Annotated in this window: 60 protein-coding genes, 3 pseudogenes and 2 riboswitches (2 of these 65 cut by a window edge); of the genes and pseudogenes, 8 read left to right on the top strand and 55 right to left on the bottom strand. The window is 48.6% G+C overall.

Going from position 1 to position 57,671, the window contains the following annotated elements:
• The 18 genes and pseudogenes from TCARDRAFT_RS06045 to TCARDRAFT_RS06130 form a co-directional block, all read right to left on the bottom strand.
• Positions 1-476, bottom strand: the 5' portion of a protein-coding gene (locus TCARDRAFT_RS06045; RefSeq protein ID WP_007289123.1) for a type IV pilus inner membrane component PilO. It extends 97 nt beyond the left edge of the window; the window shows 476 of its 573 coding nt (coding positions 1-476); it begins with the start codon at positions 474-476; the stop codon falls past the left edge of the window.
• Between the two features lie 2 nt (positions 477-478).
• On the bottom strand, positions 479-1,009 hold the full coding sequence (locus TCARDRAFT_RS06050) for a PilN domain-containing protein (RefSeq protein WP_007289124.1): 531 nt from the start codon (positions 1,007-1,009) through the stop codon (positions 479-481).
• Positions 1,006-2,076, bottom strand: coding sequence for a type IV pilus assembly protein PilM (gene pilM, locus TCARDRAFT_RS06055; protein ID WP_040683114.1), 1,071 nt, complete (start codon positions 2,074-2,076; stop codon positions 1,006-1,008). Before pilM ends, TCARDRAFT_RS06050 begins: the two co-directional genes overlap by 4 nt.
• A gap of 10 nt (positions 2,077-2,086) precedes the next feature.
• The gene (locus TCARDRAFT_RS06060) at positions 2,087-2,359 is read right to left on the bottom strand and encodes a late competence development ComFB family protein (RefSeq protein ID WP_408643043.1); all 273 of its coding nucleotides are present in this window, start codon (positions 2,357-2,359) and stop codon (positions 2,087-2,089) included.
• An 11-nt stretch (positions 2,360-2,370) separates the two neighbouring features.
• Positions 2,371-3,471: a pilus assembly PilX N-terminal domain-containing protein gene (locus TCARDRAFT_RS06065; protein ID WP_007289126.1), complete on the bottom strand. Its 1,101-nt coding sequence runs from the start codon at positions 3,469-3,471 to the stop codon at positions 2,371-2,373.
• A gap of 19 nt (positions 3,472-3,490) precedes the next feature.
• The gene (locus tag TCARDRAFT_RS06070) at positions 3,491-3,991 is read right to left on the bottom strand and encodes a PilW family protein (RefSeq protein ID WP_007289127.1); all 501 of its coding nucleotides are present in this window, start codon (positions 3,989-3,991) and stop codon (positions 3,491-3,493) included.
• Positions 3,992-4,005: 14 nt separating this feature from the next.
• Positions 4,006-4,485, bottom strand: a complete 480-nt coding sequence (locus TCARDRAFT_RS06075) for a type IV pilus modification PilV family protein (RefSeq protein ID WP_007289128.1) — start codon at positions 4,483-4,485, stop codon at positions 4,006-4,008.
• Positions 4,424-4,891 (bottom strand): prepilin-type N-terminal cleavage/methylation domain-containing protein, encoded by a 468-nt coding sequence (locus TCARDRAFT_RS14540; protein ID WP_007289129.1) that lies wholly within the window; start codon positions 4,889-4,891, stop codon positions 4,424-4,426. Before TCARDRAFT_RS14540 ends, TCARDRAFT_RS06075 begins: the two co-directional genes overlap by 62 nt.
• Positions 4,892-4,895: 4 nt before the next feature.
• Complete coding sequence (locus TCARDRAFT_RS06085) at positions 4,896-5,645, bottom strand: prepilin peptidase (protein ID WP_007289130.1); 750 nt, start codon at positions 5,643-5,645, stop codon at positions 4,896-4,898.
• A 200-nt stretch (positions 5,646-5,845) separates the two neighbouring features.
• A pseudogene (locus tag TCARDRAFT_RS16375) lies at positions 5,846-6,097 on the bottom strand (competence type IV pilus major pilin ComGC); the annotation flags it as partial.
• Positions 6,098-6,142: 45 nt separating this feature from the next.
• The gene (locus tag TCARDRAFT_RS06095; protein ID WP_007289132.1) at positions 6,143-7,366 is read right to left on the bottom strand and encodes a type II secretion system F family protein; all 1,224 of its coding nucleotides are present in this window, start codon (positions 7,364-7,366) and stop codon (positions 6,143-6,145) included.
• Positions 7,367-7,423: 57 nt separating this feature from the next.
• Positions 7,424-8,479, bottom strand: a complete 1,056-nt coding sequence (locus TCARDRAFT_RS06100) for a type IV pilus twitching motility protein PilT (protein WP_007289133.1) — start codon at positions 8,477-8,479, stop codon at positions 7,424-7,426.
• A 4-nt stretch (positions 8,480-8,483) separates the two neighbouring features.
• Entirely contained in the window at positions 8,484-10,169 is a 1,686-nt protein-coding gene (gene gspE, locus TCARDRAFT_RS06105; RefSeq protein ID WP_007289134.1) for a type II secretion system ATPase GspE, read from the bottom strand.
• 47 nt (positions 10,170-10,216) lie between these two features.
• Positions 10,217-10,300: riboswitch (cyclic di-GMP riboswitch) on the bottom strand.
• Positions 10,301-10,374: 74 nt separating this feature from the next.
• Positions 10,375-11,241 (bottom strand): shikimate dehydrogenase, encoded by an 867-nt coding sequence (locus TCARDRAFT_RS06110; protein ID WP_040683117.1) that lies wholly within the window; start codon positions 11,239-11,241, stop codon positions 10,375-10,377.
• Positions 11,238-12,014 (bottom strand): carbon-nitrogen family hydrolase, encoded by a 777-nt coding sequence (locus TCARDRAFT_RS15475; RefSeq protein ID WP_007289198.1) that lies wholly within the window; start codon positions 12,012-12,014, stop codon positions 11,238-11,240. The genes TCARDRAFT_RS06110 and TCARDRAFT_RS15475 overlap by 4 nt, the downstream gene beginning before the upstream one ends.
• Positions 12,015-12,029: 15 nt before the next feature.
• On the bottom strand, positions 12,030-12,536 hold the full coding sequence (locus tag TCARDRAFT_RS06120; protein WP_007289136.1) for a YqeG family HAD IIIA-type phosphatase: 507 nt from the start codon (positions 12,534-12,536) through the stop codon (positions 12,030-12,032).
• Positions 12,537-12,717: 181 nt separating this feature from the next.
• A complete protein-coding gene (locus TCARDRAFT_RS06125) occupies positions 12,718-14,283 on the bottom strand; it encodes a DUF4127 family protein (protein WP_007289137.1) in 1,566 nt (521 codons plus the stop codon).
• 176 nt (positions 14,284-14,459) lie between these two features.
• A complete protein-coding gene (locus TCARDRAFT_RS06130; protein WP_007289138.1) occupies positions 14,460-15,299 on the bottom strand; it encodes a flavodoxin family protein in 840 nt (279 codons plus the stop codon).
• 356 nt (positions 15,300-15,655) lie between these two features.
• On the opposite strand from TCARDRAFT_RS06130, the gene TCARDRAFT_RS06135 reads away from it, so the two are divergent.
• On the top strand, positions 15,656-15,937 hold the full coding sequence (locus TCARDRAFT_RS06135) for a YtxH domain-containing protein (RefSeq protein WP_007289139.1): 282 nt from the start codon (positions 15,656-15,658) through the stop codon (positions 15,935-15,937).
• A 21-nt stretch (positions 15,938-15,958) separates the two neighbouring features.
• A complete protein-coding gene (locus tag TCARDRAFT_RS06140) occupies positions 15,959-16,339 on the top strand; it encodes a hypothetical protein (protein WP_007289140.1) in 381 nt (126 codons plus the stop codon).
• An 816-nt stretch (positions 16,340-17,155) separates the two neighbouring features.
• Here the strand turns inward: TCARDRAFT_RS06140 and TCARDRAFT_RS06150 are convergent.
• The 5 genes from TCARDRAFT_RS06150 to TCARDRAFT_RS06170 form a co-directional block, all read right to left on the bottom strand.
• On the bottom strand, positions 17,156-20,221 hold the full coding sequence (locus TCARDRAFT_RS06150; protein ID WP_007289141.1) for a restriction endonuclease: 3,066 nt from the start codon (positions 20,219-20,221) through the stop codon (positions 17,156-17,158).
• Positions 20,222-20,233: 12 nt separating this feature from the next.
• Positions 20,234-22,198, bottom strand: a complete 1,965-nt coding sequence (locus TCARDRAFT_RS06155; protein WP_007289142.1) for a site-specific DNA-methyltransferase — start codon at positions 22,196-22,198, stop codon at positions 20,234-20,236.
• 12 nt (positions 22,199-22,210) lie between these two features.
• Entirely contained in the window at positions 22,211-22,939 is a 729-nt protein-coding gene (locus TCARDRAFT_RS06160; protein WP_007289143.1) for a DUF4391 domain-containing protein, read from the bottom strand.
• Between the two features lie 10 nt (positions 22,940-22,949).
• Positions 22,950-26,114 carry a DEAD/DEAH box helicase gene (locus TCARDRAFT_RS06165; RefSeq protein ID WP_007289144.1) on the bottom strand — a complete coding sequence of 1,055 codons (3,165 nt, stop codon included), beginning with the start codon at positions 26,112-26,114 and terminating at the stop codon, positions 22,950-22,952.
• 1,120 nt (positions 26,115-27,234) lie between these two features.
• A complete protein-coding gene (locus TCARDRAFT_RS06170) occupies positions 27,235-27,843 on the bottom strand; it encodes a vWA domain-containing protein (protein ID WP_040683120.1) in 609 nt (202 codons plus the stop codon).
• Positions 27,844-27,941: 98 nt separating this feature from the next.
• Between TCARDRAFT_RS06170 and TCARDRAFT_RS06175 the strand changes: the two genes are divergently transcribed.
• The gene (locus tag TCARDRAFT_RS06175) at positions 27,942-28,439 is read left to right on the top strand and encodes a hypothetical protein (RefSeq protein WP_007289146.1); all 498 of its coding nucleotides are present in this window, start codon (positions 27,942-27,944) and stop codon (positions 28,437-28,439) included.
• A 262-nt stretch (positions 28,440-28,701) separates the two neighbouring features.
• Here the strand turns inward: TCARDRAFT_RS06175 and TCARDRAFT_RS16380 are convergent.
• Both TCARDRAFT_RS16380 and TCARDRAFT_RS16385 read right to left on the bottom strand, forming a co-directional pair.
• Positions 28,702-28,866: pseudogene (locus tag TCARDRAFT_RS16380) on the bottom strand (ADP-ribosylglycohydrolase family protein); the annotation flags it as partial.
• Between the two features lie 48 nt (positions 28,867-28,914).
• Positions 28,915-29,070, bottom strand: coding sequence for an ADP-ribosylglycohydrolase family protein (locus TCARDRAFT_RS16385; protein ID WP_198003899.1), 156 nt, complete (start codon positions 29,068-29,070; stop codon positions 28,915-28,917).
• 86 nt (positions 29,071-29,156) lie between these two features.
• Between TCARDRAFT_RS16385 and TCARDRAFT_RS06180 the strand changes: the two genes are divergently transcribed.
• Positions 29,157-29,387: a hypothetical protein gene (locus TCARDRAFT_RS06180; RefSeq protein ID WP_007289148.1), complete on the top strand. Its 231-nt coding sequence runs from the start codon at positions 29,157-29,159 to the stop codon at positions 29,385-29,387.
• Between the two features lie 21 nt (positions 29,388-29,408).
• A complete protein-coding gene (gene dinB / locus TCARDRAFT_RS06185) occupies positions 29,409-30,650 on the top strand; it encodes a DNA polymerase IV (RefSeq protein ID WP_007289149.1) in 1,242 nt (413 codons plus the stop codon).
• Positions 30,651-30,652: 2 nt separating this feature from the next.
• Here dinB and TCARDRAFT_RS06190 read toward each other — a convergent pair whose 3' ends face one another.
• From TCARDRAFT_RS06190 to yyaC, 3 genes are all read right to left on the bottom strand, one after another.
• The gene (locus TCARDRAFT_RS06190; RefSeq protein WP_007289150.1) at positions 30,653-31,405 is read right to left on the bottom strand and encodes a DUF6904 family protein; all 753 of its coding nucleotides are present in this window, start codon (positions 31,403-31,405) and stop codon (positions 30,653-30,655) included.
• Positions 31,406-31,790: 385 nt separating this feature from the next.
• Positions 31,791-32,495, bottom strand: a complete 705-nt coding sequence (gene sigK, locus TCARDRAFT_RS06195) for an RNA polymerase sporulation sigma factor SigK (protein WP_007289151.1) — start codon at positions 32,493-32,495, stop codon at positions 31,791-31,793.
• Between the two features lie 254 nt (positions 32,496-32,749).
• A complete protein-coding gene (gene yyaC / locus TCARDRAFT_RS06200) occupies positions 32,750-33,328 on the bottom strand; it encodes a spore protease YyaC (protein WP_007289152.1) in 579 nt (192 codons plus the stop codon).
• A 224-nt stretch (positions 33,329-33,552) separates the two neighbouring features.
• On the opposite strand from yyaC, the gene TCARDRAFT_RS06205 reads away from it, so the two are divergent.
• The gene (locus tag TCARDRAFT_RS06205) at positions 33,553-34,458 is read left to right on the top strand and encodes a LysR family transcriptional regulator (protein WP_007289153.1); all 906 of its coding nucleotides are present in this window, start codon (positions 33,553-33,555) and stop codon (positions 34,456-34,458) included.
• Here TCARDRAFT_RS06205 and TCARDRAFT_RS06210 read toward each other — a convergent pair.
• Positions 34,455-34,679: a sulfurtransferase TusA family protein gene (locus TCARDRAFT_RS06210; protein WP_040683121.1), complete on the bottom strand. Its 225-nt coding sequence runs from the start codon at positions 34,677-34,679 to the stop codon at positions 34,455-34,457. The genes TCARDRAFT_RS06205 and TCARDRAFT_RS06210 overlap by 4 nt on opposite strands.
• Before the next feature lie 101 nt (positions 34,680-34,780).
• Positions 34,781-35,350: an HD domain-containing protein gene (locus TCARDRAFT_RS06215; RefSeq protein ID WP_007289154.1), complete on the bottom strand. Its 570-nt coding sequence runs from the start codon at positions 35,348-35,350 to the stop codon at positions 34,781-34,783.
• Positions 35,351-35,484: 134 nt separating this feature from the next.
• Between TCARDRAFT_RS06215 and TCARDRAFT_RS06220 the strand changes: the two genes are divergently transcribed.
• Positions 35,485-36,411, top strand: coding sequence for a Na/Pi cotransporter family protein (locus tag TCARDRAFT_RS06220; RefSeq protein WP_007289156.1), 927 nt, complete (start codon positions 35,485-35,487; stop codon positions 36,409-36,411).
• Here the strand turns inward: TCARDRAFT_RS06220 and TCARDRAFT_RS06225 are convergent.
• From TCARDRAFT_RS06225 to TCARDRAFT_RS06240, 4 genes are all read right to left on the bottom strand, one after another.
• Positions 36,379-37,221 (bottom strand): metal ABC transporter permease, encoded by an 843-nt coding sequence (locus TCARDRAFT_RS06225; RefSeq protein ID WP_007289155.1) that lies wholly within the window; start codon positions 37,219-37,221, stop codon positions 36,379-36,381. The genes TCARDRAFT_RS06220 and TCARDRAFT_RS06225 overlap by 33 nt on opposite strands.
• 4 nt (positions 37,222-37,225) lie before the next feature.
• Positions 37,226-37,951: a metal ABC transporter ATP-binding protein gene (locus tag TCARDRAFT_RS06230; protein WP_007289157.1), complete on the bottom strand. Its 726-nt coding sequence runs from the start codon at positions 37,949-37,951 to the stop codon at positions 37,226-37,228.
• Between the two features lie 11 nt (positions 37,952-37,962).
• Positions 37,963-38,388 carry a Fur family transcriptional regulator gene (locus TCARDRAFT_RS06235; RefSeq protein WP_007289200.1) on the bottom strand — a complete coding sequence of 142 codons (426 nt, stop codon included), beginning with the start codon at positions 38,386-38,388 and terminating at the stop codon, positions 37,963-37,965.
• Positions 38,389-38,587: 199 nt separating this feature from the next.
• Positions 38,588-39,247, bottom strand: coding sequence for a C40 family peptidase (locus TCARDRAFT_RS06240; RefSeq protein ID WP_007289158.1), 660 nt, complete (start codon positions 39,245-39,247; stop codon positions 38,588-38,590).
• A gap of 2 nt (positions 39,248-39,249) precedes the next feature.
• Positions 39,250-39,373: riboswitch (cyclic di-AMP (ydaO/yuaA leader) on the bottom strand.
• A 139-nt stretch (positions 39,374-39,512) separates the two neighbouring features.
• Here TCARDRAFT_RS06240 and mqnE point away from each other — a divergent pair.
• Positions 39,513-40,610, top strand: coding sequence for an aminofutalosine synthase MqnE (gene mqnE, locus TCARDRAFT_RS06245; protein WP_007289159.1), 1,098 nt, complete (start codon positions 39,513-39,515; stop codon positions 40,608-40,610).
• A gap of 26 nt (positions 40,611-40,636) precedes the next feature.
• Here mqnE and aroH read toward each other — a convergent pair whose 3' ends face one another.
• The 21 genes and pseudogenes from aroH to spoIIIAE all read right to left on the bottom strand — a co-directional run.
• Positions 40,637-40,999 (bottom strand): chorismate mutase, encoded by a 363-nt coding sequence (aroH, locus tag TCARDRAFT_RS06250; protein WP_007289160.1) that lies wholly within the window; start codon positions 40,997-40,999, stop codon positions 40,637-40,639.
• A 294-nt stretch (positions 41,000-41,293) separates the two neighbouring features.
• Complete coding sequence (spoIVB, locus tag TCARDRAFT_RS06255) at positions 41,294-42,667, bottom strand: SpoIVB peptidase (RefSeq protein ID WP_007289161.1); 1,374 nt, start codon at positions 42,665-42,667, stop codon at positions 41,294-41,296.
• A gap of 174 nt (positions 42,668-42,841) precedes the next feature.
• Complete coding sequence (gene recN / locus TCARDRAFT_RS06260) at positions 42,842-44,554, bottom strand: DNA repair protein RecN (protein WP_007289162.1); 1,713 nt, start codon at positions 44,552-44,554, stop codon at positions 42,842-42,844.
• A gap of 15 nt (positions 44,555-44,569) precedes the next feature.
• Positions 44,570-45,022 (bottom strand): arginine repressor, encoded by a 453-nt coding sequence (argR, locus tag TCARDRAFT_RS06265; protein WP_007289163.1) that lies wholly within the window; start codon positions 45,020-45,022, stop codon positions 44,570-44,572.
• Between the two features lie 5 nt (positions 45,023-45,027).
• Positions 45,028-45,594, bottom strand: coding sequence for a tRNA (mnm(5)s(2)U34)-methyltransferase (locus TCARDRAFT_RS06270; protein WP_007289164.1), 567 nt, complete (start codon positions 45,592-45,594; stop codon positions 45,028-45,030).
• Positions 45,595-46,446: an NAD(+)/NADH kinase gene (locus tag TCARDRAFT_RS06275; RefSeq protein ID WP_007289165.1), complete on the bottom strand. Its 852-nt coding sequence runs from the start codon at positions 46,444-46,446 to the stop codon at positions 45,595-45,597. It abuts the gene before it with no gap.
• Between the two features lie 12 nt (positions 46,447-46,458).
• Positions 46,459-47,265: a TlyA family RNA methyltransferase gene (locus TCARDRAFT_RS15760; RefSeq protein WP_007289166.1), complete on the bottom strand. Its 807-nt coding sequence runs from the start codon at positions 47,263-47,265 to the stop codon at positions 46,459-46,461.
• Positions 47,266-49,152, bottom strand: coding sequence for a 1-deoxy-D-xylulose-5-phosphate synthase (gene dxs / locus TCARDRAFT_RS06285; protein ID WP_007289167.1), 1,887 nt, complete (start codon positions 49,150-49,152; stop codon positions 47,266-47,268).
• A gap of 65 nt (positions 49,153-49,217) precedes the next feature.
• Positions 49,218-49,673: a divergent PAP2 family protein gene (locus TCARDRAFT_RS06290; RefSeq protein WP_040683122.1), complete on the bottom strand. Its 456-nt coding sequence runs from the start codon at positions 49,671-49,673 to the stop codon at positions 49,218-49,220.
• Positions 49,674-49,684: 11 nt separating this feature from the next.
• A pseudogene (locus TCARDRAFT_RS06295) lies at positions 49,685-50,564 on the bottom strand (polyprenyl synthetase family protein).
• Entirely contained in the window at positions 50,558-50,833 is a 276-nt protein-coding gene (xseB, locus tag TCARDRAFT_RS06300) for an exodeoxyribonuclease VII small subunit (RefSeq protein WP_007289171.1), read from the bottom strand. Before xseB ends, TCARDRAFT_RS06295 begins: the two are co-directional and overlap by 7 nt.
• A complete protein-coding gene (xseA, locus tag TCARDRAFT_RS06305; protein WP_007289172.1) occupies positions 50,817-52,040 on the bottom strand; it encodes an exodeoxyribonuclease VII large subunit in 1,224 nt (407 codons plus the stop codon). Before xseA ends, xseB begins: the two co-directional genes overlap by 17 nt.
• A gap of 253 nt (positions 52,041-52,293) precedes the next feature.
• On the bottom strand, positions 52,294-53,253 hold the full coding sequence (locus TCARDRAFT_RS06315) for a Kae1-like domain-containing protein (RefSeq protein WP_007289173.1): 960 nt from the start codon (positions 53,251-53,253) through the stop codon (positions 52,294-52,296).
• Positions 53,254-53,256: 3 nt separating this feature from the next.
• Positions 53,257-53,682: a transcription antitermination factor NusB gene (nusB, locus tag TCARDRAFT_RS06320; RefSeq protein ID WP_007289174.1), complete on the bottom strand. Its 426-nt coding sequence runs from the start codon at positions 53,680-53,682 to the stop codon at positions 53,257-53,259.
• Positions 53,683-53,694: 12 nt separating this feature from the next.
• Positions 53,695-53,922: a DUF2273 domain-containing protein gene (locus TCARDRAFT_RS06325; RefSeq protein WP_007289175.1), complete on the bottom strand. Its 228-nt coding sequence runs from the start codon at positions 53,920-53,922 to the stop codon at positions 53,695-53,697.
• A gap of 11 nt (positions 53,923-53,933) precedes the next feature.
• On the bottom strand, positions 53,934-54,470 hold the full coding sequence (amaP, locus tag TCARDRAFT_RS06330; RefSeq protein WP_007289176.1) for an alkaline shock response membrane anchor protein AmaP: 537 nt from the start codon (positions 54,468-54,470) through the stop codon (positions 53,934-53,936).
• A gap of 12 nt (positions 54,471-54,482) precedes the next feature.
• The gene (locus TCARDRAFT_RS06335; RefSeq protein ID WP_040683124.1) at positions 54,483-54,884 is read right to left on the bottom strand and encodes an Asp23/Gls24 family envelope stress response protein; all 402 of its coding nucleotides are present in this window, start codon (positions 54,882-54,884) and stop codon (positions 54,483-54,485) included.
• Between the two features lie 167 nt (positions 54,885-55,051).
• Positions 55,052-55,522, bottom strand: coding sequence for a SpoIIIAH-like family protein (locus TCARDRAFT_RS06340; protein ID WP_007289178.1), 471 nt, complete (start codon positions 55,520-55,522; stop codon positions 55,052-55,054).
• Positions 55,523-55,596: 74 nt separating this feature from the next.
• Positions 55,597-56,190 (bottom strand): hypothetical protein, encoded by a 594-nt coding sequence (locus tag TCARDRAFT_RS06345; RefSeq protein ID WP_007289179.1) that lies wholly within the window; start codon positions 56,188-56,190, stop codon positions 55,597-55,599.
• A 15-nt stretch (positions 56,191-56,205) separates the two neighbouring features.
• A complete protein-coding gene (gene spoIIIAF / locus TCARDRAFT_RS06350; protein ID WP_007289180.1) occupies positions 56,206-56,802 on the bottom strand; it encodes a stage III sporulation protein AF in 597 nt (198 codons plus the stop codon).
• Positions 56,803-56,823: 21 nt separating this feature from the next.
• Positions 56,824-57,671, bottom strand: the 3' portion of a protein-coding gene (gene spoIIIAE, locus TCARDRAFT_RS06355; RefSeq protein ID WP_007289181.1) for a stage III sporulation protein AE. Its footprint extends 310 nt past the window's final position; the window shows 848 of its 1,158 coding nt (coding positions 311-1,158); its start codon lies off the right edge, out of view; the stop codon is at positions 56,824-56,826.

A 57,671-nucleotide genomic window follows, 5' to 3' on the forward strand; every position in this document is an offset into this window, starting at 1 on the left:
ATAGTCATATTGACGACCGAATTAAACCGCGCAGCGCCTTCAAGCTTGCTCAGAAAAGTGAGCATTTGAAAGTAATTGCCTCTCACTAGTATCTCAACAGGAATCTGCCGGTATCCATTTTTATTGGCCGGTACGCCAGGTTGGACATGCAGCAGCTGCACGCCGCTCTCCCTGCTTACTCGCTCAACTTCTAGCAAAAAGCCGCCTACATCCGGCTCATTGGGTAGGATCTTTTCCGCTTCACTCAGTTTAGTACCAAGTTCGGCCAAGTACCGATCAGCATCGGGATGAGCCAGCGCAAAAGTTTCCAGCTGTTCCACTTTTGCCCGCACCAGACGGTACTCTGCCGCCAGCTCGGCCCGCCTGGCCTGCTGCGGCCAAAAAACAAAAACGCCAAATAGCCAAAGCATTGCAAAGACGGTTACGATAAAGAGGGCAATCTTATATTTGTTCGCCATCTTGTCCAACCTGTCCACACTCATAACCCCTTAACTTTTACCGTCAATTCGAACCGCGTAACGGTACGGGCGCCGTCCCGCTCGGCTTTGACCAGGACAGGCTCAGCAAAAATGTCGTCCTGCTCTAGTTTTTTTACATAAGCCGCTAAATCGGGGTAAGCCGCGGCCATTCCTTTGAGGCGCACGGCGCCGTTTTCCGCCGCCGCCACTTCGGTAAGCCATACCTGGGGCGGCGTCACTATCCCTAAACGAGCCACCAGCGCATACCAAGACTGACGCTCCCGGGTCAGCGCAACCAGAATATTATTCTTCGCATCAAGTCGTTGTTGTTTTGTTTGCGCGTCGATCATCTTCGCCTGGAGCGGTCTAAGGAGTTCGAGCTGATTGCGCGTTTGCGCGATAGCCACTTCCAGTTCCCGGATTTGATACCAGCTGTAGCCGTATAAGCATACGCAAACGAAAACAACTACCATGCCGGCGGCCGCAAACATCCGGCTCAGTGGCCATTTCGGGCGACGCTCGGCAGGCGGCAGCAGATTTATCTGGATCATAGCCCACCTCCCCGCATGGCCAAACCGACCGCTACCGCAAGCTGGGCAAAGTTTTCTTGCAAATAATTTTGGTCAATCGCTTCGGCTACTTGCAGCTGGGGCATAAACGTCTGCGGACTGACAGGCAAACCCAGTTGCGCCGCCAGATGGTAAGACAAATTATCCAGTTTTGCACCTCCGCCGCACAACAGGACTTTATCAAGCCGCGCTTCTTTGTTTTGCATCTGGTAGTATTCCGCGGTGCGTAGCACCTCTCTAATTAAGTCGTTAACGACCAATTCCAACTGCCGATGTAAGTGCGATTGTTCCCCTTCCTGATCTGGCCGCTGCAACAGAGCCTTCTGCCGCCTTTTAAACAGCTCCGCTTCGCCGATCTCCAGGTCGAGCGTGCTGGCCACTACCTCGGTAAACCGCCTGCCGCCGACAGCGATAGCCCGCGTTACAGCCAGGCTGCCCTGCTGAAACACCGATACTTGGGACAACTGGCAGCCGATATCGATGACCAGTGCATTTTCCGCCTCCGCCAAAGTGCGGTACAAAGCCAGCGGTTCAATATCTATCGCGACCGGCCTTAAACCCAATTCTTTAGCTACCGCGGTAATACTATCCACGATTGGCCGGGGCACCGCCACCAAGAGGACCTTTATTTCCCGCTCGTTCTTGCCCGGCCCGACAACGGCGAAATCATAGTAATAACTATCCGGCTCGTATGGCACATATTTCTCGATATCCCATTTAATTGCTTCGCGCAATTCTTCCTCAGTCATGGTCGGAAACAGCATTTCGCGGACATAAATGGACTTGCCGCCAACGGCAAACACCGCATCGCGCCCGCGGGCGCCGCTTACGGCGAGCAATTGGCGGAGCGTCTGGGTCAGCATGGCGCTGTCGTTAATGTATCCATTCTCCATAATGCCGTCCGGTAGGTCAACCATGCCTACAGCCATTACCAGCGGCTGCCCCCGCCGGCAGACAACTTCCGCCAGTTTGGCGGCGCCTGTGCCGATATCAATGCCTAACAAACGGTCCGTTTTACGGGCAAATAACCGCTCTAGTTTTTTCCACATAGCTTTTCCCTTAGTCGCGATGGGGGTGGGCTTTAACAATTGTAATCGCGTGCGAAATAGCAGTGACGATATCGACATAAAACTGCTGCTCCAGGGTCTTGATACGCGTGAAGGTCTCACCCTTATTGGTTACTACATAGCGGGGCGGCAAAAAGTTAAGCGCCAGAGCAGCAATATCATACCGGCATTTTTCACATTTGCACAGATCAGGCTGGGCAGCGAGTACGTTATCTAACTGCTGCCACACTAGTTTTTCCATATAATTTTTCAGTTCCAAAACCATCCCCCCCATTTCTATTCTTTCACTTGAAAAGGTTTGTAAGAAATTACCTGGAAAAACTGTGCATCACCTGTTACCGGAAAATTAAAATGCCCCATCAGCGTTTTGTTATAAGTAACGGTAGTGGCCTTGCTGCCGCCGCCATGGACAATAATTTCCTCTTTGGCGATGGCTGAACCGGTCAGCTCTACATCGGAATGAAGATTGATATTTCCACCTGCCGATATGAGAACCACATTCTTTAAAATAGAGCCATTATTTACATCGATATTGCCCAAAGCAATGATAAGAAAAGCGCTGCTATCGCCGCCAATTACTGTTCCATTCTTAATATCTATGTCGCCAGTTGCAAAAATCGTAGCATCGCCTTGAATGGATCCCCAACCGCTGTCAATGGTAAGTTGCGAACCCATATAATAATACTTACCACGGTAATTGCCTGCAGACAAGGTTCGACCCCATGGCAAAACTTGCGCGCCTTGTTTATAATCAGCAGCGTTAAAGGCGGGGAACGGTATTTCCGGCGCGTTAGTTATCGCAGGCGGAGTTCCCAAGGTAGCGCCATGGTCGGTAAATGCACCGTGCACTTCCACTTTGCCGCTGATGTATGAACCGTTCTTAAGCTCCATGCCGTTGTTGGAATGGATCGCTCCTATCACCCGGGCCTTATTGTGAACCACCATATTACTACCGGCAAAGACAGAATAATCGTATACCGAACCATTCCCCGAGTTAGAAGGCAAATTAACATCCAGCACCACCTGCCGCCTAGCCCGGTTTACCTGCCCGGTAGAAACAACTTTTTTTTGGCTGCTTGTTTCGCCAGGACGGACAATAACGGTAAAACTGCCATTACCCTGCTTTTCCGTCAGACCACCGGCGCCCGGATCCCAGGCGCTATTATTATATAATTCAATTAAGGCGCGCTTTACTCCTGCCTCGGCCAGATACTGAGCGGCGATACCGTCGCGAAAATTAGCCGCCGTAGACGTTTCCGTCATCCCAAGCCCAACATAGGCTGCTCCAAGTACGGCGAGAATCAGCATCACCACAATGGCAAGGATCGCCGCCGACCCTTTCTGACCTTTCAGGTAACGTCGCAATTGGGTACGCATTCAATTTCCTCCCCTGTGGCTACTCGGGGATGTTCAGACAAGTAACGGCAGTTGTAAATTGGGCTACTCCGCCCCACGGATCCGTTGCTTGTATTTTTATTGTGATAAACCGGGGGCGTTCGACCGTAAAATCCAACAATGAAATGTTATTTTCGGAAACGGGATTATCGACTGCTCCCCGCCTGCGATATAACGTATGTAAATTAGCGCCGGCGGTTGTGCCTAAACCAAAAGTAACCGTTTCGCCGTCAGCGTTAATAAACGTAATGTGGTCGACACTTCCCGTTGTTGCCGCATCGGGGTAAATAATCTGTCTGGCATACCGCAGTTCGCGCACCATGGTATCGACCGCAGTCCGGGTAGCCTGGTGAAGTTCAATATGTTCAGTACCGGCACGGGCCGATAACAACAAGCCTGACAGCAAGTTGGCGACAGCGCTCAGTACCACAACGGCAAGTGCCAGCCCTACGATCAGCTCTACATAAGTAAATCCGCCCTCATTAAACCGTCGTCCGCGCATCTTAATCAACCGCCCTATATTCCCGGGTACTGCGGAATTTCTTCCAGCAAATTGGTATGAAGCTCTAAACTGTTGGTCCGGCCGTTATTTTGCCACTCAACGGTAACGCTGGCCTTATACAGTTTTCCTTTGGCGTAAGCGTGATCCGTATCAGGCGTTTTCGACCATATTACTTTGTAATCCCGGTTATTGCGTTTCACCGTATACTCGGTAGACTCAAATTTGCGCCCGGCTTTGAGCTTCTCCAGCGTCTCTTGCGCCACATACGCGGCCGTGGCATATTCTTCCGCGCTGATGCCGGACCGGGTTGCCTGAACAAACATACTGGCAATTGCCAAAAGGGCCACGGTAATAATGACGATAGCGACAACTACTTCGAGCATCAAAAAACCCCGTTGATTGAACCAAGCGCGCAGCAGCGGCAGCCTCCGGCTATTCGGCGCCAGCTGTATCGTCGACGCGAACCCGCCCGGTGATTGGGGCAATTTTGACATATTTATAGCCCCCTTTCGTGCTTTGCAGCAAGATGGACGTTCCGTTAAGCGGCACGCCGAGAGAACCAAACTTCAGCTGCTGCGGCGGGCTGACAATCAAAACCGATGCCGGCAGCACGACTCGTTTGAACGTATCCTCGGGCATGGGATTTAATGGATCGGTAGCGTTATACCAGGTAATGCGGTATTCGTTAGGCTGGATAAACATTTTATAATCGGCTTTGTTATCAGGGTCATTGATTGAAAGCTGCTGGAGATAGCGAATGTCAGCCGCCAGATTGCGGGCGGCATAGTTAAGTTCATGGGCGGCCAAGAAATTGCCAATCGCCGGCATGGCAAGAGTAGCGGCAATCCCGAGGATGGCAACTGCGATAACGGTTTCAATGAACGTAAAACCTCGCTGCACTATTTCACCTCATAAAATGCTGAAAGTACCATCGCAGGATCTGCCAGCCGTAGAGACCGGCAAAAAAAGCGCCAAGGGCGAGAAAAGGGCCGAAAGGAATAAAATCCTTGCGGCCTTTGCGTTTCAATGTCAGCAGCACGATGCCGCCGACGCCGCCCAGCAAGAACGACAGGAATAAAGCCAGCAGCGTCAGTTTCCAGCCCAGCCACAAGCCCAGGCAAGCGGCAAATTTAATATCCCCGCCACCCATGCCACCGCGGCTTGCGATGGCAATCACAAGCAGCAGACCGCCGCCGAGCAGGCTGCCGGCAATCATGTCGGTAAGACCGGTAAAACCTAAACCAAGATTTATGAAAACACCAGCTCCCCCCAGCCAGATAAGCACTTTGTCGAGGATAAGCTGGTGGTCGTAGTCGATGAAGGCAACAACAATGAGAAATGAAATAAAAATAAGGGCTTTAATTAATTCCGGGCCTAACCCGGTTACTTGAAAACACCATGTAAATAAAAAAGCAGTCAAAAGTTCCACCAGAAGGTACCGCAACGAAAAAGCTGCGCCGCAATACCGACAGCGCCCGCGCAAGGCAATATAACTAATTACGGGAATTAAATCCCAGAATTTTAGGCGCGTGCCGCAAGCGAAACAATGTGAAGGCGGAGTAACGATGGATGCGCCTAGCGGCAGGCGGTAGATGCAGACATTGAGGAAACTGCCGATAATAAGACCAAGGATAAAAATAAACAAGGTAAACAAAGGCGTTTCTCCTTAACGCAAAATAGGGAGCCAAGGCGGCATAAGGCCGCCTTGGTGTAGAATTTTTCTTATGGCCAGTCTGTGCTGTCGGAATAGTAGTATCCAATTCCAGTAATAGTAACATATGCCCTCTTGTAATTCGGCGAACTAGCATCTTCATTTAAATCATATTCTTGTTTTACATCAAATCCTTTATATTTTTTAGGTGGCGCAGGTACCCCTGCCAAAAGTTTGGCCGACACCAAATTATTAATCGTAGCTGGATAACTTCCGTTTTGAGCATAGTACATAGCAACAGCGCTGTCGATAGTCCGTAAGTCAGCCTTCATTTTGGCTAAGTTAGCGCTATCAGCTGTAGTCGTAAAGCGTGGAATAGCTATTGCTGCCAATATTCCTATTATAGCAACTACTACCATTAGCTCGACCAGCGTGAAGCCCTTTTGCCCTTTCATGGCCTTTCTCATGTTTCTCAGCATGAATTTCACCTCCTTTCCATGTTATAAAGTGCGATTGAAATTGGTCATGACATCAAAGAGCGGCAATACGACGGCAATAACGATAAGACCGATTACCGCCCCCAATATCCCGATTAATAGCGGCTCGAGCATGCTGCTTAACCGGCTGACCATGTCGTCCACGTCACTCTCATAAAAATCGGCGATTTTCTCCAGCATTTTATCCAGTTCGCCCGTTTCTTCGCCGATCGCCACCATTTGCACGACCATCGGCGTAAAAATGCTGCTGGCGCCAAGGGGCGCCGCCAGCCCCAAGCCGTCGCGGATGCTGGCCTGAGCCGAGGTCAGGGCCTTAATCATCGTCCAATTGGCCGTCGTCTTCTTCACCACGTCCAAAGCGCTGATGATGGGAACCCCGCCGCGCACCAGCGTTCCTAGCATACGGCTAAACCGGGCAATAGCAATTTTTCGCAGCAACATCCCAAAAACCGGCAAACGAAGTGCTACCTGGTCAATAACCGGTCGGACGCGGGGCTGCCGCGCTAGAAGGGCTACGCCGTAAATACCGGCGGCGGCGACGCCAAAGACACCCGGCCAGTAATTGCGGAGGAAATGGCTGACACCCAGCAGTACCCGCGTCAGCAGCGGCAGCTCAACTTTCAAGTTGTTAAATAAAGTCATAAAAGTGGGAAAAACAAAAGTTAAAATAAAAGTTACCGATAAAGCGGCCATGGCAATGACTACTGCCGGATAGACAAGCGCCGACTTGACTTTCTCGTTGAGTTTGTGTTCTTTCTCGAAATGTACGGCCAGGCGGTTCAAGACCTCGTCCAGGACGCCGCCCAGTTCGCCCGCTTCCACCATGCTCACCATGATGACCGGAAAGACCTGAGGATGATTGCCCAGCGCCCGGGATAAAGTTTCCCCTTCCTGGACCTTGCGGTAGACGTCTTGGACGGCCGATTTAAGCTTTGGGTTGTACGTCTGATCGATCAAGATACTCAAACAATTGAGGAGCGGGAGCCCCGCATCTATCATTGTGGCGAACTGACGGCAAAACACGGCGAGGTCTTTAACGGTTACCCGCCTTACCATATTTATAAGGCTATGAAAAGAAAACGGTTCCTTTTTTTCTTTAATTTGAGTTACATAATATCCTTGGCCACGAATATACGCCGCGACGGCAGCCTCGTTTTCGGCCAAAATAGTACCTGTCACCACCTGGCCAGTACGGTCTTTGGCCTTATATTCAAACGGTTTGGCCACCTGTTCCACTCCTGTCAAGAGCGTCTACCGTATCATATTCTGTAAACGCTGAAATGATTATCCATTGATCAGCTTCAGAAACATTTCCTGGTCCATTGCCCGCGCCAGGGCATCTTCCCTGCTGATAAGGCCGCGCCGGTACAAGTCACGCAGCGCCATGTCCATGGTCTGCATCCCCACCTTGCCGCCGGTTTGGATAACCGAGAGAAGTTGATGGGTTTTGCCTTCGCGGATAAGGTTGCGCACTGCCGGCGTAGCCACCAGCACTTCCAAGGCGGCCACCCGGCCCCTTCCGTCCTGACGGGGCAGGAGCTGCTGGGCAATAATCCCCTGGAGGGTTAGGGAAAGCTGCACCCTGATTTGCTGTTGCTGATAAGGTGGAAAGACATCGATAATCCGGTCAATGGTTTGGGCGGCATCGCCAGTATGCAGGGTGGCAAACACCAGGTGCCCGGTCTCAGCGGCAGTAATGGCAATCCCGATAGTCTCGGCATCGCGCATCTCGCCCACCAGTATGACGTCCGGGTCCTCCCGCAGGGCCGCCCGCAGCGCATTGGCGAACGAACGGGTGTCGGTGTTTATTTCTCGCTGATTGACAATGCACTTTTTATGCTGGTGCAAATATTCGATCGGGTCTTCCAATGTGATGATGTGACACGACCGCTCGCTGTTAATGAGATCAATCATAGCCGCTAGCGTTGTTGACTTGCCGCTTCCTGTCGGACCGGTTACCAGCACCAGCCCGCGCGGCTTACGGGCCAGCGTCTTTATTACTTCCGGGTGGCCCAATTCATCAAGGGTAGGTACTTTCTCGGCAACAACCCGGACGGCTATGGCCGTAAAGCCGCGTTGCCGGAAAGCGTTCACGCGGAAACGGCTAAATCCCGGGATCGCATAGGAAAAATCAACTTCTCCCTGTTCGCGGAATTTGGCTTGCTGCTCCGCCGTAGCTATAGAATTAAAAAGTTTCTCAGTTGCATCAGCAGTAAGAGGTGAAGAATCTGTTAGAACCAGACTGCCGTGAATGCGCAGAACCGGCGGCGCCCCTACCGTAATATGTAGATCGGAAGCCTGACGCAGCACCGCTTCCCGTAATAACTCTTCCACTGTCATTTAGTTAGCCCCCATATTCACCAGTATAGGCAACACGCATAACCTCTTCTATCGTCGTTATTCCCGCTAAAGCCTTGTCAACGCCGTCCTGCCGCATGGTACGCATGCCTTCCTGCTTGGCGACTGCTGCCAGCTCGTCGCTGGACGTTCGCCGATTGATAAGTTCCCGCAACCTCGGGCTAACTTTCATCACTTCGTGAATAGCTACTCGGCCACGATACCCGGTATGACTGCAGCGTGGGCAGCCAACGCCACGGTATAGCGTAATGTCCTGAGCGGACAAATGCCCAAGAAACAATCGTTCCGGCGCTTCGGCCTCCGGAGTGTATGGCTTCTTGCAGTCCGGACAAATGACCCGCACCAGCCGCTGGGCCACGACGCCTAAAACAGATGAAGCCACTAAAAAGGGTTCGACGCCCATATCGATCAACCGGGTTATCGCCCCCGGCGCATCGTTGGTATGGAGGGTGGTAAAAACCAAATGACCGGTTAAGGCGGCCCTAATGGCAATATCCGCTGTCTCGGCGTCGCGGATTTCCCCCACCATGACAATGTTGGGGTCTTGGCGCAGTATTGACCGCAACCCGCTGGCAAAGGTTAAGCCTGCTTTATAATTGACCTGCACCTGATTGATCCCGTCAAGGCGGTATTCCACAGGGTCTTCGACCGTAATAATGTTTTTGCCGGGTGAATTTATTTCCGTCAAAGTAGAATATAGGGTAGTCGTCTTCCCTGAGCCGGTAGGCCCGGTAATAAGGATCATACCGTAGGACTGGGAGTATATTTGCCGGTACCGTTTAAGATTCTCCGGGGAAAATCCTAGCTTGTTAATATCAAGAACAACTGCCCGTTTATCCAATAGGCGCATTACCACTTTTTCGCCCAGAATAGTAGGGAGAGTAGATACACGAATATCAATATCGCGGCCTGCTTCCTGGACTTTAATTCGTCCGTCCTGGGGCACGCGTTTTTCGGCAATGTCCATTTCGCTCATGATTTTTATCCTTGAGACAATCGCCGCGTGAACATGACGGGGAAAGGTGACCACTTCCCGCAAAACGCCGTCCACCCGGAAGCGCACCCGCAAGTGCTTATCCTGCGGCTCTATATGGATATCACTGGCCCGCTCCTTAACGGCCTGGCTAATGAGAGAATTGACGATGCTGACTACCGGCGCGTCATCAGATGTAGTAACTTCGACAATATTGCTGGTATCTTCCGGCCGCAGCTTGTTAACCGCTTTTTCCACCAGTTCTTTTACACCGTAAGTTTCGTTGATCGCCCGGATGATTTCCTTCTCCGCGGCAATAACCGGCTCGACTTCACAGCCGGAAACCATACGGACATCGTCAATAGCGTAAAAGTTGGTAGGGTCTACCATGGCTAGCGTCAGTTTGCGGCCCTCTTTTTTAATTGGTATTACTTGGTAGCGCTCCGCCAGAGAAGCCGGAATAGTCGCCGCTGCCTCCGGATCGGGCGGCACGCTTCCCAAGTCGATATGAGGAACTCCCAGCTGGAATTCAAGGACCTCTATCATACTGTCCTCAGTTATATACCCGAGGTTGATCAGAACTTTCCCCAGCCGTTCCCCCGTCTTTTTTTGCACATTAAGGGCTTTTTCAAGCTGTTCAGGCGTTATGAGACCCGCCTCAAGCAGCAAATCGCCCAAGCGTTTCCGTGTTTTCACCATGCCCGCCCCCAAAAACGAAAAACAACCGCCAACAGCAAAAACGTTATTTTGCATCTGGTCGGTTGCACTACTTGCTCGGTCCGGACTAAGTGCCCACATTACTGTCCGGACTTCATCACACCCATTGCAGTATTGTTTTGACTACGTATATATTCGTAATAAATTGGTAAAAATCCTGCAATGAAGTAGACGGGTTTACAATATTTCAAAGAACTGTTAATTCATGTAACCGTTGTTTTAAGATCCCGGCCATAATCTCCCGCGGCGCCTCGTGGCCCGTCCACAAAGTAAATGCCAAAGCGCCCTGCTCGACCAGCATGCCAACTCCGCATACCGTTTGGTGCCCGCGCCTGGCGGCCTCAAGCAGCAGCCGCGTTTCTTGCGGATTATAAATCAAGTCGCAAACAACGGCCCCGGGATTGAGCTGCTCCCAGTCAATATCAGGCATCTCATGACTATTGGGCCACATTCCTACTGGGGTGCAATTAACCAAGAGATCACACTCCGCCAACTGGCGACTAAATTCCGCAGTTGCCCACGGCACCGCAGAAATAATTGGATCCTTAGCGGCAAAAGAGGCCGCCAGTGTTGCCGCTTTGTCGCCGCTACGCGCCACAACGGTAATTTGCGCCGCATCATGGTGGATAAGCCCGGCGGCTACGGCGCGTGCGGCGCCGCCCGCCCCTAACAGGACGACTCTTTTTCCGTTTGGCTTAACGCCAGCCGCCGCAAGAGCGGCAATAAAAGCGGCGGCATCAGTATTATGGCCAGTTGCCCGGCCGTCTTCAATAATAATAGTATTTACGGCGCCAACCATGCGAGCGGTATCGTCCAAGGCATCTAAATACGCCATAACTGCCACTTTATGGGGAATGGTAACATTGGCTCCGGCAAACCCCATGGCCTTCAATCCGGCGATAGCGGCGCCAAGATTGTCAGGTTTTACCGCTAAGGGTAAATACACATAATCCAGCCCCAGGTACCGGAAGGCAGCATTTTGCATCGCCGGTGACAACGAATGCTCTACCGGCCAGCCGAAGAGAGCAATGGGTCTGGTCTTGCCGGTAATCATAAGTACACCTCCGGCCGCCGGTCCTGCCAGACCGACATTTTCTCCCGCGCCTTCGCGACTAACGCAAAGTCGGCCTCGGCATATAGGATCGTTTCTTCCTCTCCGCCTTCCGCCAAAACCTCTCCTGACGGCCCGATAAGCATCGAATGGCCGTAGAAAGGATTCCCCTTGTGCTCGCCAACACAATTGACAACGCAGAGAAACACCTGGTTTTCGATAGCCCGGGTACGGCTTAACAAATGCCAGTGCTCGCCCCGGGCAGTCGGCCATTCCGCCGGCAGAAAAACAATTTGGGCTCCATCTAACGCCAGTACCCGAAACAGTTCAGGGAATCGCAAGTCATAGCAAATCGCAATGCCCGCAGTGACCCCCTTTAAATTAAAAGTACACCGGCGATCACCGGCGGCAAAAAAGCGTTCTTCTCCCATCATACTGAAGAGGTGGATCTTTCGGTACTCGGCGGCAACATTTCCGTCCGGACCTATTACTACCGCGCCGTTATAAACTTTTCCGTTTTTTCGTAATGGAATAGAGCCGGCGATGATATAAGCGCCATATTTCCTGGAAATATTTGACATTTCACTGATAGTCAGACCTTCAACATCCTCGGCCCACTTGTCCACTTCCCGCAGGGCATACCCTGTTGTCCAAATCTCCGGTAGGACGACAACATCCGCCCGGGCTGCTCCTTCCTGGGCTAACGCCAGCCCGCGGCGGCGATTTTCCGCGACGGCGCCGGCGATTACTTTCATCTGTACTAATGCAATGCGCATTTTATCACCCTGTTCTTATTTCATAAGTCCTTTTGCCCGTAAAAGCAGTACGGCAAGTTTTTCGAACTGTCTATGGATTCTTGTGCCGATAAACTCCTTCGTCGTCAGCGGCTTCACCCAAATGGTATAAAGGCCAAGGCGGTTGCCGCCCAAAATGTCGGTAAACAACTGGTCACCGACCACAGCCGCCTGGTGGGGCTGAACGCCTAAGACAGCTAGAGCCCGGCGAAAACCCGCTTTGGCGGGTTTATACGCGCGCGAAACAAAGGGAAGGTTAAACCGCTGAGCAATCTCTTTAACCCTTTTCTGCCAGTTATTGGACACGATAGCGACCTTAAATCCTCTAGCCTGTACTTCATTCAGCCAGTCGGTGATGCGCGGACACATTTCCAGACTGTTCCACGGAACAATGGTATTGTCCAAATCGAAAATAATGCCGCAAATACCAAGCCTTTCCAGATCATTCAGATCAATCTCGTGCAATGTGTTGACCGTCATATCTGGACACAACAGTCTGTACAATCCGCCACCCCCCATAGGATAACTCAGGCAAATTATATGAAAATTATAGCACGAGTAATCAAAAAACTAAAGACTGCTTCCCGGTAAGATAGTGTCAAGACATTGTAGGGTTTTTTAAAAGACATCCATCGCTCAATGCAGTTTCTATAAAATATAGGCAGCCGGCTATGAAACCAGCGTGTTAGTTTGCCGGCTGTTTTGGATCGATTTCCACACTTATTTCAAACATCCGATGCCAGGGAAACGATATATGGATCTTCTCCGGCGGCGCTAACAGATATTGCTGGGCAAACTGGCGGATTCTCCTTTCCGTTTCCTGAGCAATTTGCGGTTCCAACTCGCCGATGAACTCCGAGTAACTTTGGTGGGAATATAATAGTTCTCGGTAAATTTCTTTTCGCAGGTTGGCCTGATAAGCCCAATCGTCCAGATAGCGAATCGCTAGAAGCCGTTTGCGTTCGTCAAGCGGCATTTCCCTGGCCAGCATGCCTTGGCCGACGGCATAGCCCAGCGTATTGCTCGCCGTGTTCCAGCCCGAGTATGCGTGGAGCTTGTCGAGCAAACCACGGGCAAATAATTCGTGCAGCAAAGAATTGTCGGCGCCATTGGCAAAAGCGATATCGGCGACTGCTACAGGCGTTCCGGCTTGTATGCCGCGTTCGATGGCGTCGACGAATTGGCTGACAGTTTGCGAAGGCATGGCAATATTATCGAATATTTCGGCCTCAGGCGTATTTCCCGTCAGCGGGGTGTTCACCGCCAGAAGGAGGTCCGGTTTTACCCGACCATTGGCTACCTCTGCACCTGCCGCCTTGATAAGTTCGAGAATTGTGCGGTCAATCGGCTGATCTTCATAACTGGCAAGAGTCGCCGGTCCCTTCCCTAAGGCATATTCAATTTTTACAATCGGCTTCTGGTTGGTTAATTCATTATACGCGCGCGCAAGCAGCACCATCCCCAGCTGATCGGCACCAGGAAACGAGGCGTATTGGTCAGCCGATAAGCCTTCAGCCAGTTTGGCCAGCAGGCGGCTTTCCTTGTGCGACTGCGAAAATGGGGAAGTATCATCGCGGCCAACGAGCAAAAAGTCGATTTTGCCCGCTTTCGTCAGGTTAATAAGGCCGGCGTTTACTTTATAATTTTTCCCCCGCCGCTTAAACCAGTCAGCGAGAAATTCTGGCGGAACGGCTTTGGCCGCCGTTTCCAACATCGCTTGTTCTTCGCCCGTCAAGCCTTGTACCTCTGCTTTATCTTGCAGAGCGGTCAGCTGAAAAATTTGTCCGCCATAGGTTGCGTAATATAAAGGCTCAACTCCGCCATTACTGGCACGGGGTGTTCGCATGATCGTAGTAAATACATAAATGCGCGCGTCCGGCGCTATTGCCTTAAGCTTATTGAACCGCTGCAACCGCCATTCGAGTACAACGCTGCTAAAGTCATGCGTTCGCGAATCTACTAATCCGCCATATATCAACGAATCGGCCGACAAAACCATGGCGTCAGCGTTATTGGCATTTTTCTCTAACCATTGCCACAGTCTTTCCGGATCGCCGCTTTGCCCAGCACTTGCCAAATATTCGATTGGTGGCGACAGAATGTCAAAATTGGCCGCTTTGACAGTATCTGTCGGATAAGCTAAAGAAACCGGTCGGTTGTCTATTGGCACATAAAGAATGGCCTTGGCCCAAGCTGTTGATGTGGCCGTAATGAACAGCAAAACCGCTAAGATGAAGAGAAACTTTTTCATTGTTTTACCTACACCCGTTCTATGTTGCATTTTTACTATATCTATTTCTCGCACCCATATACCCTACCGAAAAAACTTTGACTATTAGATAACGCCGCCGGGCGCAAGCACTGTTTGGCTCAGGAACTGATTACCGGTGAATTAAGCAAACAGAAAACGCGAAAGAAATAACCTCTCTAACGCGGTATCCACCAGCCGTCATACTGCTTATATTGTTGGCGCAAGGCATATAATTGGTTACGGCTTGCTATATATCGTCCCTTGATTTCTTCCAACAGAGCGCCGTGCTCCTTCATACCAGCAAGGGAAAACCGGGAATGTTCCCGCCGGTAAAACCGTACGGCAAACCGGCCGTCCACAAAATGCAGCTGGCCAGACGCCCCACACAGCGGGCAGTATACGGCTCCGTCAGGTGACAGGCGCAACAGGGAACTTGCGCATTCCGGGCATGAGCACCCGGTCGCCTCTTCTGCCGCTTCCACCCCTGGCAAAAGACGCTGCGCCAGCTGTCTTGCCCTGGCCAACACTTCCGGTCTGACAACTTCGCCTGGATTGGCCGCCTGCACGGTCATGCTGCCGACAACGTCGAGATGGAGAAACCGGGCGAAATTAACAGCTGCTTCCCGGGCATAGCCATCCCACCCCGCGACACCATAAGTTACTGCCACCACGCATTTTTTACCCGTAAATTCATCCCCATTCTGAAGAACTGAAATCAACCGGTCGCCAATCATCTTTAAACTGGTGTGAGTACCAAGAAAATAACACGGCGTTCCGATGATGATCGCGTCTGCCGTTCGGATATTGTCTAGCAAAAACGACAAGTCATCGGCAATAACGCAGGATTTATCCGCCCCCAGACAGGCATAGCATGCTCGGCACTGATCAATGTTAAGGTCCGGCAACCTAATCATGGCCTTTTCCACAATATCAGGCAGTGCCGCCAGCATTTCCTTGACCAGTATCTCTGAATTGCCCAGTTTGCGAGCAGAAGCCACCAATCCTAATACCCTCATCACTATTTCCCCTCTCTTGTGGTTGGTCTTGGTAATATGGCAAATTCTATCCAGCCAGGCTAAATCCTCTAGCTATAATAGCAACTTCCCCCGACAACCTCACCCCAAGAAAATCCCGCTATACTAGAAGAGCCGCCTATACCAGAGCAACGACCACAAATAGCCTTATCAAAGTCAGCATTTCGCACACAATTTCTGCCAGCGGCTTTGGCCTCATACATCAGCGCATCCGCCCTTTGCATCAATGTATCAATCGTATCTCCTTATTTTTTCTTGCTATTTGCTCTTTTATACTCTATAATTTTCTTATAACTACATAATATGACAAAAGACCGAAAATTTGGAGGTGCACGGCCATGGCGATTTCTGATTTACTGGAAAAAATCAAAAACCAGCGGAAAAAATCAGAGAAAAAGGAAACCCTGAAAAAAGTAGCTGCCGGCGCGGCGATTGGTGCAGTAGTCGGGGTAGCGGCCGGCGTCCTTTTAGCGCCGAAAGCCGGTAAGGAGACGCGGGAAGACCTGGCCAAAGTCACCAAAGAAGCGGTAGAAAAAGCTAAGGAAAAAATTGACGAAGTCAAGGCCAAGCTCAAGGGACAAGCCCCGGAAGCGGTGGAACCGTCTTCGGAAAATAAATAAGTCCGGGAAGAAGGTCAGCTGATGTATATTTCACTATATGACCTCGGACTGATTATTTTGTTTTGTCTGGCGTTGGTAGCCGGTTATTATCTCATCGTCACTCTCCGAGCCATACTGGCCGTTACCCGAACTATTGCTGCCATTATCGACAGCCGGCGCAGCGCCCTGGAAAAATCCATCGAACTCTTGCCGGAAATCTTAAATAATACCAATGAAGCTATTGTTGCCGTAAAAACAACCGCCGAGCCGGTCAGCTCTCTGGCCCGTTACCTTGAGAGCAACCTGACCGAAACCGCGGACAATTTCGAGCGGCTGGCCGAAACGGTGCTGTTATATGCCCGCTGGGCCGCAGAAATAATAAAACAAGTTATGGCTCTATTGTCTAAAAAGGGCGATAAATAATTACCCAGTAAATGACTAAAAGCGGCTGGTGGTTTAAACCACCAGCCGCTTTTACCTGGCTTCACCATCATCCCCTGATATAGTCGCAAATCCCGACTTTGACAGTAAAACGCCATTTTTAGGGGGTTCAGGGCTCGAAAAGCCAATGATTTCAATAGTAATAATCAAATTGCTTTTTTTTGGAAAGCCTTCGGTAAAGAGTTTGAGCAGCCACCTCAAAGAGTCCTGACCGAAGGCTTTTCCATTCCTCTGTTTTCATAATTAACCGAATTTTCCACAATTGATTTCCATTATCCTATTTGGCCATTGATTTTGAGCAAGTCCAGGTCAAAAAATGTGAGCGGAAACATTTTACCTCATCCTTATACATTTCTTCATAACACCATGTACAAACAGATGCAGGTGGAAGCTCCCAATTTTTAACTTTAGTATCATCCCTAAAAAATCGGGCGGAGTTGCATAGCACCTAATCTTTTATTTCCCGAAAGCGTTGATACTATAACAAAATAGGGGAATAAAATCAATATCATTGCAACTTTTCCCTTCGTTTTCTTCCTCCAAGTCCGTATCTTTATTTTCTCCGACCATGTCCCCAGGAAAGGAATACCTGCCTGAACAATATATATTTTCCCTCGGTTCTTTACACAAATGACCGTTCCACCCATTATCATGCCAGGCAAGCCTGGCTGAAAGATGTTTCATGATTTTGACACCTCACAAATCTTTAATGAGCAGACCCCATAGCCCATTTATTGAAAACTACCTGGTCAAAGCAAAAAGCTTCAACCAGGTATTCACAGTACATAGCAAACTTCATTATTTGACACCGATCTTCTGTAAAAAGTCATCATAGTTTTTTGCCTGTTTAAATTGTACATCGTTTGCAACAGCTTTAAAATGAAGCTCCCCGCACCGTATTTTTGTCGTTTCAACTTTATTTAAATCATTTTTATCCTTATCTATCTTGGTTTCAACAATAAAGAAAAGCCTCGCCGTGTTATTGTCCCCTTTATAAATTACCGCCCAGTCAGGCGAATACTCTCCGTAAGGAGTATCGATTACAAAACCGCCTTTTTTGAGTTTAGTATAAAGGAGCACATTTTCATCCGCATCAAGCCTCTTGGCAAACTCCAGTTCACCTTTGCTGTCAAATTTATAATACTTATGAACTGCCCTCCGACTTTCTGGATTGGTTTTAAAGACAAGGCTTGCCGCATCATCGAGCATACTTCTATCGATCTGCTCGGTTTCAAAGATAGTGGATTCATCAAATATATATCCGTCAATTGCCTCGTATCTGATAACCCCTTGAGCCATGAAATCGGTCAGCTTTTCCTGGAGCCTCTGCGTTACGAAGTCAAGGATATCCTGGTTTTTCAGCATGTCCTTCTTCTCAAGTCTTGAAATAATCCTGTATATGGCAAGACGGGGAAGCATGGTATGGTACATAATATAATTGATAATCTCAAATTCGCTTTTCCCTGTTTCCATCCCCTCAAGCTCGTCAAAAAGTTGTTGTACAGATGGATCCGCCAGGCGGAATTTTTTTAACTCGTCAAATTCTGCTTTTCCTGTCTCAATATGGTATTCATACCTTATGCGTTTATACCGAAGAGCTTCATCTAACTCCGATACACATTCTTCTATAAACGCCTTATTATCGATCTTCACCTGGTACATGGTTCGCTGCGACATCCGCTTGCTTAACTCTTTCAGCAGTTTATCGAAATACTCCTCGGAAATATAGCTGTGCTTGCCATTTTCTACAGGTTCTTCATCTCCGTTCTTGATCGGAATCTTTCTGGTACCCTTGGCAAGCATCGCTTCAACAAACTTTTCCTTCAACATGATACTGTGTTCCTGGAGGGTTTCATTAGTGAAAGTAATGGTTTCAATTTTCCTGGCATCTCTGGTAAGGACACCATCATTATTGATAATCCCCTGCTCTAAAAGTTCCTGCTTAAAGAGTTCTGCTAGCTCCATAATCTTGTTTTCAGGAATACCAGCGTTTTTAAGCGTAGTATAGATTACATCATAGGTAACCTCATCCTTGTTAAATCCAGCCTGTTCGTTAAAATCCTGCTGGAGCGCCGCTGCGAAATGGTCGTAATAATCATTGGCAATGACGGTCAGTTCATTTACTTCACTATCTGTGCAGCGGTTACCATATATATCAACAGGAAGCCTTAAACCTCTACCGATCTCCTGCTTTTTGGCAATATCGGAACCGCTCTTCTTCAGAGTACAGAGAGTGAACACATTGGGATTGTCCCAACCTTCCCGCAGGGCGGAGTGGGAGAAAATAAAAGCCAAAGGCTCTTCAAAGGAAATCAGTTCGTCCTTTTTCTCCAGGATCAGCTCAATCCCCCTGTCAATATCCTCCTGGGATTTGGCTTTCAACTTTTCTTCATCCATAATGTTTTCCCAGTTTTCGATCTCAACCGCATTCTTATTTTTATCAACGGCGAAATAGCCTTCCCTGACTCTGTAAACATCCTTGTATTCCTTAAATAGCTCTGGATACTCCTTAAATACCTTATTCCACCTGTCATCAGTAATTATCTTGGCATATTCTTCATCAAAAATTCTCAGATATTCCCCTCGGCCATCGGGGGCGCTGCTGTCCCTGTATTTATTTACAGCATCAATGAAGAAAAGGGTGAGTACCTTTATTTTATGTCCTTTTCTCAGGATTTTGTACTGCTTATCCAGGTGGCTCTTAATGGCAAGCCTGATCTGGATCCTTATTATTTCTTCCTCACTCATATTTACATTGCTTTCCCCGACAGCAAGCTCCAACACATCATCCCACTTGCCAATCTTAAGCTTTTTCAGCTTATGGGGATCTTCCATGACAATCATGTTTCGATATTGGGCAAGGTTGCCCGAGCACTCATACAGGGAATCTCCGCCGCGGACTTTGAATTGTTTCGTACGGATAACCCCGCCCTGTTCAACACAAAATATCTCGATTTTGGCATACAAATCCTTGGTAAACTCCACATAGCGGATATAGGGGTAATCTTTGGGTATGGTGCCATGCACCGTCTTAACCTCAATCTTTTTAACCAGGTCATTCTGGTAAGCGTCATAGGAATCCAGTTTATATACCTGGTTGAAAAGCCGTTTATGGGTGGCAGAGTATCTCAGTATAAATAAAGGGTTAAGCATTTCAATGGCCGTAAGAGAAGCGCTCTTTTTCTTTGCAGTACCTTCAATCTTTTGCGGCTCATCGATAATAACAATAGGGCTTATGTACTTGATATCCTCCCAGAGAATTTGGCCGTATTCGTCTGCCTGGCGGATTTTATTGGTGTCCTTGTTAAAAGCCTGGATGTTCATCACCACTATGCTTAAATCCCTGCTTTCCACAAAGCTGCTGACTCTGCCCAAATTATTTGAATCATAGACAAAAGCGTGGTTCTTTATGTCAAGCCCGTCGTAGAGGGCCTTGAAATGTTCCCTTAACATTTCAATACTCTTCTCAACGCCTTTTCTGATAGCGATGCTGGGTACAACAATCATAAACTTAGTAAAACCATAAGTCTTGTAAAGCTCCAAGATAGTCCTCAAGTAAACATAGGTTTTGCCTGTACCCGTTTCCATTTCAATTGTAAAGTTGTTACCCTTCAGCTCATTATCCATAAACAGCATGTTTCTACGCTGAACTTCTTGGAGATTCTTTAAAAGCCTTGATGGTTTCACAATTTGAGGATTGCGGACGGGGTCACCTTCGCCAATCTTCTTTATTCTGTTAACATTGCGGTATATCGTTCCTTCGTCCTGGCGGCTGACACCTTTAAAAAGGTCAACCACTGAATAAATGGCATCAAGCTGGTATTTCAGTTTGTCATCAAATTGAAAGTTAATACGGCTGGCCACGGTTCCACCCCCTTAAATGAACTCAACCCTGTAGGCCTTTTTCTTTTCGCCGCTGTTCTTTTTCATCTGGGCTTCAAGCCTGAGCATGGTGTTGGTTTTAAGGGTTATGTCATCGCCGAAAGCGCTGTCGCGGAAGATTATCTTCATGGGCATCGGTTCTATGGTCGCAATTTTATCAATAATACTTTCGGTTACATTCTCCTCAAGGCAGACTACCACCGTATCGGCAAAAATATAGGTACGTTCGCCGATCTCAGACAGCTTTTCCACTTTTGCAGACAGCGGAATATCCCTGTGCCTTAACAATATCTCATAAACCACATCGATGTCGGTAAAGCCTGGGTTGAAGTCAAGCCTGTCTTTATCTGACATCATGCTTTCTTCCAAGGTCATGTTTTCAGACTTGATTGCCTCGCTAAACCAGCGGATGTTAGTATCCGCTACCCTGAAGACCTTAAAGCCTATGTCCAGATTTTCAATGCCTTCTTTATCCTTATTTTCTTCTTTTATCTTTTCCCCAGCCCTGCGGATACGTTCTTTGCCGATTTCACATATATTTTTAAATCCTGCCTTATATGCTTCACTTTTTTCGTCACATGGTTCGGGAAGCTGCACCATGATAAACTTACGGTTGCCTCCGTCTTCGGCATTAAGCTGCATAACTGCGTGGGCAGTAGTGGCAGAGCCAGAAAAGAAGTCCAAAACTGTAAATTCTTTATTAAAATAGCCAATTGTATTAATAAGGTACTTTAATAAAGAAACAGGTTTTGGATAATCCAATATATTTTCTACATTAAATATTGATAACAATTCTTGGTAAGCATCTTCATTTGTTCCAACACTCATTTTATTGTCTAATATATCTACAGGTCTCTTAATTTTCTCATCCTGATCCGCTCTAAATACATTAAACCCAAATTTTGACGATAAGGAAACTCTAGTACCCAATTCTAATTCTTCGTTTAGCTTCGATTGTGTCCAGACAAATGGGCCAGTTACAGTTATTTCATTTATAACCAAATTATTTTTTATAATAATATCTGTCTCAAAAAGCAATGAAGATGTACCTTCTCCATAAACACCCGCTTGATAAATCCCATCATTAAGCGTAGTTTCAACTTTTTTTGCAGGAAATACTAAAGTCTTCGGAGCATTAGTTCTTTTTACTAATGGTTGCCATTTATTACTATATGCTTCTTCTCCAAACAACTCAATTTTTAAAGCATTTTTTCCAAATAGCAAAATATATTCAACCATATTTCTAATTGTTTTCGATAAATGACTACCCTTTTTCTTTTTAACCCATGTAAAACAAGCAATAAAATTTTCTTCCCCAAAGATCTCATCACAAATCTTCTTTAAATTGTGTACTTCATTATCATCAATACTAATAAATATAACCCCATCTTCCGTCAACAAATCCTTTGCCACCTTCAGTCTCGGATATATCATCGACAGCCAGTTAGAGTGAAATCTGCCATTGCTTTTCTGATTAACAATAAGCCGCTCTCCATATTCATCCTTTTCTCCCTCTAACAAAGCATTTTCTTCTTCGCTGACCTTGAAATCGTCCCTGTAAATAAAATCATTACCCGTATTATAAGGCGGATCTATGTAAATCATTTTAATCTTGTTATAATAGCTGTTTCGGAGCAGCTTCAAAACCTCCAGATTATCCCCTTCAATGTACAAATTCTCAGTAGTGTCGGGGTTTTTACTATCCTCTGGAATGTATTTCAGCGTCCGTCCTACAATATCCGTGTTTGCCAGCCGCTTTGCATCCTCTTTTCCCGCCCAGCCAAGCTCATAGCGTTCGGACAGTTTTTCGCTGGCGGTTTCAAACTGGCCCAATTCAGCTTTCAAAGCCTCAAAATCAACCTGCCCGTCTTTCACTACTGACGGGAAAACTTGCGCCAGTTTTTTTACATTTTCACTGATCGGATTAAATATCTCTTTCTGCACTTTGGGAAACTCCACTTTCCTAACCCCCTATGCCTTCTCGATAATTTTGGCAAACTCGGCGTACAGCCTTTTTAACTCTGAATTAATCCTTGCGCTTTCCGCCACAGTCTTTGCGAATTTCTGCTCTTTTTTTAGCTGTTCTACCCGTTTAAGCCTGTCATAGAGCTTTAACATATCGTCCCTGTTATACCATACCTTTGAGACAAGCAATGCCCTCGTCCCAGACCATAAGGAAAGGTTGGATATGATATACGCCTTAATCATCATTTCAAGGTAAAAGTCCAGCTTGTTGCCCCTGTTTTGGATTCTGTCAAACTCAATGTACTGCCGCATCATAGTATTTGTTTCGTCTGCAAACTGCATGGAAGTAGGGGAGGAGTAAACCATATCCTCGATAACCACCTGCGTCCTGTCGTTTAAGTTCAACCTTTTGTGACAAAAACAAAAAACTTGACAATTGGTATGGTCATAAAATCTGATTACGCATAACGGTTTGACCAACCGCTGCATGATGTTTCCTACAAAGTTGGCATTTTTCAACTCGGTCAAACGGACACTGAAAAACAGAATCGCCTGGCAGTCGTATTCGTCATTGATCAGCGAGGGGATGTCCTCCCCTGCAATCTGATATAACAGCTTTATTTCAATTACTGCTTCCCTGAACCTTTTTTTCTCCTTTTGGGTCAGGTCAGCAGTCATAAATGTCTTTATGGTAAATGTCTTATTTATCTCATATACACTGGGTATCGCCAGCATAGCTTCACCCCTATTCCACCACCAGGAAAGATATAAGCTCAAAATCATCGGAGCTTGAGTTGGCAAATTCGTTGTTATATCCTCCGAAGTCAAAGATGGTCATTTCCGCTTTTTTATCCTCATCCCCCTGGATTGCTTCAATCGCCTTATTGAGCAACCTTGAATAAAAGGACATATCCTCGGCATTTTTGGTACGGCTGTTAAATTTTTTGAACAACTCGGGATCAGGCTTTGCTTTGCCATAAGCAATCTTCCTGAACTCCCTTAAGGCCTCACGGGCATTGGCACTGCCGTAGTAAATCTCACCATCATTGCTGATATACATTACATAGTACGGGTAAAGCGAGCTTTCGTTTGCTGGTTTTGCCACCTCGTTTTGATGCCTAAAGCAAAAGATGCAGCCCTTCTTTTCCCCTTCAGTTACAGAGTACACACCCCTGGGTACCCGCATAATCTCTGTGTTATTCTTGATATATCTCGAAAGCTCATAAATGTAATCATTCATATTCAGGTCGGTCAGGGAGATGTTATCATTCAGTTCATCAATTTCGATAACCTCTTTCTGCAACCGTTCCAGCTGTTTTTTTCTGAAGAGAAAATCATTCATTTCAGGGGAGAGAAAATCCTCATCCCCTGAGGCCGTTAAGTTTACCGCCATCATTTTCCCTTTTACCCTCTGTTCAAGCTGTAAATAATCATTGAGAGCCAGATTGGGAAAGAAGTTGATCATAGCAATCTTTTTGTTTTGGCTGCCAATGCGGTCTATCCTGCCGAAACGCTGGATAAGCACAACGGGATTCCACTGGATGTCATAGTTAATGACGGCATCGCAGTCCTGCAGGTTTTGTCCCTCGGAAATACAGTCAGTGGCAATAAGCACATCGATCTGCTCATGCTTCGGCAGGTCCTGACCCAGCTTAGACTTTGGCGAAAAGTGTCGCAGAATGGTGTTAAACTCACAGCGGATATTTTTCATCGTTGTCCGCGGATCTCCAGAACCAGTAATGCATGCTACATTAATTCCATGTTTTGAAAGCTCATCAGCAATGCTGTCATACAGATAATTAGCAGTATCAGCAAAAGCAGAAAAGATAAGCATTTTTCTGTTTCCTGGGTTATAAGGGGTCTTGATGATCTTGTTAACAATAATTTCTTCAAGCTTTTTCAGCTTTGCGTCCCTTTTTTCATTCAATACCTGTAAAACATTCCTGTACAAACCTTCCAACATTTCCTTGTCGTAGTATAAATCCTCCAGGAAATCCGCTGCAATCAAATGTTCCACCTTAATCTCATATTTATAGTCAAGGGTAACATCTTCTTCAACATATTCTTCTCCCGCAAGCTCCACTTCTCCCGAATTACAGCGTGATATGACCTCAATATAGCTGTCAATTCTGGCGATAAGCCTCCTGATGGTTTCACCAAAAGCAAAAACAGAGCTTTCGAGGCGTTTGAACAAGTTAAATCTATGCAAGCGGGCATTGATAAGCTCGCGATTTTCGTGGTAGAACAACACCCTCTCCCCATAGACGGTCTGGTATTTTTTACGGTAATATTCCTTGTATTCGGACTTTATGTAGGACATAGGAGAATAAACCGCCAGTTTCAATGACTCCAATATTTCATTCGTTTCCGCAAAATTAAGCAGTTCTCCTTTTGTATCTATTTCTGGATAATATGTCTCTGGCGGTAGTTTTTCTGGAAATTTGCCAATATTGTCATTTCCGTAGTATCCAGTAATATGTTTTCTGCTCCGAGAAATAGTAACCATCTCCAGCAGTTTATAGAAGTCCGCGGGAAGCCTGTCCAGGAGATCGTTTTTTGACCGTTCTTCAGTTTTAAGCCAGTCATTGATTTCCTTCTGCGTTTTGCGGAGTAGGTTGGATATACTTGGTATTCCCGCTTCTTCAAAGGCATGGTCTCTATCGGCAGTGATAATGCTTATTTGGTTTTTCAGGTCTATGAGCGAGTTGTTGACGGGAGTTGCCGACAGCATCAGTACCTTTGTCCCATGTCCCTTTTTAATAATATCATTCATGAGTTTCATATAGCGGCTCATATGTTCAATGTCTTCGTTTCGGTTGCGGAAGTTATGGGATTCGTCGATGACCACCAGGTCGAAATTGCTCCAGTTCACACGGGATAAATCTATACCGCTTCTGGAATAACCCTTTGTCCTTGTCAAATCTGTATGGCAAAGGATTTTATAGTTAAAGTTATCCTTTATAAAGGCGTTGTCTATGTATGGGTTTTTGAAGGAATCCCAGTTATCATAGAGCTTGGCAGGGCATAAAACCAGCACATTATCTTCCCGAAGCTCGAAGTATTTAATTACGGCCAAAGCCTCAAAGGTTTTTCCCAGACCAACACTGTCGGCAATGATGCACCCATTGTATTTATTTATCTTTTGAATGGCGGAAACAACAGCATCTTTCTGAAAATCATAGAGACTGTTCCAGATGACAGACTTTTTAAAACCTGTTTTATCCTTTTCAAAGCGCTCCACACCACTATCAAGCTGACTGCCGAAAAGCTCTTTCAGTGTAAAATAGTACAGGAATTCGGGAGAATAGTCTTTGTAAACATAATTAAGGCTTTCAAGCAACTGTGTTTTGTAATCCTCGGTATAATCATCGCTGTTCCAGATGATATTAAATAACCTCTGAAAATGCTCAAGCTGCGATTTTTCGGTGACAGCAGAATTAAAATGGATGGGCGCCAGCTCTCCACGCTTTGTTTTCCTCGATACTTCAAGGGATGATGTGCCATGTATAGCAATCTCATCATCAATCATGATAATGTTCCCTGTTATTTTCCCTGGGTCTTTTGCCTTACGCACATTTACATGTTTTTGGATAAAATCATACATGGATTTCGCTTTGGCAAAATGCTGGAGCTTGTTTTTCTGGATGATGTCATACGAATTAAAAAACAAGTCTGTATCGTTTTGCCTAATCTCAAACTCACGAGGCAGTTCGCGCCCAGCAGGCACATAAGCAGTATTGCGTATAATAAAATTGATTTTCTCAACATTTTTAAGATTTTTGGAAAGTTCGCTAAATACCGATAATGTAAGTTTGTCATTAATGATATTTATTTTCCTGCCCTTTCTTTCTTTTAGCACTTCATTTATTTTTGCTATCAATTGTTCATTAGAACTTATAACTTCATTCATTCCGTAAGCCCCCACCATATCTTCGCCTATTTTATGTCTCATGAATGCGTGTCAGTGAATTTTTCGGCATTACGCACATACAACCCTCTTGCAGTTTAACCTCTCTCTAATCTATTTTGTTGCATTTTGAAATATTTGTCCGGCTATTGCTCAAATTATGTGACCGTAACCTGATTTTACTGGGCCGCTTGGCTTGACATTATTTAGGCAATTTAATGGAACTGGAATTTATCCTGTGGGATTTTTCTTTGTTCAGCCATACTTCACAACATTGGTTGCTAATTTAATTAGCTTTTCTGGCACACCTCCCCGGGTAAGAGCAGTGTCTTTCTCTCCATCTACCTGCCGCAGTTACTCTGGGCAACCTTCGGTAGCAAGGACTTTGCTTTGTAACGCAAGCTCAACCAACTGCCCCTAGCCTCATTTGCGGTTCGTTTCCCTCAGAACGAAGATTTGCCGCCGACTTCCTTAGGATCCCATCTCGCAATGGGCACCATTGTCTTAGGCTACAGCTACTGTTACCTTCGCCGTTCGGGACTTTCACCCTAGAGACAACGCCCATGCCGAGCACACATTAAAATAACTTCCGATAACTATAAATTATCGGAAGTTATAACCGAAAATACAGTCATGAATTTTGAAACACGAGAAAAACAAAAAACAGTTCACAAATTTTATAATTTCAAATAATAGGACAACCCGCCATAGTAGAGTCCGTATAATTGTGTAAAAAGGAATTAACAAAAGAAGAGCCAATTCAAAATCCTCAGTTAGAATGAAGCGGCAACAACATTCAACGAGAGGTGATTTTGAAATGGCTCAATACCAGATTAACATTGATTCGAAAATTTTGCATCAACTTTTTTAAGCAATGCAAAAGATAACGGAATACTTTCGATTAAGGCCGCCATCCGTTACGGCGGCGGCTGCCCAATACCGCCTCCGTCAGTTGAAGTGTAGAGGACGTTGGGCCTTTTGAAGATACTATGAAGGAGTATATTCAGCGTTTTATAATTGGAGAAAAGTCGTAGATTTAACTGCTGCTTAAGAACATCTAGCATTCATGTTTTTTCAAAAAACGCCTCCCCTTGAGCAATCTCAAGGGGAGGCGTTCGTTAGACTACTTAGTTTTTCGGGGACTTAGGTATTGATTTCTTTTCTCGCATACCGCTTCGTTTACCTTTAGGTACATAGCCTCGATACCAGCAGTAGAAGCCTCAAAATTAAAGGCATTGTCAATATGAATGCCAATTTTGTCGGCTTCTTGTTCGACGTCGATATTGGCGCCGAGGAAGATAAACTCCCATCCATATTGTTCTTGCTGGCGGCGTATCAGTTCTTTAACTTTTCGGTAGGTGAATTCACGGCTGGCATTTTCCAAACCATCTGTCGTAATAACAAATATTACCTTACCGGGCCGTTCACTTTCATTGGTTTTTGACAGCCTGTAATTAACATCCACAATAGTCTTGCCAATCGCGTCGAGAAGAGCCGTACACCCGCGGACATAATATTCGTTTTCGGTTAGTTTAACACCTTTGACATCGATGCCGTTCCACAAAATTTCATATTCGTGATCAAACAAAATCACCGTAAGTAGTGTCCGCCCTTCCAATTGGGCCTGTTTTGCGATAAATTCATTGAAACCCCTTATGGTAGACCTTTCAAGTCCCCCCATCGAACCGCTCCGGTCGAGCAGAAAAATTATTTCGGTTAAGTTGGCGTTCAAACGTATCACCCCTTAACTTGTTTTGTTTGCTATAATAATAGCTAAAAACAAGTAAGAAGTGGTCGCCTGCGAGGCGACAATGCGGAGGTACGGCCATAATGCTAAGTAAAGAAATACGCCAGGCACTCGCAGAATATGTTAATCAACATAAAAATATATACACTACATACGCTCTCCAGGACAATACACGCGACTACGGTCTTGCTTATAGTATCGCTTACGAAGAAGTTAAAGATTTTATAGAAACCAAGCAAAAGCGAACATTTAAGCAGGTCTTATTCCATTTTATTGACAGCAAAAACATGAGCGACGCGGAAATATATCGCAAGGCAAATATCGACCGCAGGCACTTTCATAAAATCCGCTCAAAACCCGATTATCGTCCCGGCAAAAGCACGATTATCGCCATCGCCTTGGCCCTCGAACTTGATAAAAACGACACGATAACGCTGTTAAATTCCGCCGGTTATACTTTGTCGGACAGTGACGCGTTTGATTTGGTAATCCAATTTTGCCTGGAGAAAAAAATATATGACATCCATGACGTCAATTTGGCACTGGATTTTATGGGGTTAAAACCGTTGACTGGGTGTTAAAAAATAAGGCAGGGTAATGCTGTAAAGCTTTATTATCTATGATTGGTTTGGCCCTTTGGATTTCGCTCTCCACATGGTGCCGGTATAGCACCTCCAGCCCACTGCTCAAGTGGTTTTATTGGCCACGCTCCCTTCAAAAACCTGGTGGGCAATAGGAATACCTTCAGACGTCACTAATAATCCGATGTTAATTTTAATTCATAATTCATAACGTTACGCATAGTTTTCATTTGATGATAAATTTCAGTGGCAAAGTTTTCGATTAGCTCGCGTTCCCAGATGATATTTCGCCATTTCGCCGGTATTTGCCCACCCCGTAATAAGCTCCGGCCAGTTGACCGTATACCGCACCGGTAGTGTCGGCGTCATCCCCTAAGTTTACCGCCAGCAATGCTCCCTCTTCAAAAGTATTCGAGTGATAAAACGCCCATAGACCACATAACCACTTCCCTTTATTTGGGGTGGTTTTTTTATTTTATTTGCAGGCATCAATGCACTCCGCGGCCGCATGGGTCGTACGAGAGCTATCAGCACAATACTTCATTGCCAACGGCGAATTATTGGCGTAGTATAACGCTACCGGGGCCAGCCGCATGATCGACCCGTTTCCGGCAATATGTGGATCTGCCATTGACGTATCAAAAGATATCTTGCTTGCCTTTTGGCAAAGCTTGATTTATAATTTTATCGAACAAATGTTCTTAATTGGAGGTCGCTATGGGTAAGGTTTTTGTCCAAATTACGGCTGAGCATAATGTAAACGGAGAAATCCGCCCCCTGTCCCTGCGCTGGACCAACGGGCGCATCTACCCGATCGACCGAATCCTGGATGTCCGGCCGGCCGCTTCCCTTAAAGGCGGTGGACAAGGCATGCGGTATACCTGCCGGATTGCCGGCAAGGAAGTGTATTTGTTCTGCGACGAAGGCCGCTGGTTTATTGAAAGGTAAGCGCCGTTTGGGGGATGTAGCGTGGATCGCGTTATTCTTCACGTCGATCTGAATAATTTCTATGCCAGCGTCGAGTGTCTCTACCGGCCTGAACTACGGGATAAACCGGTCGCCGTATGCGGCGATGCCGAAGCCCGTCATGGCATTGTCCTTGCCAAAAACTACCCGGCCAAAGCCTATGGCATCAAGACCGGCGATGTCATTTGGGAAGCAAGGCAAAAGTGCCCTGGCCTGGTGATTGTACCGGCAGACTTTGGCAAGTATCTGCGCTTTTCCCGGCTGGCCAGGGCAATATATGACGATTACACCGATCAGGTTGAAAGTTTTGGCATTGACGAGGCCTGGCTGGACGTTACCGGCTCGGTTGGCTTGTTCGGAGATGGCGAAGCGATCGCCGCCGCCATTCGCCGCCGGGTGCGTGAAGAGCTTGGCATAACGGCGTCGGTCGGCGTTTCGTGGAACAAAGTTTTTGCCAAACTGGGCAGCGATCGCCAAAAGCCGGACGCTACCACCGTTATTACCAAAGAGAATTTTCGCGAGATAGTGTGGCCATTGCCGGTGGAGGAACTATTATATGTCGGCCGGTCAACCCGGCGCAAACTGGCCAACCGGGCGATATTCACCATCGGCGATCTAGCCCGGCGCAATGTTGAAAACTTAAGGCTCCTGCTGGGCATTTGGGGCGAAACCCTTTGGGGCTTTGCCAATGGCCTCGATACATCGCCGGTACGCCATAGCGGCGAGGAAAGCATTGTTAAATCCATCGGCAACAGTACGACGACCGTGCGGGACCTGGTTAACATCGAAGATGTCAAGCTGATTGTTTATGTTTTGGCCGAAAGTGTCGCCGCCCGGCTGCGCAGACACGGCCTAAAATGCACGATTGTGGCGATTAGCGTCCGGGATACGGAGCTTTACTCATTCGAAAGACAAGGCAAGCTCGGCAGTCCGACTTTCGTTTCCGGCGATATTGCCCACAAAGCCTTGGAACTCTTTACCGCCAACTATCGCTGGGAAAAGCCGGTCCGCAGCCTGGGCGTACGGGCCGCCGGCCTGGTGACGGCAAGTGGCAACGTCCAGCTTGATCTGTTTAATCCGGACAAAACAAAGGTCGAAAAGCTGGAACGCACCGTCGATGCCATCAGGCGGCGGTTTGGCCATTACAGTATCCAACGGGGAGCGATGCTCATCGATCGGCGGCTAACCGGCTTTAATCCGAAGGACGAGCATGTAATTCATCCGGTTTCTTTTTTCGGGCGATGAGCTCACCAATCAATATGGTCGGGATATTCCACGCCACTAATCCTTATGTCCTCGATTGGACAGTTATATTCTTGCGCCGCCTGTAAAATCTCATTCCGCAAATCGAGATATTCACTGCCCGGCTCCGTCAGAAGTTTTGCCATTTTCGATAGGTTTTTCAGGCGTTTTTCTTTACTCATCTTCAAAAACCGGCAATTGAGCAGATCCACATACTGCGTAGCATAGTTGTAACACACGATGTATTCTTTATTCAGGCTGCCCATCATCCGGCTGTATACACCGGCAGGAACCACGCTTTTAAGGCATTTGGCAACCGCCGCTTGCAACATACGCACCTGGGCGATCGAGTCGTCCCAAATGTTACGTCTGTTTAGCATTATGTCATAAGTTGTCTTGGCCTGCTTGCGGGCATAAAGTTTGACAAAATCGTTTAGCGCGACCATAACGAATAACATTTCCGGCCACAGCACATTAATCTTCAGATAAACGTTTTTACTGCTGGCAATGACCGCCATTTGCCGCATTTTGTCGGCATCCATACCATTGTCGACAAATTCGATGTCGCGATGCCCCATCAGCGCGTGTCGCAAGTCATAACAAACCGCTAGCACCCTAAGGCCGGCACCAGACAATGCTGGCTCCTCCTCTTCGTCGCCAACAACGGTATGCAATGCATCGTACAGCGCTTTAAAATCCAAGTAATCGCCGTAAATCGCCACTCCTGCATTATTGGGGGTATTGGTCACATATATCACGCCGGTGTTCGTCCTTTCTTTTCATATATTTTTCCATAATATTTAGAGCTGTAGCAAAGCCAATGGGGCAGGAAATAAAAAATCAGTCGATAATTATTGGCCATCCATGCATATTAATACCAGCCATCTTTATAACTTATATTTGACGATTGATTCAGTGCACTAGCCAATGGTTGCCACCAAAGAAGTAATTCGTGGCGCCGCCGTTATTGTAACTATAAAAGAGTTATGCTGTTAAAATGTGACCACTCTAAAAATTAGGAGCAAGTCCTAATTTTTACACACCAATTAGGGCTTGATTCTTTTTTGGACAATTCCTTTTTACACAATTATACTGACTTTACCGTCTTAGTCCCTGGAAAACGGAAATATGAAGATGTATTAATTATTTGTTTTCTTCAACGTAAAGATTCTTAGACAATTTGCTGATTGCTCTTTTTTCTATTCTTGAAACATAGGAACGGGAAATACCTAAAAGCTTGGCAATATCACGCTGCGTCTTACGGCTGCCGTCCGGCATGCCGAAACGCATCTCCAATACCCACTTTTCCCGTTTGCTCAGACGGTGAATTTCCTTGCTAAGGCGCTCTGTCTCGCACTGATTTTCCACCGCCTCGGCCACAACATCCGGCGCGGTACCAAGAACATCAATAAGAGTTATCTCGTTGCCTTCTTTGTCGACCCCGATCGGGTCGTATAAGCTAACTTCCGAACGTATTCGCCGTGTGCTTCTTAAGTGCATCAAAATTTCGTTCTCGATGCAGCGGGCTGCATATGTCGCCAGCCTGATTTTCTTGGCTTGGTCAAAAGTATTGATCGCCTTAATCAGTCCAATTGTACCGATGGAAATAAGGTCATCGACATCTTCGCCGGTATTGTCAAATTTTTTGACGATGTGTGCCACCAGTCTAAGATTTCGTTCAATCAAAACATTCTTGGCTTTTTCGTCTCCTGCCTTCAGTCTTTCCAGGTAAATCTGCTCTTCTTTTTCTGAGAGCGGCAACGGAAATGTATTGTTAGTAATATAGGAGACAAGGAGCGCGATTCCCTTTAAAACCGAAGCTGCCAAAACAGCAAAAAAAGATACCAAGCCATTCACCCCCGCTGACAATTCGTCGGTTCATTGTATGGGTGATCGGCCGGTTCTGTGCCTGTCAGCAGCACTTGTTTTCAATGGTTTTTCCTGGCAAAAGCTGAGATACTTGCGCCACTATGGATTAATGCTTTATAATCGCAGCAGGACGGTGATTTTATGGGACAGTTTATTGGCGACATAGGTGTACTTTTTGCCGCCATATTGGTCATCTTATACATGATGTGGGATAAAATTTTTCACGATTAATTCTAACCCGAAACTGATGCCGTTGGCATTGCCATCATTTTCAGGGCGTCTTCCAGTGCCGTGGCAATAATTTTACTTAACTTCATGACAATTGATAGAGGCGTGCTTTGTAAATCTAAATAGCCGATTTTGCCGCCGGCATTGACAACACCAATGATAGAAATATTACCCACACATGGGAGCCGATTGCCGACAGCAATACCTGCTTCTAAGCCGCCTTCCCAAACTTCGATATTGCCGATTTCACTGGCCTTGCCTAAGCAGGCGTCTACGGCAATAATTAGCGGATGGTGATACCGGTTATTGATAATGTTAATTGTTTCTACCAGATTGCCGGCATGCACGGGATGGTCAAGGCAGCCATATACGGTATAGTCGGTGTGCTCTTTTAGATACGATCCTACTAGCGGCCCGAGGGCATCCCCTGTATACCGGTCGGAACCAATACATAAGACGATTAGATGACGTGCATTAATACCTTCCTGCCGGCCAAGCAACGTCATCAGATGGGCCCCAATCACCTGGCGGGCATTCGTATCCTCAAAATGTGCCGTCAGCTTTGTCGCCTTGTTCTTTCCCATCGTCCCTCTCCTTTTAAAACTGTCTTTGTAAACTCTATGCGTGCTGGGAAAGATTTATGGCAAAAAAAACAGCAGGGTATCCATGCTTGTCCCTGTCATTACATATAACTTTTACTTATACCTAAACTTGTATTATTTATAATTATTTATCGCAATTTTATGTGAAATATTTATACAAACCCATGTTATAATTAGCACAGGACAAATCCTAGGAGGTCATAACAATGCAACTTGGGCAGTTTGATTTATTCTGCCAGGTGGCCCGGGTAAAAAGTTTTTCCAAGGCAGCCAAGCTCCTGCATATCTCTCAGCCCGCAATCAGCGCCCAAATCCACTCCATGGAGGAGTATTACGGCATAAAGCTTTTTGAGCGGACACCACACGGCGTTATTCTGACCGAGGCGGGAGCCACCCTTTTTGAATACGCCAAACAAATCCTCGAACTGCATGAAGACCTGGAACGTAAACTCTCGAGTCTCGCTGACGAAAAAAACCAACGGCTTATCATCGGTGCTACCGCTACCGTGGGCAGTCACGCATTGGCCTGCGGCATTTGGACTTTTAAGGACAAATATCCTGAACTGCAAATTAACCTTGAAATTGGCAGTCTGCAGGAGATGATTACCAAAATTTACGATAAAGCAATTGATTTAGCCATTATCGAGTGCCCGGTAGCAAACTACAAAGGACTTACCAAAAAATCCGTTTTTAAAGACGAGTTGGTGGCTATTGTTCCCAACAACGAACAATGGGCCGGGAAAACGAGCGTCACCATTGAGGAGCTTACCAAAAGCCGCCTTATACTACCGGAAGAGGGCTCGGAGCTGCACTATATCCTAGACCAGGCTCTCGAACCGATTAACTTAAAATTTATGAATTTGAAACCGCGTACCACAATTAGCAATTCCAATGCCATTAAGTCGGCAGTAGAAAAAGGCCATGGCGTTTCCATATGTCTCCGTCTGACGGTGCAGAAGGAACTGCGCCATGGAACCCTGCTGGCCTTACCGATAGAAAACATTGATCCAAGCGTCGAATATAACTTAGTATATCGCGACGCCGACTTGTCCGGCATTGCCAAACGTTTCATCAGATTTATAACATTGCCAGGGGAACTAGAAGTTTGCTAGCATTTGGTGATTTTAACCTGCCAAATCCCTTTGTCAACTTCCTCTACATCAAATTTGTAGCCTTGTTTATCCGCCCAGGCCAATAAGTTACGAACTGAGCGACTGAAATCCGATTCGACGACCAGTACATCGCCGCTTTTCAACTTCTCCATCTTGGCTTGGGCCATATGCAGCGGATGGGGGCAAATTTCCCCTAACATATCGAGATAATGTATCGCCATACCATCAACCTCCCATATGGAGTTATTCGCTGCCAAAGCCGCAAAACCTGCAAAAAACCTCTTCGCCATACGGCGAAGAGGTTTTTTGTTCCTGAAACCGCTTAGCTGACTAACGGAAGCTCCTGATATTCAGGCTGCCGAGTTGCTGCCGCCAGTGCTTTCGTAACAAAATCGATATGGTCTTTAAGATCCACGCCCATTGCCTCGGCACTGTTCACTATCGTCTCACGATTGACGGCACGGGCGAAGGCTTTATCCTTCATTTTCTTCATAACCGACTTTACTTCCAGATTATCTAAACTTTTATCCGGACGGACAAGGGCGCAGGCGATAATAAAGCCGGTCAGTTCATCCACCGCCAGCAATGTTTTTTGTAAAAGGGTGCGCTCCCCCTCCCAGTTCCGCGCATGGGACTCGACGTTAGTAATAAATTCATCGTCATAGCCGTAAGAAGCAAGAATTTCTCTGGCATGGTTGGGATGGTCATGGGGAAATTTTTCAAAATCAATATCGTGTAGTAATCCCACCGCTCCCCAATAATCGGGGTCTTCGCCAAATTTTTGCGCGTAAGCGCGCATGGCAATTTCCACGGCTACACAATGTTTTAACAGTGCTTCACCGGTAACGTGTTCTCGTAAAATCTGCCAAGTTTTCGCTCGGGAATACTGCATAACAGCCCTCCTGTTTTAACCTATTTTGGTAAGCATTACCGCTTATATGCAAAATTATACCATTATTTAAAAAGGTTTACTAGCATTGGATGCTGCCATACCTCATAGAGTTACTGCAAAGGAGGGTGCAACATATGTATATTCTTATCGTGATGTTTGCCGGTGTGGGAATGCTGGTCGGCGGCATCTTTCTAATGCGCTTTGGCTTAAAGCGCCTGCTGTGGCGACGTTTTCAGCGCCTTCTTCAATCCATGACGGTAACGGCCTGGCGGGGTCTATTGGTGGGAACGGCAGCAGCAGCGCTTATGCAGAGCAGCACCGCTGTTTCCCTTGTCACTATCGGCCTGGTTAGCGCCGAATACCTCACTTTTTATCAGGGCTTAGGCATTATCCTGGGTGCCAATATCGGGACTTGTTCAACCGTACAGCTCCTAACCATCTCCTTACCGGACCACTACTTTCTTCCCTTGCTAGTTTTGTCGCTTATCATGGCAGTTTTTTCCCAAAAACTGCGCTATGTCAGCCTGGCTGTTGCCGGATTGGCCAGCATGTTCATTGGTCTCAGCCTTATCTCCGATTTAATTGGCCAGCTTCCCCAAATAGAGACAATCATTGATTACCTTACCAAGGAGCGGTCCAACCCTTTGTACGGTATTATGGGCGGAATCATTCTCACCTTTCTCTTCCAGTCGAGCAGCGCCGCCACCGGGGCGCTAATGGTACTCGCCGCCGATGGCATCATTGATTTAACAACCGCCGCCTATGTCGTTTACGGCAATAATATTGGCTCCTGTCTTTCATCTGTAATCGTCGGCAGTGCCGCCCCGCTCGCGGCGAAGCGAGTAGCTGCCGCCCATATCATATTAAATGTTGCAGGCGCACTGATTTTTTTACCCCTAACGGAGCTGCTGACAAGCGTCGCCGCCTGGATTACGGCTGACTTCGGCGCACAGGTAGCCATGGTCCATACTCTTTTCAACATTATTTCGTCACTGGCAGTACTGCCGTTTATCCGTCAATTCTCCCGCTTAATCGCCGCTCTGGTACCTGGACGCGGCTAAACTACCAAAAACTAAAAAATCTCTTCGCCAAAACAAAATTAGCAGATAAAGCCCGATAGTCGTTATAACAATCGTGCCGCCCGGCGCAATATCAAGATAGAAAGCAAAAACAAGGCCGCCGATGACGGACAGAATGGAAAAAACGATCGCCCAGGCCAAGGTCGCTTTGAAACCGCGGCGAAGAAGGTGCGCCGCAGCAACGGGAACAACCATGAGAGCACTTACCAGTAAAATCCCCACGACCGTCATGCCGATGACGACGACCAGCGCGGTCAACACGCTGAACAGCATATTAATCGCGCCGGTATTGACGCCGGACACAATCGCTACCTCTTCGTCCAGCGCCAACAGCATCAACTTGTCAAAATACCGGTAAATTACCGCCACGACGACGGCGCCGCAAAAGGCTATAAGCATAAGATCTATGGTCGTAACAGTCATGATACTGCCAAAAAGAAAACTAAGCAGCCCGGCGCCGCTCATACGCGTCATGGTACTGAAAATGATGGCCAAAGCAATGCCGGCATAGAAAAAGATGGCCAAAACCATATCAGCGAACTGACTGTGCCACCGTCTGACAAACTCAATGCCCACGGCGCCAGCAACAGTAAGCAGTGCGGCGGCGACAACAGGGTTACACCCTATGAGATATCCGCCCGTCACGCCAGCAAAGGCGATGTGACCCAGCCCATCGCCAATAAGCGACTGCCGGCGGATAACAACAAACATACCAATCAGCGGGCAGACAATGGCGGTAATGAGACCCGCGGCAAGTGCTCGCTGCATAAAGTCGTATTGGAGAAATTCCATCTTTTCACCTCCCGGTTTCATACCAAAAGTGGCGTACTGGCATGTGGCTATCGCGAAACTCACGGCCACTGCCCAAAAAACATAATCCCCGATTGATGCAGGCCACCCGCGAAGCCCAGCAGGTGGCTTTTTCAATGTCGTGGGAAACCATGACAACCGTAATCCCCAAGTTGCGATTCAACGTTCCCAACAGTTCGTATATTTTGGCGCTGGCATCAGCATCAATGCCGCTAGTCGGCTCGTCTAACAAAAGGAGCCTGGGGTTGCCGGCCAAAGCTCGCGCCACCATCACTCGCTGCAGCTGCCCGCCGCTGAGTTCACCGATACGCCTTGAGCGCAGGTCAGCCATATCAACAAGTTCCAACATATGTTCTACAATATGGGTGGCTAACTGCTTGCTGGGCCTGGTAACGCCGCCTGTGACCAAACCCAATGCCACTACTTCCTCCACTGTTGCCGGAAAACCGGCCGAGTTCTTTCCGTAGGTCTGCGGTACATAACCAATTAGTCCCTGCCTTTGCGCTTCCCTTACCGACTGTCCGTCGATGCGAACTTCGCCGCCCTGTGGCCTAGCGATTCCCGCCATTATTTTTAGCAACGTACTTTTACCAGCCCCGTTGGGACCGACAACGACGAGAAAATCACCGCTGGCTACCACTAAAGATATATTGTTAAGCACGGGATGATCATCGTAGGCAAAGCATACGCCATCAAGCTGCACCATGCACATTTATTGCCCTCCTAACCCTGCCGGCACTGCGCGCAAAGACCGAACAACTCAATATTGTGCCGGACAAGTTCATACCCATGCTGGCGAAGCATAATTAAAAATTCAGGATCAATAGGACAAAATTCCAAGCAAGCCGCTTCACCGCACTTTATGCAAGTAATATGGTGATGATGCCGGGATGAGGAAGCTACCTCATACCGAGTTCCGTTCTTACCCAGCCCGACAATAGGAATTAACAGCCCCATTTCAACCAAAATATTCAGGTTACGGTAAATTGTATCGAGACCAACGTCTGGATACTGATGACGGACTTCACGCCATATTTCCGCCGCTGTCAAGTTCTTCGCCGTTTGGAGTATCCGCTCTAAAATTGCCCGCCGCTGCGGTGTAATGCGATACCCCTTTTCCTTAAGCTGCTGCACCAGGTCATTTAACATGATAATTCACTCCGCTTCTAATCAAAATATATACGATTCATCACAAATAGGAACTTTCTTACTAAAAGCATAAAAAAAAATTTGCCCAGTCTTTTCTTTATTCTTCTACCATTAAACACAGGCTATGCAAACATTCTGTCATACAGCAATTTTTGCTCAAATAGAGGAAAAATAAAAGGAGGCGCCTGGCCTCCAAATCTTATAACACCCGACGCGCTCCTACATAACGCGGCCCCCAGTAACTGCTATCCATGCGATCGATGACCACACCACGGCTGGACGTAGCGCTGATAAAATTGCCATCTCCCAAGTAAATACCGCTGTGCGAAGGACCAGGAGCATAAGTGGAAAAGAAAACCATGTCGCCAGGCTGTAATCTTGAATAAGATACAGGTTGACCCACTTCAAACTGCGCGTCAGCCGTTCTCGGCAAGTATACGCCCGCCCGGGCATACACAAACCGGGTAAAGCCGGAACAGTCGAACCCATCAGGAGTCGTACCGCCAAAAACATAGGGAACGCCGATATAACGCATGGCCGTCTGAATGACCCGCCGGGCAGCGCTACTATCACGGCTAACCGGCATGTCCCGTCCCATGAGAGCGCGGTAGGTCTGGGCCCCGACAACGCCATCCGCTTCCAAGCCCCGGTCTTTTTGGAAGGCGATTACGGCGCTTTTGGTCGCCTGGCCGAAGTCGCCGTCAACCTCCAGCCGATAGCCAAGCTCTCTAAGCCGGGCCTGAATAGCGGCTATTTCCGGGCCTTGATCCCCTTCTTCATAGACTCCTGAGGCGTGGGCGAAGGTTGCTGTCATAAACAGCAGCAAAAAAAGAACCATCGTCCGAAACACTTTACCCAAGACAATTCTCCTCTCTAAGCCGACGAGGTTAGCTGACGGGTTAGGGTTGAAGGCACCCCACTCCTAAAGAGTTTCACCCCAGTAATGGTTCCCCCGCTCCTGAGCTGGATTAGGCTTTATATAGCTCACCTGAATTATTCGCTATTTTTGTACATAATCCTTCTAAATGGTTTTTCTTGAAAAAATTTCCGGTTTCTCATTTTTTACTATATCTACAGGAAAACCACGATTCATCAGCGAATTGCTAAGTGAAAGGAGTGTCGCCATGCTTTCCGACGCATTTCGTTATCAGATCGAAACAAAAATCACAGAAGGTCTTCGTTTGTCCCGTGATGAAGGACTTGCACTCCTCCACTCACATGATTTGGCCTGGCTAGGCTATCTTGCCAACAAAGTTCGTCAACGGGTCAGCGGCGATTATGTATATTTTAATGTTAACCGGCATATTAACCTGACAAATGTCTGCACTGCCCGTTGTAAATTTTGCGCTTTCGGCTGTGACAACTCCAGTCCGCAAGCCTACAGCATGACCAAAGAACATGTCCTCCGTATCGCCCGCCAAGCGGCTGAGGACCCTGATTTGCGCGAACTACACATCGTTAGCGGTTTACACCCCGACTGGCCTTTTGAATATTATGTCGATATTATCGCCACCGTTAAAGAAGCCTTGCCCCATCTACATCTTAAAGCATTCACTGCTGTTGAAATTCACTATTTTGCCAAGATATCCGGCAAATCGGTGGAAGAAGTGCTGAAAACCCTGAAGAAGGCTGGCCTTGGATCTATGCCGGGCGGCGGAGCGGAAATCTTTAGCCCCCGGGTGCGGAGCCTTCTTTGTCCAAATAAGGCCAGCGGTGAAGACTGGCTCGCTATCATGCGCACGGCCCATCGTCTCGGTATCCGGACAAATGCCAGCATGCTCTACGGCCATATCGAAACACCAGAGGAACGCATTGACCACCTTTTGGCGCTTCGCGACCTGCAGGATGAGACCGGGGGCTTCCAAACGTTTATCGGTCTGGCCTTTCATCCGAAAAATACCGCATTAGAAAGCCAGGTCACGCGGGTTCCAGCCTGGGAAGACCTGAAAATGATAGCGCTTGCCCGTCTCATGCTCGATAACTTTAAACACATCAAAGCTTATTGGGTTATGCTTACCTTGCCGATTGCCCAGTTGGCGCTGGCCTTTGGCGCCAATGATTTGGATGGAACGGTAAACGAGGAAAAAATCACACATGCGGCCGGCGGTAAGTCTGAGCAGTCGCTAAGCATCGAACGGCTGGTCAATGTCATCCGTCAAGCCGGGCGCATTCCTGTTGAGCGGGATTCACTGTATAATATTGTTAAAATTTACAGACAATAAAAAACAGCCTTTTTCTAGGCTGAATTTTATTGCCTGTTGATATCTTGCCGCAGTACCGCCGCGCCGTGTAGATACACATGCCTGATCTTCCCCTGAGGAAGGTCGGTATTCCACAGTATGAGTACCCGGATGCACCTAGCCAAACCTGTAGGATTATCAATTTCCTGGGTGCCGAATAGCGGCACTTCCGTCCAACCCAAAATCCGGGCCCCTGCGGCAGGATACATGCTATTTAAATCGGGTGTAGAACTAAAAATTACCGCTCCGATATCGGCCGTATCGATTCCATTCTCCCGGACAAGAACTGTTAATAGTTCGCGAACTCGCTCCTGTATATTTTCCGGCGTATTCGCATCTACTGTTGTCGCTCCCCGGACTCCGCGCAGCAACGTAATCGCTCCTTTCCGCCTGATTTTTTTATATTTCATCTATTCGTTGTCTTGTTCGCTTTTCCTTTCGTCATTGAGTTTATTACACCGGCAAGAACCGCAATAGTGACATTTCCACCAACCGCATTCAGGACATACTTCATTTTTGTCCGTCAATTCAATGTAACGGCCTTCCTGACGGTCTTTCCAGCAGAAAGTGCTGCCGCAGCCTTTAAGCAAACAAATAAATTTTTAAAATTCATGTCCTTCCCCCCCATGATATAGTTATGAGGAGAAACAATCTTAAATGCAAAATTACCCCAAGGATAATAACGCCCAGCCAGGCGCACCAAATAAGCCTGAAAAACTGAATAGTTTTCTGACTGTTTGCCTCTCTTTTTTCGGCAACAGACCACTTTCCATCAGCATCCAGTCGACAAAGCAGCCATAGCCCCGCGTTGGGTCGTGGATAAAGACATGCGTTACCGCACCGACGATTTTGCCATTTTGTATAATAGGGCTGCCGCTCATGCCTTGGACAATGCCACCCGTCTTTTCAAGCAATCGACTGTCGGTCACTTTAATTACCAACCCTTTGCCTTCCGGTACCTCCTGAAGATTTACTTTTTGGATTTCAATGCTGAACCGCTCAATGGTCTGCCCGTCAATCACGGTGAGCATTTCGGCCGGGCCTGTCTGCACTTGGCTCATCGACGCCACGGCGATAGCTTCATGAAATAAGTTGTTTTCAATCAACGTTTCCAGTTTGCCGTAAATGCCAAAGGGCGTGTTTTTACGGATGTCACCCAGCATTTGCCCTTCTTCAATAAAAACGCCGATTTTTTCCCCGGGCTGGCCCCGTTTACCATGCTGGATACCCGACACTGTTGCCAGAACAATTTTGCCTTGTTCACAATCAATGGGTTGGTTCGTATCTGAATCGGTGATAATATGACCCAAGGCGCCATATGTTCGGGATACAGGTTCGTAAAAAGTTAATGTACCCACACCTGCTGCGCTATCGCGGACAAAAAGGCCGATACGATATCTTTTGGTGTCGCTGCATAAAACTGGTGTCACCGTGACTTGCGCGCGGGAATCGCCCCGTTTTATTAAAATATCTACCGGACTTTTCTCTTTGCCGGCCTCATTGATGATTTCCGCTACCTGCGCATCGTTATTAACCGGGGTACCGTTAATGCTTAAAATGACGTCCCCAACAGCGATACCGGCGTCTTTGGCGGGAGTGTAATATTGGCCGTCTTGGCTGAGAACCGGCGAATTGCCAACTACTATCACTCCCTGAGAGTGAAGGACGACCCCGATGGAATGACCTCCCGGCACTAGTTTAAGCGGCGGCGTCACGTCTACTTGCACTGTCCGCACGGGAATAAGGCCGAGCAACCTAAACTCGACAACTGCTTTACCCAGTTTTACCGGCTGCAGCGATACCGGCCGGGAAAGGGCATATAGCGGTGTATCGGAATGAAGGCGAATGCTTGGGTCAAAATCGGAATTGACTGTTACCGTCAGCGGAAAATTGACGGTAAACAACGCCGTTTCCCCTTCTATTATACGCATATGGGGAGGAAGACTATAAATATGGCGGAACTGCGGCGTTAAGCAAAAGGCAACAATGCTGATTGCAATTATAATTCCGGTCACAAAGCGCCAGTTGATGCCTCTCATACCCTTGCCATCACTCCTTGCTTTAAATTCCCAGGTGCGGACGATCGTTGTGCTGTTTTTTGTTTACCTGATTTTATAAATTCCCGAAAGAATTCGGGATTATTCCGGAATTTATAGCATAAATTGACTTTAAGCGAGGTTTACTCTGTTTTTTGAGAAAAATAAAGCGCAAGCTCAAGCTTGCGCTTTATTTTTCCATTTTTCTTTTTTTCGTTTTGCCAGGGCCACCATCTCCCTAGCATTTTCGATTGCCAAGTCGGTCAGATTGTCACCGGCTACCATACGGGTAAGCTCCAGAACCCGCTCTGTTTCATCCAGCGCTTGAACACGGGTCGTAGTCCGCTCCTGTTCCACTTCTTTGCGTATGAGAAGGTGATGGTCAGCCATACAGGCAATCTGCGGCAGATGCGTGATGCATAATACTTGCTTATCAGCGGCGACTAAGGCAATCTTTTCCGCAACCATTTGGGCAGTCTGACCGCCAATGCCGGCATCAACTTCGTCAAAGACCATTACACCGGTTTCGTCACGGCTGGCGCATACCGTCTTTACTGCCAGGGCAATGCGGGACAATTCACCGCCTGACGCTACCTTATGAAGCGGCTTAGGCTCCTCGCCAGGATTGGCGGAAAAGAGCAGCATCGCCTCATTGCACCCCCGGGCCGCAAGCTGCGCCGTTTTTGTTATTTGCACGATAAAGCGAGCTTTCGGCATACCAAGATCCTGCAGGTGGCGGCTTACTTCGGCGGCCAACTGTTTGGCCGCCCGCTGGCGCAAGGCATCCAGCTCGTCAGCCGCCTGCCGCGCTCTTTCCTCAAGACGCTGCTTACGCGCCGCAAGTTCGGCCATATGCTCGTCATAATGGGTGAGGACAGCCAGCTCGCTAAGCGCTTGCTCATAATATGCTAAGATTTCGTCAATGGTAGCGCCGTACTTTTTCTTTAACTTTTGAATTAAGTCCTGCCGCTCCTGAAGCTGATCGAGACGCCGGGGCTCAAAGTCAATAGTCTCACTGTGCCGACGGATATCGCTAGCGACTTCTTCAAGCTGATAAAACGCTTCGGTGATAATATCAGCCTGTTTTTGAATGCGCGGGTCAAAACGGGCCGCCGCTTCTAACTCCCGTTTAACGTCAGCAAGTAACGGCAGCACCCCGCCGCCTCCTTTAGGCCCTTGCTGCAATAAGTTATAGGCCCGACTCAGGGCGGTAGCAATTTTTTCGGCATTGGCCAAGACGCGGATTTCTTGATCCAACGTCTCATCTTCGCCCGGTTTCAAGCAGGCCGCGGCGATTTCTTCCGTCTGCCAATTGAGCATATCAAGACGTTGCATTCGCTCCCGCGCCAATTTTTCCGCTTTGAGCAGCTCATTCCTCACCCCGCTCCATTCCTGATAAATTCGGCTATACTCCGCAAGTTTGGCTTCAATCCGGGAATCGGAGCTATCCACCAATGGTAGGTAGGATTCAGGCCGGAGCATGGTCTGGTTTTCGTGCTGTCCGTGCATATCTACCAATTTGCCGCCCAGTTCCCGCAAGACAGACAACGGTACCTGGCATCCGTTAACGATGATGGTATTCTTACCGCTCCGGGTGTAGCGACGGCTAATAATTAACTGCCCCTCTTCAATCGGAATACCCTGTTCTTCCAGCAAAGCGGCCACACCGCCGGCAGCGCTAATTTCAAAAACCGCTTCCACCCGGAAATATTCGCAGCCGCTGCGGATTAAGTCAGCGGAAGTGCGGCTCCCCAGCAAAGTATTAAGAGCATCGATCAATATGGATTTGCCTGCTCCCGTCTCGCCGGTTAGAATGTTGAGCCCGGGCGCAAATTCAACTTGAGCTTGGTCGATGAGGGCAAAATTGGTAACTGTCAATGATTTTAACATGCCAATCCTCTCCCGTCACTGTAGCAGTGCCTGGAATTTGGCCAACACCTCATTTACAGCTTCCGGCGGCTTGACCAGAACAAAAATTGTATCATCGCCCGCTACACTACCGATGACTTCCGGCCATTTAGCGTGGTCAATGGTAGAAGCTACCGCCTGAGCGGTTCCAGGCAGTGTTTTGATGACAATGATATTTGTGCTAAAGTCTAAACCGATGACAGAGTCCTGGAAAACGCGCGCCATCCGCGACTGGGAATAGATGACGCTTTGCTCCGGCGGAAAAGCATACCGGTACCGCCCGTCGCCGATAGGTACCTTAATCAGCATAAGCTCTTTGATGTCGCGTGAAACGGTGGCCTGGGTAACCTCGATGTTCTCTTTGCGCAGTGCTTCCGCCAGTTCTTCCTGGGTCTCTATGATCTGGCGTTCAATGATTTCTTTGATTTTCGCGTGACGTAGCGCCTTCACGCACTTCACCCCGTTCTCTCGACAATATATAAAACCGGTGGATTATTAACCTGGTTTATCATTTGCCAGCAAGCCACGGTATACAGTTTTTGCGGCAGCGTAGCCAAGAAACTGCGCAAAGCCAGCTCTTCCCTCCGCCCCATATCATGGCCGGGATAGGCTACAATGGAAATTATACCCATTGGATTTAGCAGAACCAGGAGCTGGTTTAGCGCCGCCACCGTTGTATCCGGCATAGTAGTCACGGTATGATCCCCGCCCGGGAGATAGCCCAGATTAAACATTGCTGCATCCACCGGACTATTTACATAATTAGCAATCTGGTCATGACTGGCAAGAATAAACTTTACTTTTCGCTCCTGGCCGTGGTCTGCAAGTAACGCCTTCGTTTTGTTTAAAGCTGTTTGTTGGATATCAAAAGCCCATATAACAGCCTCTGATGGCGTATTAATGGCCAAAAAAAGGGTATCCTTGCCGTTGCCGGCCGTCGCATCGACTACATTATAGGCGTTTTTAAGTTTGGGCAGCAGTAGGGCGTGCGCCATTTTCACCGCATTAACGATTTGTCCCATTTATCTCCCCGCCGTCAACTTAGTATAAACCGTCTCGTAGTAGCCAGCGCGGTTAAAGCGGATAAATTTGGCGCGATACGGAGACCGACGCACGATAATAGTATCATCAGGCTGGAGGGCATGAACTGTCTGGCCATCCACGGTCAGGACGATGTCCTGATGCGTAGCATACACCGTTACCTTTACTTCTTCTGTCTCCGCGACGATCAGCGAACGGGAATGGAGCGTATGCGGGCAAATCGGGGTAAGAACAATAACCTTAAGGCCCGGGCTGACAATGGGACCGCCGGCAGACAAAGAATATCCCGTCGAACCCGTCGGGGTGGCGATAATGAGACCATCAGCCGGATAGTTAGCTGTAAGCTGGCCGTCGATGTATAAATTAAGCCTGATCATGCGAGCAAAGCCGCCTTTAGTCACAACCACGTCATTCACCGCCGAAGAGACGAAAATGCTCTTGCCCTGCCGGAGAATATTAGCGTCCAGCATAAGCCTCTCTTCAATGCTATATTGGCCAGCCACCAGCCGGTCCAAAGCCTGATTGACTTCTGACGGTTCGACCTCGGTAAGAAACCCTAGCTGCCCCATGTTAATACCGCAGACAGGGATGCCAAACGGCGCCGCCGCTCGCGCCGTGCTTAGCAGCGTTCCATCGCCGCCCAAGGTAACGGCCATAGCGATTTCTTTCAGCAGCCGCTCCCGGGATGCGCCTAACTCCGGGTAGCCCATTTCCTCCGCTGCCTCTTCCGGCAAAGCCACTTCCGCCCCCCGTTCCAGCAGGCGCTGTATTACCAAGCCTAAAACGGCACTAATTCCCTGTTTTTGTACATGGGGAAATATGCCTATCTTCACTGTCGCGCCTCCCTAATCCGCCAGGCTGCCGTGCGCCTCTCGCACAACCTCAGCGATGGTATCGTCGTTTACCAGACTTGGTTGGCCGTTCTTGACCAGGTGCAGCAAATACTCGATGTTTCCCTCCGGCCCCTTGATCGGTGAAAACGTAAGACCGACGGGGTTTAGTCCCTGCGTTTCGGCAAAGCGAACCACGGCGCTAATCACTTCCATATGAGTCTGGGGATCGCGCACCACGCCTTTTTTGCCTACCTTTTCGCGGCCTGCTTCAAACTGCGGCTTAATGAGCGCCACAATTTGCCCGTCCGGAAGTAATAATTCTTTGGCGACAGGCAACACTTTGCTCAGGGAAATAAACGATACGTCGATAGCAACAAAATCCACCGGACTGCCCAGGTCGGCCGCCGTTACCTGGCGGATATTGGTCCGTTCCATATTGATTACGCGGTCATCATTACGTAGCGACCAAGCCAGTTGACCATAGCCTACGTCAATGGCATATACGCACACGGCGCCATGCTTAAGGGCGCAGTCAGTGAACCCTCCCGTAGAAGCGCCGATATCCGCCACCGTTTTGCCTGTCAAGTCAATGCCAAATGTTCGCAGGGCCTTTTCCAATTTCAAGCCGCCGCGACTTACATACCCAATATTGTCACCGGTCACTACGATATCGGCCATTAGCGGGACCATGGCGCCAGCCTTGTCTACTCTCTGTCCATCAACCCGCACAAGCCCGGCCATGATCCAGGCTTTAGCCCGCTCCCGGCTGCTAGCCAGACCGCGCTTGACCAGTAAAACATCCAAACGTTCTTTTGGCATCTACCGCACTCCGTATTCATTGATAAAATTTTGCACCGCCGCCGCAATACCCGCACCATCCAATCCATGCTTGGCGAGCAGTTCCTGGCGAGAACCATGCTCAACGAAGGTGTCCGGCAAGCCTAAACGGAGTAATTTTACCCACTGCAGGTTTTGGCTGTTAATGTATTCCAGCACAGCTGAGCCAAAACCGCCGGTCAAAACATTGTCTTCCACCGTTACCAGCATCCCGGGGTCGCGCGCCAACGCGCGAATTAGCGCGGCATCAAAGGGCTTGGCAAAACGGGCGTTTACAACCCCTGCCTTAATACCGCGTTTTTCCAAGATAGCGGCGGCTTCCAAGCACGGCCCGACCATCGCGCCCAAAGCCAAAAAGGTTAGCTTTCCCCCCTGCTGAACGATTTCCGCCTTGCCCACTTCTAGCAGGCTGAATACTTTGTCCAGTGAGACCCCCACCCCGTTGCCGCGGGGATAACGAATGGCAACAGGACAATTCAACTTCAGCGCCGTGTGCAGCATATGGCGAAGCTCGTTTTCATCCTTTGGCGCCATTATGACCATGTTTGGTATATGCCGCAGGAACGAAAGGTCGAAAACGCCATGATGAGTAGGTCCGTCCTCGCCAACAATGCCAGCGCGGTCGAGAGCGAAGACTACGGGAAGGTTCTGCAGGCACACATCATGGACAATCTGGTCGTAAGCGCGCTGCAGAAAAGTAGAATAAATGGCAACAACCGGGCGCAAGCCTTGCGTCGCCATCCCCGCCGCCATGGTAACGGCATGCGGTTCGGCAATGCCCACATCAAAAAAGCGTGCAGGAAAACGGGCTGCAAACTTTTTCAGTCCGGTGCCTTCCGGCATGGCCGCGGTTATCGCGATAATACGGTCATCTTTCTCCGCCAATTCAACCAGCGCATCGCCAAAAACGGCCGTATAAGTAGGATTGACGCCATTTTTGATAATTTCGCCCGTTTCCACACAAAAAGGGCCCACGCCATGAAACTTGTCAGCATTGCATTCAGCCGGACGGTAGCCCTTTCCCTTCTGGGTCAGAACATGAATCAGCACCGGCCCCCGTACATTTTTGGCCTGCTGCAGTACATCGACAAGGGAAGCAATATTATGGCCATCAATTGGCCCTATGTAAGTAAATCCCAATTCTTCAAAAATAACACCGGGAACCAGCAAGTATTTGAGACTGTCTTTCACCCGTTCCGCTGTTTTGGCCACACTATCGCCAATGGCAGGGATGCGGCGCAGCAGGTATTCGATATCATGCTTGACCCGCGAGTAGGTGGGCGCCGTCCGCATGCGCGCCAGATATTGGGACATGGCGCCTACGTTTTTGGCAATAGACATTTCGTTGTCATTCAGGATAACCGTCAAGTTGCTCCCCATGTGACCGGCATGGTTGAGGGCTTCATAGGCCTGGCCGCCGGTCAGCGATCCATCGCCGATGACGGCAACGACGTGATATTTCGCGCCTAAAAGATCTCTGGCCAAGGCCATGCCTAGGGCTGAAGATATAGAAGTGCTGGAATGGCCAGTGCCAAATACGTCATGTTCGCTTTCGCTCCGTTTGGGAAAACCGCTCAGTCCGCCCAGTTGCCGCAGCGTCTCAAACTGGGCGCGCCGACCGGTCAGTAATTTGTGCACATAGGCCTGATGACCCACGTCCCAGATAATCTTATCCCTGGGGCTGTCAAAAACTTTATGGATGGCAATGGTTAGCTCGACAACGCCAAGATTAGGCGCAAGATGACCACCGGTTTTGGCAACGGTATGTATCAGAAGCTCGCGCACTTCACTGGCGAGGTTTTCCAGTTCATTAAGGGAAAGTTTCTTTAAATCACCAGGCTGCTCCATGGTGTCTAACAGTTTTGTCACAAGATTGCCCCTCTTTCGCCAGCAGGCAATTTTTTATGACATTATTATAGCATATTTGACAGGAATTAGAAAAAGCGGCTAAAGCCGTAGGCAATCACGAAGCCAAGAACGGCGCCGGCCAAAACCTCAAGCGGAGTATGCCCCAAAAGCTCTTTCAGCCGGGTATCACGGATGGTATGCTGGACGCGCAGTTCCATGACGAGTTTATTCAGCACCTTGGCCTGTTTTCCCGCTGCCCGCCGAACGCCGGCGGCGTCATACATTACAATAGCGGCCAATACTGCGGCTACGGCAAACAGGGGCGAGTGGAGGCCGTCATGAAATGCTACCGCCGAGGCCAAAGCCACGACCAGCGAGGTATGCGAACTGGGCATTCCGCCCGCGCCGACTAACCGCTCTAAATTAAAGGCTTTCTGCTTCCAAAAGGAAGTAATGGTCTTCAGCACCTGGGCCGTAAACCAGGCCGTCAGCGCCGACATTAAAATCACATTTTGCCCAATAGCACCCAACAATTCAGCCAAACCGAAACACCTCAACTATCTCGCGTTAAAAGATAACTTACCAGGTCCCGCAAGATATCCGCTTCGGCGCCAAAGCCGTCCAAGGCCGCCTTAGCCTGCTTTACCGCTTCCCAGGCCATTTGCCTTGCGCCTTCCAATGAGTAAAGACTGACATAAGTGGCTTTGGCATTACGGATATCGCTGCCTACAGGCTTGCCGATTTTTTCTTCACTGCCTGTTACGTCCAAAATATCATCTGTAATTTGGAAGGCAAGGCCAAACTGTTCTGCATAGTGCAGTCAGCGCCTCAATCTGACTGTTGGAGCCCCCGGCAAGGAGAGCGCCTGCGCGCAATGCCGCCCGGAACAACGCCCCCGTTTTAGCCTGATGCATAAACTTAAGGGCGTCAGCATCAAGCACCTTACCCTCGGCAGCCAGATCCACGGCTTGTCCGCCTACCATCCCCGCCGGGCCAGCGGCCTGCGCAATCTCACGGACCACTTTAAGGAGCACTCCTGGCTCAACGCCAGGCTGGGACAGCATCACCTCGAAAGCGGCTGTGAGCAGTCCATCACCGGCAAGGATGGCCATACCCTCGCCAAATACGCGGTGGCTTGTCGGCTTGCCGCGGCGGAAATCATCATTGTCCATAGCCGGTAAGTCGTCGTGAATGAGTGAATAGGTATGGATCATTTCGAGACCGCACGCCACATGCAGGTATTGGCTGCCGCGGCCGCCCACGGCATCGGCGGCCGCCATCAGCAAGATGGGACGCAGGCGCTTCCCACCGGCAAAGAGACTATAGCGCATCGCCTCATAAACCGTTTCCAAATAGCCCGCCTGCCGAGGTACCAATCGGGCCAGCGCTTCATCAACCAGCGCCGCCTTTTGCTGGCAGTAAGCTTTTAGTATTTGCATTTTTCTTCCTCCCCTAAAAGCAGCGGGTTTTCCTTTATTGTACCCTGCTCTTCCTGCAAAATTGTATAAATCCTCTCTTCCGCGGCGCTTAGTTTCTGCAAACATACCTGCGATAGAGCAACCCCCTCGGCAAATTGCTCAAGCATCTCCTCCAGCGGTAAGTCGCCTTTTTCTAACCGTTTTACAATTAGTTCTAATTTGCCTAAGGCTTCCTCAAAGCATACATTCTCCTGGTCTATAGACCCTTTAACCTTTCCTGCCATTATCGTGCTCCTCTCCTATTTTCTCAACTCTGGCCTCAATGCGACCGCGATGCAGCACTATCTCCAACAATTGGTCTTTGCCCACCTGGTCGACTGCCCGGATTATTCGCCCATCGGGCGTGCGAACAATGCTGTATCCCCGCGCTAATACCATAAGCGGGTTGAGTACGGCCAGTTTCTCGGCAATCACTTTAAACCGGTGCTGCTTGGTGGTAAACTGTTCTTTTACAATATGGTGCAAACGCTGTAAGCTGATATCCAGTAATTGCTGCTTGGCCGCTACTATCTCTACGGGCCGGCGGCGCAGGGCGCGGCTGTCGCGGTATTGCTCGACAAGCAGCCGATAGCGTTTGATATAGCTTTGGACATGGCTTTCCATTGCCTGCCGCAGCATCCGGATATAACGCCCTAGCTCCTGGACGTCCGGAAATACAATCTCGGCCGCTTGGGAAGGAGTCGCTGCCCGACGGTCAGCGGCAAAATCGGCCAGCGTGTAATCCGTCTCGTGGCCAACGGCGGACACGACGGGAATTGATGACGCAGCAATGGCCCGTACCGCTTCTTCTTCGTTAAACGCCCACAACTCCTCCAAAGAACCGCCACCTCGCCCGACAATCAAGACGTCTACATTGGCCAAACGGTTAAACACCCGGATGGCATGGGCAATTTGCGGCGCAGCTTCCGGTCCCTGCACCTGCACGGGATAGAGCACGATCGGGATGCCAGGGTGTCTTCGCCGGGCCACGGTAATGATATCGCGCAAAGCCGCCCCGACCGGTGAGGTAATCACCCCAACAGCCTTTGGCAAGAGCGGCAGCGGCTTTTTGCGTTCTTCGGCAAAAAGCCCTTCGGCGGCCAGCTTTTCTTTCAGCTGCTCTAGCGCCAGACTAAGTTCGCCAAGGCCGGCCGGCACCAGTTGGTCTACATAAAGCTGGTATTGCCCGTCCCGTTCAAAGACGGAGATATGACCGCCAGCAATAACTTTGAGACCATCACGGGGCTCAAACTTTAAAAATTGGACCCGGCTGCGAAACATGACGCACCTGAGCGTTGCCCCGGCGTCTTTAAGGGTAAAGTAGCAATGCCCTGAATAGTGGCGTTTAAAATTCGAAATTTCGCCACGGACGAAAACATCGGCAAGAGTGTCGTCGCCATCGAGCAAACCTTTAATATAGCAGGTAATCTCGCTTACACTAAAAATACCCAAATAAGAACCACCTTTTCTTAACAATATATTTTATCATATAACAAATAAGCAAAAAAAAAACAGACGTTGCCGTCTTTAAAGGCATGTTCCAAAGTATTTTGGGGCGACAAAACACTTATAGCGCCAATCACAAACCAGAAAAAATAGCCTGGCGGGATAAGATGGCCGACAACTGTGCCGATCACCGCACCCACCAGCGTATAAATCAGCTTAGACGCCACCCCTGCACCAACTTTTATGTATCATATGCGGCTCAAATGGCAGGGGTGTCATGGGATAAGGCAAAAAAGGCGGCGCCAACGGCATTATCCGGGCTAAACCGCGGACTAGGATAATACAGGTTGAGCCGCTGCGGTTCCCGCAGCCTCTCGTCCAGGTAGTGACGAATGAAGCTATTAGCGGTGACTCCACCTACCAATAATACGTCCCGTAAGCCGGTCTCTTCAGACGCCTGCCCAATCAGTCTGGCAAGACTGTCGGCTACGCACTGCTCAACGCCTGCGGCGATGGCAGCCGGTTCTTCACCTTTGGCGATTAAACGCTGTGCCTGTGACTCAGGACCGGCAAAACTGACCCGAAGCTCCCGTACCGCTACCGGAATGCGACTTGCCCGATCCCGTCCCGCCTGCGCCAGCTTTTCCAGGTGGGGACCTGCGGGAAAGGGAAGGCCCAGAGCGACACCTACCCGGTCAATAAATTGGCCGGCGTGCAAGTCGGCCGATCCGCCCATTAATTCGATTTCACAACCTTGAGCGCTGCGCTTTACCCGCACAAGCTCAGTCGTACCGCCTGAGACGTGAATAGCAAGAAATTCACGCTGTTTGGGTCCGCCTGCTGACCACAAGCCAGCAAAAACGTGATTTTCCTGGTGGCTTAGGCGGCGGAGCGCAATACGGTTTAGCGCCGCCAAAGCACGGGCAAACCCCAGCCCAACGAGAAAGGCCGGCATATAGGACTCAGGCAAAGGGCGAGGCGAAGCCGAAACACCTATGGCGGCAAGCTGCACCGCACTACCCGCCTTGCCAAGCACTTCCTCCAGAAGGTCGGGCAGGTTGCGAGTATGCTGAAAAACCATTTCCGATTGGGCAAGTCCCCGCTTCCCTGCTTTAACCGTCAGCAGTCGGCGCTCATCGGCCACCAAGCCGCCGCATTCATCCAGCAAGGCAACGGAAGTCGTATAGCAGCTTGTATCAATTCCCAGATAATACCGCATAATTTACCTCAAGCCATCTTGCAGGGCCTTTTTCTTGACCAGCGCACCCAATATTCCATTAACAAAACGCCCCGATTCTTCCGTGCTGAAGATTTTAGCCAGTTCAACCGCTTCATTAATGACAACATTTGGCGGTAACTTCTCTTGTCCGTATCGCATCTCATAAATGGCCATACGCACAATGTTACGGTCCACACCGGCCATTCGCTCAAGCTTCCACTCTTTTGCCTGACCGGCAATAATGGCATCAATTTCGGCCAGATGGTCTTTGGTGCCTGTTACCAATTGGCGGGCATACTCCTGAGCGTTTTTACTTACATCATCCCTGTCCTGAACCAAAGCGGCCAGCGCCGCCACTGGATCGGTGTCATTAAAATCAAGTTGAAACAGCGTTTGTAACGCAATCTCCCGTGCTTTTCGTCGACTCATAGTCTTTTTCTCCTAACGGTGATATCCTGGCGGTAATAGCTTATCCAAAATATCCATAATATCTTCTTTTTCGTCAATGCGTTTGCCTACCACATATCCGCCTACGACGCACAACAATACAAACAGGGTACGAATAAAGCCGAAGGTAATAATAAAAACGCCTAACAGAAAGCCAATGGCGACGCCTAAAATCTTACCGCTGTGTTGCTGCCAAATTTCTTGCAGCAATTTTTGGTTCATGGCCTACCCTCCTATTCGACCCGCTGTTTCTTAAAGTCGTTCGCAATATTTTCAACCAAAATTTTCACATCGGCCAGTTCCACACCAACGGTGTTTTTGGCATAAGCATAAACGCGTTCCTGAATTTGCGCCGAAACGTCGGGAACATTGCTCTCCGGGCTGATAACCGTCCTGATAAAAACCGCCAGACCCTGACCGGTGTGGCTGACCCGCACTTTTACGCCCCGCACGCCGCGGACATGGCGCGCCGTTTTTTCCACTAAGTTTTTAACAGCATCAAGCGAAATATGGATATCACCCATATCACTGTGATGAACGATTGTTTCCCGTTCACCGCGCGAACGAAGCCCTGCTAAGAGTAAACGCACGCTTACCATTAAGAACACGGCGGCAACCAGAGCAGCCTCCCATTGGCCGTAAATATAGATCACGCTTGTCCATACCCACTCCAAAGGAAGGAGGCTTAAGCCCAGCAAGACAACGCCTAATGACAAAAAAGCCAATACAAACGTATAGACAGACAAAATTATCCGGTCGATAATTCCCATATTTACTCCTTTCTAGCGCACGCGAACTTCCTCATCCTTACCTTCCTGGGCAAAACCGACGCCTTGAACATGGATGTTTACTTCAACAACATCTAGGCCAGTCATGGACTCAATCGCCCGCTTTACATTTTCCTGCACCCGCAAGGCGACGTCAGGTATGCGCACGCCGTACTCAACAATGATATACAAGTCCACTGCCGCTTCGCGTTCACCCACTTCCACCTTAACACCTTTTGATAGGTTCTTCTTGCCGAGCATTTCGGCAATGCCGCCTACCAGGCCTCCGCTCATGCCCGCGACACCGGGCACCTCGGTGGCGGCCAGGCCGGCAATAATGCCCACGACTTCGTCGGCAATACGTATCGAGCCTACGTCATTGCGCTCGGTTCTCTCCATATGCTCGCGCTTATCCAACAAAACCCCCCCCATTCCGGTTGGTATATTATCCTATGACTTTATTTAACGATTATGGCTTTATTAGTATACCAAATTTTTCCCGGATTTACAAAGACCTCTCTAGTCAAGACGACTAAAATGACAAACAGAGTGGCAATTACGGTCCACTCTGTGGCAATGCTATGCTATGGTTTCGCGCTGATCGTAATATCCTCCGGTTTTACCCCGGAGACGCGGCTGATGACTTCGGCAACCTGCATGACGTCCTCGCGCGTCAGCGAAGGCGTCTTAACAACCGCACTGACAGAATTATCACGGATGAAAACAAGAACATCGGCATAGCCCCGTGCCTTTATCAGACTTTCAATTTCGGCCTCGCGTTGTTTTTCCAAGGTCATTTTCAGCACGGCTTCCTGGGCTTTTTGTCTAGTTTCTTCGCCGCTTGCGCTGCGAATTATTTCACGCAGCAAGTCAAAGCGTTCACTGCGGATTTTATCACGCTCAAGCCGGTATTCGGTGAAAAAGTCTGGGGCCGTCACCGGCACCGCCGGTTCCGGCGTCATTGTTTTGGCGACTTGCATGGCGTTAGACCGGTCAGCCTTACTCTGCCAAACATGCCCCCGATAGGTCAGCAGCCCTGTTGTGAGTAACGCCACGGCTATTACTCCTGCCAACAGCAGCACAACTTTTTTCAGTTTTTTCTAAGGCCACTACCATCATAATTCTGCCCTCACTTTCTTTGCGGTAATACGGTAATTTTATAAGCTGGCACACCCAGCCCGGCCTCAACGGCTTTCGTCAGATTGGCTTTGACGCTGGAATCATATGCCCCGTCGGCAATAACCAGAACTCCCTTGATTACCGGCTTGGTTTCCCGTACCATTACCGGTCGGTCGGCGCCACCTTCCTTACTCAGGAGGATTTGTTCATTCTCCCGCGTCTCCGTTGTCACGCGCGTACCGCCGGCCGTGTCTTTTTCCTGGATAACTTTTGTTTCCTTGACGATATTCTTAGCATGCTCCTGGACCCCGCCGTTTTCCAACGTGATACTGACGGACACAGCCCCAGCGCCCTTGACTTGCGAAAGCAGATTGGCCATTTTGGCTTCCAATGCTTCTTCGTAACTACGGCTGACGACCAACGCCTTGGCTGGCTGCGGCACGCTTTCGACCTTCAGCTTAGCGCCAGGCGTCTCCAGCATGCCGCCGGCAATTATGAGCAATACGCCGCAAAGTCCGATGAAAATCAGCCGCAGTCTGCTCCCTCCTTCGCCGGCAATATTAAAAGAAAACATTTTTTTTGCCGTTGAAATAAAGCCGTTCATTTTTCCGACCTCCTTTTAGTTCATCCGCTTTACTTCAATCTGAGCTGGTCGCAATTGGTACAACTCTGTAACAATCCGAATAATTTTGGCCTTAATCTGCGGTTCTATTTCCTCTTTGCTGTCTGCAGCCTCGTGAGGCTTCACCGTAATAGGCTCTATATTACGCCCGTCAGCTGTCCTGCCTGGCGTAATATAGACAGTAACCCGTTTGATGGCTCCCGTGAGTCGTTTATCAGCGGTTTCAACCAATTCCACTGTCGCCCGCGCGTCAGCCACCCCGTCGACAGCCATCGCCAAGGCCCGGACTTGTTTGGCAACGTCATGGCGGTACACCTCTTGGGCCAGACGACTCTGCTCGTCGGCTAAATCCCGGCTTTTCCGCAAAATGTCCGCTGCCTGGCCGGCGCCGGCGCTCACGGCGGCGGCGCGGTCACCCCACTGAGTGTTTATGATTTCAAGCACGGGATTTAAGACGGCCAGCATGATGAACAGCCCCAAGATGACCCGGACAAAACGTTGCATGCTGTTATTCGGCAGGAGCAGCTCAAGAAAGGTGGCAAACAGGACCACTAAGATAATCTGTTTTATGTAGGCAGACAAAATGGCGATCATAATAATACCCCACTCGTGGTATCAGCGCAGCATTACTGCCAGGCTGCCTGCGCCGACGATCATGGTTATAGCCAAAAAGAGCATTAAGGCGACCGTTAGAACAGCACCGAAAACCAGCAGCAAGTTGTTGCCCATGCCGTCAAGACATTTCGCCATCTTTTCGTCGCCAAGGGGTTGAACAAGAGCGCCGGCGATTTTAATGACCAGTATTAGCGACATCAGTTTAATGAGAGGGAAAGCGCAAACAGTGATAATGGCCATTACGCCGAAAATACCGATGGCGTTTTTAATGAGCAGTGATGCGCCCATCACTAGTTCAACTGTATCGGCAAACATTTTACCGACTACAGGTATAAAGGTAGACGTAGCATATTTTGCAGTCCGCAGCGTAATCCCATCGGCCACGCTGCCGGCGACGCCCTGAATGGTAATGATGCCGATAAAAATGACCAGTGTCAGACCGAGGACTACCATGCCGCCTTGCTTAAAAAAACCGGCCAGATTACTCAAACGGTATTTGTCAGACAAAAAATTGACACATTCCAGGACGGCCGTCAGTATTAACAGCGGCAGCACCACATCTTTGACGACCAAGCCGACCGAGCTCACCACGAAAAGCATCAGCGGCGTAAACAAGGCAGCCGATGTCAGCGCGCCAACGCCGGCTAACAACGAAAGCAAAAGCGGCAAGAGCGCCTCCATCATACCTACCATGTAATCGACGGTTTCCCGGGCCATGGTCAGGGCATTGTATAAAGCATTAAGGGCAATAACGGCAAGAAAAATAAAGCACACGCCGTAAGCCAGCAGGGAAATCGTCGACTGCTCAAAAGAATTTTGTAGGTTTTGCAACAACGCACAAAGGACGG

The organism is Thermosinus carboxydivorans Nor1 (genome assembly GCF_000169155.1).
Lineage (GTDB): Bacteria > Bacillota > Negativicutes > Sporomusales > Thermosinaceae > Thermosinus > Thermosinus carboxydivorans.

Bases quoted from the DNA above. Each gene is read 5' to 3' on its own strand.
- pilM (WP_040683114.1), bottom strand. From the start codon at position 2,076: ATGTGGAAAAAACTAGAGCGGTTATTTGCCCGTAAAACGGACCGTTTG.
- mqnE (WP_007289159.1), top strand. From the start codon at position 39,513: ATGCTTTCCGACGCATTTCGTTATCAGATCGAAACAAAAATCACAGAA.
- TCARDRAFT_RS06175 (WP_007289146.1), top strand. From the start codon at position 27,942: ATGCTAAGTAAAGAAATACGCCAGGCACTCGCAGAATATGTTAATCAA.
- TCARDRAFT_RS06140 (WP_007289140.1), top strand. From the start codon at position 15,959: ATGTATATTTCACTATATGACCTCGGACTGATTATTTTGTTTTGTCTG.
- TCARDRAFT_RS06220 (WP_007289156.1), top strand. From the start codon at position 35,485: ATGTATATTCTTATCGTGATGTTTGCCGGTGTGGGAATGCTGGTCGGC.
- recN (WP_007289162.1), bottom strand. From the start codon at position 44,554: ATGTTAAAATCATTGACAGTTACCAATTTTGCCCTCATCGACCAAGCT.
- TCARDRAFT_RS06230 (WP_007289157.1), bottom strand. From the start codon at position 37,951: ATGTGCATGGTGCAGCTTGATGGCGTATGCTTTGCCTACGATGATCAT.
- TCARDRAFT_RS06180 (WP_007289148.1), top strand. From the start codon at position 29,157: ATGGGTAAGGTTTTTGTCCAAATTACGGCTGAGCATAATGTAAACGGA.
- TCARDRAFT_RS06065 (WP_007289126.1), bottom strand. From the start codon at position 3,471: ATGCGTACCCAATTGCGACGTTACCTGAAAGGTCAGAAAGGGTCGGCG.
- amaP (WP_007289176.1), bottom strand. From the start codon at position 54,470: ATGGGAATTATCGACCGGATAATTTTGTCTGTCTATACGTTTGTATTG.
- TCARDRAFT_RS06315 (WP_007289173.1), bottom strand. From the start codon at position 53,253: ATGCGGTATTATCTGGGAATTGATACAAGCTGCTATACGACTTCCGTT.
- nusB (WP_007289174.1), bottom strand. From the start codon at position 53,682: ATGAGTCGACGAAAAGCACGGGAGATTGCGTTACAAACGCTGTTTCAA.
- TCARDRAFT_RS15475 (WP_007289198.1), bottom strand. From the start codon at position 12,014: ATGCGCATTGCATTAGTACAGATGAAAGTAATCGCCGGCGCCGTCGCG.
- TCARDRAFT_RS06160 (WP_007289143.1), bottom strand. From the start codon at position 22,939: ATGCTGGCGATACCCAGTGTATATGAGATAAATAAGACATTTACCATA.
- TCARDRAFT_RS06215 (WP_007289154.1), bottom strand. From the start codon at position 35,350: ATGCAGTATTCCCGAGCGAAAACTTGGCAGATTTTACGAGAACACGTT.
- TCARDRAFT_RS06110 (WP_040683117.1), bottom strand. From the start codon at position 11,241: ATGATTACCGGCAAGACCAGACCCATTGCTCTCTTCGGCTGGCCGGTA.
- xseB (WP_007289171.1), bottom strand. From the start codon at position 50,833: ATGGCAGGAAAGGTTAAAGGGTCTATAGACCAGGAGAATGTATGCTTT.
- TCARDRAFT_RS06235 (WP_007289200.1), bottom strand. From the start codon at position 38,388: ATGTTAAATGACCTGGTGCAGCAGCTTAAGGAAAAGGGGTATCGCATT.
- TCARDRAFT_RS06205 (WP_007289153.1), top strand. From the start codon at position 33,553: ATGCAACTTGGGCAGTTTGATTTATTCTGCCAGGTGGCCCGGGTAAAA.
- TCARDRAFT_RS06125 (WP_007289137.1), bottom strand. From the start codon at position 14,283: ATGAAAAAGTTTCTCTTCATCTTAGCGGTTTTGCTGTTCATTACGGCC.
- TCARDRAFT_RS06225 (WP_007289155.1), bottom strand. From the start codon at position 37,221: ATGGAATTTCTCCAATACGACTTTATGCAGCGAGCACTTGCCGCGGGT.
- TCARDRAFT_RS16385 (WP_198003899.1), bottom strand. From the start codon at position 29,070: ATGGCAGATCCACATATTGCCGGAAACGGGTCGATCATGCGGCTGGCC.
- gspE (WP_007289134.1), bottom strand. From the start codon at position 10,169: ATGGTGAAAACACGGAAACGCTTGGGCGATTTGCTGCTTGAGGCGGGT.
- TCARDRAFT_RS06060 (WP_408643043.1), bottom strand. From the start codon at position 2,359: ATGGTTTTGGAACTGAAAAATTATATGGAAAAACTAGTGTGGCAGCAG.
- spoIVB (WP_007289161.1), bottom strand. From the start codon at position 42,667: ATGAGAGGCATCAACTGGCGCTTTGTGACCGGAATTATAATTGCAATC.
- TCARDRAFT_RS06075 (WP_007289128.1), bottom strand. From the start codon at position 4,485: ATGTCAAAATTGCCCCAATCACCGGGCGGGTTCGCGTCGACGATACAG.
- TCARDRAFT_RS06135 (WP_007289139.1), top strand. From the start codon at position 15,656: ATGGCGATTTCTGATTTACTGGAAAAAATCAAAAACCAGCGGAAAAAA.
- TCARDRAFT_RS06070 (WP_007289127.1), bottom strand. From the start codon at position 3,991: ATGCGCGGACGACGGTTTAATGAGGGCGGATTTACTTATGTAGAGCTG.
- TCARDRAFT_RS06345 (WP_007289179.1), bottom strand. From the start codon at position 56,190: ATGAACGGCTTTATTTCAACGGCAAAAAAAATGTTTTCTTTTAATATT.
- yyaC (WP_007289152.1), bottom strand. From the start codon at position 33,328: ATGGGAAAGAACAAGGCGACAAAGCTGACGGCACATTTTGAGGATACG.
- TCARDRAFT_RS06100 (WP_007289133.1), bottom strand. From the start codon at position 8,479: ATGACAGTGGAAGAGTTATTACGGGAAGCGGTGCTGCGTCAGGCTTCC.
- TCARDRAFT_RS06165 (WP_007289144.1), bottom strand. From the start codon at position 26,114: ATGAATGAAGTTATAAGTTCTAATGAACAATTGATAGCAAAAATAAAT.
- TCARDRAFT_RS06210 (WP_040683121.1), bottom strand. From the start codon at position 34,679: ATGGCGATACATTATCTCGATATGTTAGGGGAAATTTGCCCCCATCCG.
- TCARDRAFT_RS06130 (WP_007289138.1), bottom strand. From the start codon at position 15,299: ATGAGGGTATTAGGATTGGTGGCTTCTGCTCGCAAACTGGGCAATTCA.
- spoIIIAF (WP_007289180.1), bottom strand. From the start codon at position 56,802: ATGATCGCCATTTTGTCTGCCTACATAAAACAGATTATCTTAGTGGTC.
- TCARDRAFT_RS06325 (WP_007289175.1), bottom strand. From the start codon at position 53,922: ATGAACCAAAAATTGCTGCAAGAAATTTGGCAGCAACACAGCGGTAAG.
- TCARDRAFT_RS06050 (WP_007289124.1), bottom strand. From the start codon at position 1,009: ATGATCCAGATAAATCTGCTGCCGCCTGCCGAGCGTCGCCCGAAATGG.
- TCARDRAFT_RS15760 (WP_007289166.1), bottom strand. From the start codon at position 47,265: ATGCCAAAAGAACGTTTGGATGTTTTACTGGTCAAGCGCGGTCTGGCT.
- TCARDRAFT_RS06270 (WP_007289164.1), bottom strand. From the start codon at position 45,594: ATGGGACAAATCGTTAATGCGGTGAAAATGGCGCACGCCCTACTGCTG.